The sequence below is a fragment of the Actinosynnema sp. NPDC037264 genome (assembly GCF_055603705.1).
Genome location: NZ_JBVJVK010000063.1, coordinates 1 through 44793, shown reverse-complemented (window position 1 = coordinate 44793; position 44793 = coordinate 1). Strand labels below are relative to the sequence as shown.

Here is a 44793-nt window from a genome sequence, read left to right as displayed (position 1 = left end):
ACTCTGCCCACGCCCCCCCCCCCCCCCCCACCCCCCCCCCCCCCCCGCTCCCCCCCCCCCCCCCCCCCCCCCCCCCCCCCCCCCCCCCGCCGGTCGATCAGGCCGTGGAGGCCGTCAGCAGGTGCGCCCGGTGATGCGCGGGACGCAGTCGGAGTAGTCCAGGAACAGCTGCACCGCGGTGTCGTTGCGCGAGGTCTGCGCCGCGATCAGCGTGTCGCGCGGGTAGAAGCCGCTGGTGCCGCTCGCGGACCTGGGGTACATCTCGAACGTGTAGCTCCAGATGCCGTGGGCGGCCCACATCCAGTCGTCGACGCTGCCGTCGGTGATGTAGAGGTCGCTGGCCTGCTGCGGCGTGTAGCCGTTCAGCGCGGCCATCCGCCTGCCCATGGTCTGGAACACGTTGGCCTGGGTGGCGTCCAGGCCCGCGGCGGTGTCGTTGTAGGTGTAGCCGTACGGCCACAGGATCAGCTCCGAGAACGTGTGCCAGTCGATGTGCGACTTGATCTGCTGCACACCGCCGACCACGCGCGTGCCGACGAAGTCGCGGACCCGGGCGGTCTCCGGCGCGGAGAACGCCGACGGGCCGCGGTAGGTGTCGCTCGAACCGCTGCCGCTGGAGCCGCCGCAGCAGCCCCACTGGTGGCCCCAGTTGCGGTTCGGGTCGGTGCCGGTCGCGGTGGAGTTCGGCTGCCGGTTCTTGCGCCACGCCCGGAACGAGCCGGTCGCGATGTCGTACTCGGCGCCGTCCGGGTTGACGCTGGGGATGACCCAGATCTCGCGGCTGTCGACCGCGCCCTTGACGGCCGCGTTGGACGCGTAGTTGTCCGTGTACCGCTTGATGATGTGCAGGCACATCTCCACGGTCAGGTGCTCCCGCGCGTGCTGGTTGCAGGTGAACAGCACCTCGGGCTCGGACTCGTCGACCGACGGGTTGTCGCTGATCTTGATCATCCACAGGTCGCGGTTCTGGTACGACTTGCCGATGCTGCGCAGCGTGACGAGGTTCGGGTGGTCGCGGACGGTCTGGTTCAGCTCGGCGACCATCTCCGCGTAGTTGTGGTAGCCGGTGTAGCCGGACGGGAAGTCCTGCGCGCCGAGCTGGGGGTCGGCGAAGTCCGCCTTGCCCAGGCCCGCGAGCTGGGCGTCGGCGTCACCGGTGTCGCGCATCGGCAGCCCGGTGGCCCGCAGCAACCACTGCTGGCGGGGTTCGGCGATCACGGTGAGCGTGTCGCCGTTCTGGCCGAGCACGTCGACGCCGGTCCGGGCGACCTTCGTGCGCGCCTCGGGGGTGGTGGCGGTGACCTCGAACACGGTCCGCTCGGTCGGTTGCGCGGTCGCCGTCTGAGCGGACCCGGGGTGCGCGGGGAGCACCAGGGTCACGCTCGCGACCAGTGCGGCGGCCACAAGGCCGCGCCGCTTGGTGAACATCAAGCCTCCATCATCAGCAGGGTTTGCGACGGAGATGTGCGATACGCAGCGTGGCCCCCTGATCACGGATCGAGGTAGCCGCCGTTTGTCGGGTTCACCACTCGTGGCCAGGCTGACAGTTGACGGAATTGGCGACGCCTTACCCTTGTGGGCATGCTCAACCGCATCGACCTGCGAGGTCGTGTCCCGTCACCCGCCGAACTGCGCGCCGCGCTGCCGCGCGCCGAGGTCGACGTGGACGCGGTGCTGCATCACGTCCGGCCGCTCGTGGACGACGTGCGCGAACGGGGCGTGGAGGCCGTGCTGGAGCACGGCGAGAAGTTCGACAAGGTGCGCCCGGCGTCGATCCGCGTGCCCGCCGCCGAGCTGGAGCGCGCGCTGTCCGAGCTGGACCCGGCCGTGCGCGCGGCGCTGGAGGAGTCCATCGCGCGCACCCGCAAGGTGCACGCCGACCAGCGCCGGGTCGACACGACCACCCAGGTCGTGCCCGGCGGCACGGTCACCGAGCGCTGGGTGCCGGTGTCCCGGGTCGGCCTGTACGCGCCCGGCGGCCTGGCCGTCTACCCGTCCACCGTGGTCATGAACGTGGTGCCGGCGCAGATCGCGGGCGTCGAGTCGCTGGTGGTGTGCTCGCCGCCGCAGGCGGAGTTCGGCGGCCTGCCGCACCCGACGATCATGGCCGCCGCCGCGCTGCTCGGCGTCACGGAGGTGTGGGCCGTGGGCGGCGCGCTCGCCGTCGCGCTGCTGGCGTACGGCGGCACGGACACCGACGGCCGGCTCCTGGAGCCGGCGGACCTGGTGACCGGGCCCGGCAACATCTACCTGACCGCCGCCAAGCGGCTGCTGCGCGGCCTGATCGGCATCGACGCCGAGGCCGGGCCGACCGAGATCCTGATCCTGGCCGACGACACGGCCGACCCGGTGCACGTGGCCGCCGACCTGATCAGCCAGGCCGAGCACGACACGCTGGCCGCGAGCGTGCTGGTGACGACCTCGACGGAGCTGGCGGACGCGGTGGACGCCGAGCTGGCGCGGCAGGTCGACGCGACCAAGCACCGCGAGCGCGTGCGGACGGCGCTGGCCGGCAGGCAGTCCGGCACCGTGCTGGTGTCGAGCCTGGACGAGGGGCTGCGGGTGGCGGACACCTACGCCGCCGAGCACCTGGAGATCCAGACGGCCGACGCGCGGGAGGTCGCCGCCCGCGTGCGCGCGGCCGGCGCGATCTTCGTGGGCGCGCACTCGCCGGTGTCGCTGGGCGACTACTGCGCGGGCTCCAACCACGTGCTGCCCACCGCCGGGTGCGCGCGGCACTCGTCGGGGCTGTCGGTGCAGACGTTCCTGCGCGGCATCCACGTCGTCGACTACAGCGAGGACGCGTTGCGCGAGGTGTCGTCGCACGTCGTGGCGCTGGCGAACGCCGAGGACCTGCCCGCGCACGGCCAAGCCGTGACGGCGAGGTTCCGCGGATGAGGCCCATCGGATCCCGGGTCGAGCTGGTCGACCTGCCCCTGCGGGAGGACCTGCGCGGGCGTACGCCGTACGGCGCGCCTCAGCTGGACGTGCCCGTCCGGCTGAACACGAACGAGAACCCGTACCCGCCCACGCCCGCCCTGGTGCAGGACGTGGTGCGCGAGGTGGCGGCCATCGCGGGCGAGCTGCACCGCTACCCGGACCGGGACGCGGTGGCGTTGCGCGAGGACCTGGCCGCCTACCTCGCCTCGTCCACGGGCGTGCCGCTGACCTCGGCGAACCTGTGGGCGGCGAACGGGTCGAACGAGGTGCTCCAGCAGATCCTGCAGGCGTTCGGCGGGCCGGGCCGCTCGGCGCTGGGCTTCGAGCCGTCGTACTCGATGCACCCGATCATCGCCGCGGGCACCCGCACGGAGTGGGCGCCGACGCCCCGCCGCGCCGACTTCTCGCTGGACGTGGAGCGCGCGGCCGAGATCGTCGCCGAGCGCGCTCCGGACGTGGTGTTCGTGACCAGCCCGAACAACCCGACGGGGCAGAGCCTGCCGGTGGACGACCTGCGCGTGCTGATCGAGGCGTCGCCCGGCATGGTCGTGGTGGACGAGGCGTACGCGGAGTTCTCGTCGCGGCAGAGCGCGGTCGTGCTGCTGGACGACTACCCGGCGAAGCTGATCGTCAGCCGGACCATGAGCAAGGCGTTCGCGTTCGCCGGCGGCCGGCTGGGCTACCTCGCCGCCGCGCCCGCCGTGGTGGACGCGTTGCAGCTCGTGCGGCTGCCGTACCACCTGTCGGCGCTGACGCAGGCGGCGGCGCGGGCGTCGTTGCGGCACGCGTCGGAGACGCTCGGCTCGGTGGCGAAGCTGGCGGCCGAGCGCGACCGGGTGGTGGACTCGCTGGCCGGTCTCGGGTTCTCGGTGGTGCCGAGCGACGCGAACTTCGTGCTGTTCGGGTGGTTCGACGACGCGCACGCCACGTGGCGGTCGTACTTGGAACGCGGTGTGCTGATCAGGGACGTCGGCATCGCCGGACATCTGCGGGTGACGGTCGGCACTCCGGAGGAGAACGACGCGTTCCTCGCGGCGAGCAAGGAGGTTGACCGGTGAGCCGGGTCGGCAAGGTGGAGCGGACCACCAGGGAATCGTCGGTGTACGTCGAGGTGGACCTCGACGGCACCGGGCAGGTCGAGATCGGCACCGGGGTGCCGTTCTACGACCACATGCTCACCGCGCTGGGCGTGCACGGGTCGTTGGACCTGGTCGTCCGGGCGACCGGTGACGTGGAGATCGACGCGCACCACACCGTGGAGGACGTGGCGATCGTGCTCGGGCAGGCGTTGCGGGAGGCGTTGGGCGACAAGGCGGGCATCCGCCGGTTCGGCGACGCGTGGATCCCGATGGACGAGACGCTGGCGCACGCGGCGGTGGACGTGTCCGGGCGGCCGTACTGCGTGCACGTGGGCGAGCCGGAGCAGTTCAACACCTTCACGATCGGCGGCAACTACCCGTTCGTGCTGAACCGGCACGTGTTCGACTCGCTGGCGTTCCACGCGGGGATCGCGCTGCACGTGCGGGTGGAGTACGGGCGCGACCCGCACCACATCGCCGAGGCGCAGTTCAAGGCGATCGCGCGGGCGCTGCGCGCGGCCGTCGAGCCGGATCCGCGGGTGGGCGGCGTGCCGTCGACCAAGGGCGTCCTGTAGATGCCGAAGGAATACGTGGTCATCGGCCTGATCGCGCTGGCCGGTTTCCTGGGCGGCGGTGTCTACAGCACCTGGAAGACGGCCCGCGGCCTGGCGATCGTCCTGCTGGTCCTGACCGTCGTCGCCGTGGGCGCCGCCGTCGCCTGGCTCCTGTAGCCCCGAACGCGGAACCCGGCCGACCTGAGCGTTCGACACCCGCGCGTGTCGAATGCTCAGGTCCCGCGTGTCGAACCTTCAGGTCCGGCGTGTCCTGCGTTCGGAACAGCCGGGTCGAACGTTCGGGGCGGCGGACGCCGGCGGTTTGGCTGTCTGCGTATGGTTGGTCACATGTCGTCACCGGCCGAGGCCGCCACCACCGCCGGTCGCCCTCGGGAGCGGGCCGACGCGGCCCGCAACAGGGCCAGGGTGCTCGCCGCCGCGGAAGGCGTGTTCGCCGCCGCGGGCGGGGCGGTCGGCGTGACGATGGAGGACATCGCGCGGGCCGCGGGCGTGGGCCGGGCGACGCTCTACCGGCGCTACCCGGACACGACCTCGATCGCGCAGGCGCTGCTGGACGAGCACGAGTCCGACATCCAGGACCGCATCCTCACCGGTCCGCCGCCGCTGGGACCGGGCGCGTCCCCCGACGAACGGCTGGCCGCGTTCTACCGGGCCATGGTCGGCCTGCTCGAACGGCACCTGCACCTGGTGCTCGGCGCGGAGACGGGCGGTGCGCGGTTCCGGGCGGGCGCCTACGGCTTCTGGCGGCGGCACGTCGCCTCGCTGGTGGACGGCGCGCCGGCGGCCGTGGTGGACGCCTTGATGGCGCCGTTGGCCCCCGAGGTCTACCAGTACCAAAGACAGGTGCGCGGCCTCGGCCCGGACGAGGTGGTCGCGGGCCTCGACTGGCTCACGAGACGTGTTCTCGCAGGTAGTTAGGCGGCACGGCGGCCGCCAGCCACACGCCGTTGGCGCTGACCCGGAACTCGTGGCCGTCGGCGGCCATGGCCGCGGCGTCGACCACCAGCACCACCGGCTTGCCCCGGCGCGACCCGACCCGGACGGCCGTCTCCACGCTCGCGGACAGGTGCACGTCGTGCCGCGCCATCGGCCGCAGCCCCTCGCGGAAGATGTCGGGCAGGAACCTGCCGACGGTCCCGTGGTACAGCTCGGCGGGCGGCTCGGTCACCGGCAGGTCCAATGACACCTCCACGGTGTGGCCCTGGCTGGCCCGGATGCGCCCGTCCTCGATCGCGAACCGCTGCTTGTCGTTGTCCGCCACCACCTCCAGCACCTGCGCCCGGCTCACGCCCAGGGCGCGCACGAGGTCGTCGAGGTCGACCCACCCGGCCGCGTCGAGCGTCAACCCGACCCGTCCCGGGTCGTGGCGCAGCACCTTCGCCATCCGCTTCGACAAGCGGACCATCTGCTTCTTCTCTTGCACGACCTCCAGTGCAGCACGCGGCACAACCGGATTTCAGGTGCCACCTTCGAGGGCGGGCTTGAGCTTGGGCGCGCCGGGCCCGTCGGCGGCCTGCTCGTCGTCGAGGTTGTGCAGGGAGCAGCTGCGCAGCGACAGGCACCCGCACCCGATGCACGACGTCAGCCGGTCGCGCAGCCGCCGCAACGCGTCGATCCGGGCGTCCAGCTCCACCTGCCAGCTCGCCGACAGCCTGCTCCAGTCGGTCTTGGTCGGCGTGCGGTTCTCCGGCAGGGTCGCCAACGCGTCGTGCACGTCCTCCAGCGACAGTCCGACCCGCTGCGCGGTGCGGATGAACGCCAGCCGCCTCAGCACGTGGCGCGGGTACCGGCGCTGGTTGCCCGCCGTGCGCTCGGAGGTGATCAACCCTCTTTCCTCGTAGAACCTCAGCGCGGTGTGCGGCACCCCGCTGCGTTCGGCCACTTGGCCGATGGTCAACATCTCCGGCAACTTGCTCACGTGCCCATCCTAGGTCTTGACCTCGACCTAAGTCGAAGTTGTTTCGTGGGTTCATGGCAGTCAAGGACAAGCCGGGCTTCGCGGAGATCCCCGCGTTGTTCCGGCGGATGACAGGGGACGAGAAGCACGAGTGGGCGGCGGCGTCCACGCTGGACGTGCTGTGGGTGCTCTACGACCGGGTGCTGGACGTCGCGCCGGACCGGGTGGACGACCCGGACCGCGACCGGTTCCTGCTCTCCAAGGGGCACGGTCCGATGGCGTACTACGCCGTGCTGGCCGCGAAGGGCTACCTCGATCCGTCCACTCTGGACGATTGGACCGCGTGGGACTCGCCGTTGGGTCAGCACCCGGACCGCGTGCTGGTCAACGGTGTCGAGATCAGCAGCGGCTCGCTCGGGCACGGCCTGCCGATCGCCGTCGGCACCGCGCTCGGGCTGCGCGCCCAGGGCCGGGCCGCGCGGACGTTCGTGCTGGTCGGGGACGCGGAGCTGGACGAGGGCAGCAACCACGAGGCGATCGCGCTGGCCGGCCGGCTCGGCCTGGACCGGCTCGTCACCGTCGTGGTGGACAACGCCTCCGGCACGCACGGCTGGCCCGGCGGGGTGGCGAAGCGGTTCGAGGTCGAGGGGTGGCAGACATCCACTGTGGATGGACGGGACCACGAGGCGCTGCACGGGGCGTTCACGCAGGAGCACCCCGGCCGTCCGCTGGTCGTGGTGGCGGAGATCGGCAAGGGGGAGCGGTGACGACGTCGATGCGCCAGGTGTTCGTGGACACCGTCGAGGACGTGATGCGGCACGACCCGCGGGTCGCGGTCGTGCTGGCGGAGATCTCGCGGGACGCGTTCGCGCCGCACGAGCGGGTGATCAACGTCGGCATCCGCGAGCAGGCCATGGTCGGCGTGGGCGCGGGGCTGGCGCTGAGCGGGCTGCGGCCGGTCGTGCACACCTACGCGCCGTTCCTGGTCGAGCGGCCGTTCGAGCAGATCAAGCTGGACTTCGGCCACCAGGACCTGGGTGGCGTGCTGGTCAGCATCGGCGGCTCCTACGACGACCCGGTGTGGGGCCGCACGCACCAGGCGCCCGGTGACGTGGCGCTGTTCGGCACCCTGCCCGGCTGGACGGTGCGCGTGCCCGGCCACCCGGACGAGGTGGGTCCGATCGTGCGGGACGCGCTGGCGCGCGACGACCGGGTCTACATCCGGCTCTCCCTGCGCGAGAACAGCGCGCCGCACCCGGTGGTCGAGGGGTTCACCGAGGTCCGGCGCGGCGGGCAGGGCGTGGTGGTGACGGTCGGGCCGATGCTCGACACCGTGCTGGCGGCCACCCGGGACGCGGACGTGACGGTGCTCTACGCGACCACCGTGCGGCCGTTCGACGCGGCCGGGCTGCAGGCGGCGGTGCGCCGGGCCGACCGCGCGGACGTGCTGCTGGTCGAGCCGTACCTGGAGGGCACGTCGGCGCACCTGGCGGCCGAGGCGCTGGCGGACGTGCCGCACCGGCTGCGGTCGCTCGGCGTGCGGCGCGACTCCGAGCTGCGCGCCTACGGCACGGCCGAGGACCACGATTCGGCGCACGACCTCGACGTGCTCGGCGTCGCCGCGGCCGTGCGTCGGATGTTCGGGCACCCGGCCGCTGCGGCATGATCTCTGCCTGTGAGCGCGCCGAGAACCCTGATCTGGACACCCGCGCCGACCGCGGAGCTGCAGCTGAACCTGCACCGCGCCGCCGCGGGGCCCGCGGCACTGGTCCCGGTGGCGTCCGGGACGGTGCTGCTGCCGCGCAGGCAGATCGGGTTCCCGGCGGCGTTCCGGCTGGCCGAGCAGGTCAGGGAGACCGGCGCGGCGGCGCTGCTGCTGCGCTGGTCTCCCAGCGCCGAGGTGTGGACCGACGGCGAGCAGGCAGGCTCCACGGGCTCGGCCCGCCGCCTGGTCGGCCTGCTGCGCTGGTGGCGGCTCGACGCCCGACCGCGGCCCGCAGACCTGCCCGCCGACGTCGCCGAGGTGCGCGCGCTGGTGGACGAGGGCCGCGCCGACACGTGGGTGACCGCGCTGCCGGACCGCGCCGGCCTGCCGATCAACACGGTCCTGCCGGTGGTCCCGGTGACGCAGGGCGGGTTGGCCTGACGGGTCGTGGCGGACCGCACGCTCCCGGTGCGCGGCGTGGCGACTACGCTGGATGGGTGCCCAAGGTCGTTGTGCTGGACTACGGATTCGGCAACATCCGCTCCGCCGAGCGCGCCCTCCAGCGCGTCGGCGCCGACGTGGAGGTGTCGTCCGACCACCGGGCCGCGCTCGACGCGGACGGCCTGGTGGTGCCCGGCGTCGGCGCGTTCGCCGCGTGCATGGCCGGGCTGGACGCGATCAAGGGCGGCCGGCTCATCGGGCAGCGGCTCGCCGGTGGGCGTCCCGTGCTCGGCATCTGCGTCGGCATGCAGATCCTGTTCGAACGGGGCATCGAGCACGGCGTGCTCACCGAGGGCTGCGGCGAGTGGCCGGGCACGGTGGAGCGGCTGGAGGCCCCGGTCGTGCCCCACATGGGCTGGAACACCGTCCGCACCCCCGAGGACACCGAGCTGTTCGCCGGCCTCGACCAGGACACCCGGTACTACTTCGTGCACTCCTACGGCGTGCGCAAGTGGGAGCTGCCCGAGTCCGGGCCGCTCCGCGCGCCGCTGGTGACGTGGGCCGAGCACGGCGGCGACGAGTTCGTCGCGGCGGTGGAGAACGGTCCGCTGTGGGCGACCCAGTTCCACCCGGAGAAGTCCGGCGACGCGGGCGCGCACCTGCTGGAGAACTGGCTCAAGAGCTTCAACTAGGCTGAACGCGTGACTTTCACGCTGCTCCCGGCTGTTGACGTGGCCGATGGCCTGGCCGTTCGGCTCGTGCAGGGCGAGGCCGGCACCGAGACCAACTACGGCGACCCGCTGGACGCCGCGCTCGCCTGGCAGCGCGACGGCGCCGAGTGGGTGCACCTGGTCGACCTCGACGCCGCGTTCGGCCGCGGCAGCAACCGCGAGCTGCTGGCCCGCGTGGTCGGCGAGCTGGACGTCCAGGTCGAGCTGTCCGGCGGCATCCGTGACGACGCGTCGCTGGCCGCCGCGCTCGCGACCGGCTGCGCGCGGGTGAACCTGGGCACGGCCGCGCTGGAGGACCCGGTGTGGTGCGCGAAGGTCGTCGCCGAGCACGGCGAGAAGATCGCGGTCGGCCTCGACGTGCGGATCACCGAGCAGGGCCACCGGGTGGCCGCCCGCGGCTGGACGAAGGACGGCGGCGACCTGTGGGAGGTGCTGGAGCGGCTGGACCGCGACGGCTGCGCCCGCTACGTGGTCACCGACGTCGGCAAGGACGGCACGCTCCAGGGCCCGAACGTGGACCTGCTGCGCGAGGTGTGCGCGCGCACCGACGCGCCGGTCATCGCCTCGGGCGGTGTGTCCAGTGTGGACGACCTGGTCGCGCTGGCGGCGCTGTCGCGCGACGGCGTCGAGGGCGCGATCGTGGGCAAGGCGCTCTACGCGGGCGCGTTCACGCTCCCGGAGGCGCTGGCCGCCGTGCGCGGTTGATCGCCTCGTCGATCTCGCGGACGATGTAGGCCTCCGCGGCTTCCTCGGTGACGCCCGTGCGTTCGAGGGCCTTGGCCGCGGCGCCTTCCTTCTCGGCGAGCAGGCCGAGCAGCAGGTGCTCGGTGCCGACGAACGCGTGGCCCTGGCGCAGCGACGCCCGCACGGCCAGCTCCAGCGCCTTCTTGCAGTGCGTGGTGAACGGCTGCGGCTCGGGCCGCTGCCGGACCGCGCCGTCCAGCTCGTGGAGCACCGCCATCCGCGTGGTGCCCTCCGAGGCCTCCAGCTTGGCGATGGTCTTGGCGGCCAGGCCGCCGGACTCGTCGAGCAGGCCGAGCAGGATGTGCTCGGTGCCGATGCGCTCGCTGAACCGGGCGTGGTGGCGGGCCAGCACCACGACCCGCCGGGCCCGGTCGGTGTAGCGGTCGAAGCTCGGCTTCAGGTCCGGCGACTCCTTGGGCACGAACCGCTTCTGCGCGGCCTGCTTGGTGACGCCGAGGCTCTCGCCGATCTCGGCCCAGCTCGCGCCCGCGCGCCGCGCCTCGTCCACGAAGTGCCCGATGAGGTGATCGCCCAGCTCGTCGAGCTGGCCGCTCAGCTCCACGGCGGCGGCCAGTCTGCCCAGCACGTCGGTGTGCTCCGACGCGACGGTGACGATCAGGTCCGTGAGCTGGACCGGGGGAGCTACCACCCGTCAACTGTAGGTTGACGCAGCGCGACGGGTCAACTCCGGGTTGACGCTACGCGGGCGTGATCTCGATGCCGATCGTGCCGTCGCGGCCGCGGCGGATCCGGCTGCCGAGCAGGGTGAGCCTGCCCATCACGCCGTACTTCTTCGCGATGAGGGACCGCACGCGGTCGCTGCCGGGGCCGTCGAGCAGCCGCGCGGTGGCCGGGACCTGCTCGCCGGTCGGCTGACCCCGGAAGTCGCACGGTCCGACGCGCACGTCGCCGCTGCGGCGGATGCGCTTGACCTTGCCCGCGTCGGCGGCGGACCACACGTACAGCGCGCCGTCGGCGCCGGCCGCCCAGACGGGTGTCGGCACGGCGGTGCCGTCCTTGCGGAAGGTGGTCAACAAGAGGTACTTGCCGGCAGCGAGGTCCATGACCGGCAACGTTAGCCGCGAAATGCGGAAGAGCCCCGCTCCCACGAGGGGAACGGGGCTCTTCACGAGCAACGCCAGGTCAGATGACCGTCACGTTCGTCGCCTGGGGGCCCTTGGCGCCCTGGCCGACATCGAAGCTCACCCGCTGGTTCTCTTCCAGGCTGCGGTAGCCGCCGCTCTGGATCTCCGAGTAGTGCACGAACACGTCCGCGCCGCCATCCTCGGGGGAGATGAAGCCGAAGCCCTTCTCCGAGTTGAACCACTTCACGGTGCCCTGCGCCATCTTTGTACTCCTCATACAGCTACCAACGGGGCGAACGCACCCGCTGGGGCCGGTCCAAACGCTGACCCTGAGGAATCACACGCTCAAACAATGTTTCGCGAGCGTGGATGACACGAACACAAAACTTGCGACCTCCACAAGTGAACCACACTTTTCCCGCCGCGTCGCCCACCAGCGGCCGTGAATCCCACGTTCAGGTGTCGTGCGTCCCACGTTTGGGACCCGCGTGTCCCGCGTCCGGGTCGCGCGTGTCCTGCGTCCGGAACACCCGAGTCGAGCGCTCCGGCACCGGAAGTCGGCCGCTCAGGGCGTCCACGTAGGCTTTTGGCCATGTCAGTCGCGGTGCGCGTGATCCCCTGCCTGGACGTCGACCGGGGCAGGGTCGTGAAGGGTGTGAACTTCACCAACCTCGTCGACGCGGGCGACCCGGTCGAGCTGGCGCGGGCCTACGACGCGGAGGGCGCGGACGAGCTGACGTTCCTCGACGTGACGGCGTCCTCCAGCGACCGCGAGACCACCTTCGACGTGGTCCGCCGCACGGCGGAGCAGGTGTTCATCCCGCTCACGGTGGGCGGCGGCGTGCGCGCCGCGGACGACGTGGACAAGCTGCTGCGGGCGGGCGCGGACAAGGTGAGCGTGAACACGGCCGCGATCGCCCGGCCCGAGCTGCTCGGCGAGCTCTCCCGCCGGTTCGGCGCCCAGTGCATCGTGCTGTCGGTGGACGCGCGGCGCGTGCCCGAGGGCGAGCCGCCGACCCCGTCCGGGTTCGAGGTCACCACGCACGGCGGCCGCAAGGGCACCGGCATCGACGCGGTCGAGTGGGCCGCGCGGGGCCAGGAGCTGGGCGTCGGCGAGATCCTGCTGAACTCGATGGACGCCGACGGCACCAAGGCCGGGTTCGACCTGGAGCTGATCCGGCTCACCCGCGCGGTGGTCGACGTGCCGTTGATCGCCAGCGGCGGCGCGGGCGCGGTGGAACACTTCCCGCCGGCCGTGGCCGAGGGCGCGGACGCGGTGCTCGCGGCCAGCGTGTTCCACTTCGGCACGCTGCGCATCGGCGACGTGAAGCAGAGCCTGCGCGACGCGGGCGTGGTGGTGCGCTGATGCCGAACCCGCGCAACGCGCCCGTCGAGGTGTTCCTCGCGACCCTGATCGGCGCGGCCGGCGGCCTGGCGTTCGTGCTCATGGGCCTGGTCCAGTGGCAGGTCGAGAACGACTCGAGCTGGGTCAGGTTCCCGGTGATCGTCGCCGTGCTGGAGCTGCTCGCGGTCGGCGGCCTGGTGGCGGGCCTGCGCCCGGCCCGGCTGACGGCGGCGCTCGTCTTCGGCCTGGTCGCGCTGATCCACCTGCTCGCGGTGCTCAACCAGGGGCCGGTGTGGCTCCGCGTGCTCTCCGGCCTGCTGTCCGCGGCCCACGTCTTCGGCGTGGTCATGCTCAACACCAAGCCCGCCCGGATCCACTTCTTCGGAGGACAGCGTTGACCAGCGCGCTCGACCCGTCCATCGCCTCACGGCTCAAGCGCACCGCCGACGGCCTGGTGTGCGCCGTGGCGCAGCGGCGCGGCACCGGGGAGGTGCTGATGGTGGCGTGGATGGACGACGAGGCCCTGCACCGCACGCTCACCACCCGCCGCGCCACGTACTACTCGCGCAGCCGGCAGCAGCTGTGGGTGAAGGGCGAGACGTCCGGGCACGCGCAGCACGTGCACGAGGTGCGGCTGGACTGCGACGGCGACACGGTGCTGCTGGTCGTGGACCAGGTCGGCGCCGCCTGCCACACCGGTGACGCGACGTGCTTCGACGCCACCGTGCTGCTCGGCCCCGAGGGCTGACCGCTCAGCCGATGTCCCCGGTCAGGTAGCGCTGGAGGTTGGGCGCGATGGCCTTGACCATCGTCTCCACGTCCGCCGAGGCGATCGGCTCGAACCTGAGCACGTACCGCACCATGCCCATGCCGAAGATCTGGCTGGCCACCAGCGTCGCGCGCAGCTCGCCGTCCGGCACGTCGAGGTGCGCGACGACCCGCTTGAGCAGGGTGCCCACGAAGAAGGCGCGCAGCACGTCGGCCACCTGGTCGTGCGACGTCACGCTGCGCACCATCGCGGCGAACTGGCCGCCGCCGATGGGGTCCCAGATGCCGAGGAAGTTGCGCACGATCCGCTCGCCGATCTCCTCGTCCGGGCCGTCGAGGATGCGGTCGACCAGCGCGTGGATGTCGACCGGCACCTGGAGCACGGCCTTGGCGAACAGGGCTTCCTTGCCGCCGAACCAGTGGTTGACCATGGCCGCGTCCACACCGGCCCGCGCCGCGATGGACCGGACGGTGGCGCCCTCGTAGCCGCGTTCGACGAAGATCTCGCGCGCGGCGGCCAGCAGCGCGGCCTTGGTGTCCTCGCCGCCCGCCCGTCGACCGCGGCGCTTGGGTTCGGTTTGGTTCGAGCCGGTGTTCACGCCATCATCATGCGGTAAGCCCCACCGTTTTTCAACGTGCGTTGAAATAGGGCCCGGCCGAACATCCGTATAGGCGCAACCGGCACAATGTCGCCCATGGTGAGCGTCATCGGTGCAGGTGCGGGTCTGGGCGAGGTCAGCCCGACGCGCGAGGAGTTCCGCGAGCTCGCCGCCCAGCGGCGGGTCATCCCGGTGGTGCGGCGGCTGCTGGCGGACGCGGAGACGCCCGTCGGGCTGTACCGCAAGCTCGCGGCGGACCGACCGGGCACGTTCCTGTTCGAGTCGGCCGAGAACGGCCGCTCCTGGTCGCGCTGGTCGTTCGTCGGCGCGCGCAGCGCGGGGGCGTTGACCGCGACCGGCGGCGAGGCGTTCTGGCTCGGGCCGCACCCCGTCGGCCTGCCCGAGGGCGGCGACCCGCTGGTGGCGCTGCGCGAGACCATCGAGGTGCTGCGCACCGACCCGCTGCCCGGCCTGCCGCCGCTGACCGGCGGGATGGTCGGCTACATCGGCTACGACGCCGTGCGGCGGCTGGAGCGGCTGCCGTCGCTGGCCGAGGACGACCTGAAGGTGCCGGAGCTGGTGATGCTGCTGGCCACCGACCTGGCCGCGCTGGACCACCACGAGGGCACCGTCACGCTCATCGCCAACGCCATCAACTGGGACGACTCGCCGGAACGCGTCGACGCGGCCTACGACGACGCGGTGGCCAGGCTCGACGCGATGACCCAGGACCTGCAGAGCCCCGCGCCGCCCACCGCCGCGGTGTTCGCCCGGCCCAAGCCGGAGTTCGTGCGCCGCCGCTCCCAGCAGGAGCACTACGCGGTCGTGGAGAAGGCCAAGGAGGCCATCCGGGCCGGTGAGGCGTTCCAGGTCGTGCTGTCGCAGCGGTTCGAGATGCGCACCACCGCCGACCCGCTCGACATCTACCGCGTGCTGCGCACGTCCAACCCGAGCCCGTACATGTACCTGCTGCGGCTGGACGACTTCGACATCGTCGGGTGCAGCCCGGAGTCGTTGGTGACGGTGCGCGACGGCAAGGCCACCACTCACCCGATCGCGGGCACCCGGTGGAGGGGCGTCGACGACGAGGAAGACGCCCTGCTGGAGAAGGACCTGCTGGCCGACCACAAGGAACGCGCCGAGCACCTGATGCTGGTCGACCTGGGCCGCAACGACCTGGGCCGGGTGTGCAAGCCCGGCTCGGTGACCGTGGTCGACTTCTTCAAGGTCGAGCGGTACAGCCACGTCATGCACATCGTGTCCACGGTGACCGGCGAGCTCGCGGAGGGCCGGACGGCGTTCGACGCGGTCGCGGCGTGCTTCCCGGCGGGCACCCTGTCCGGCGCGCCCAAGCCGCGCGCGATGGAGCTGATCGAGGAGCTGGAACCCACCCGCCGCGGCCTGTACGGCGGTGTCGTCGGCTACCTGGACTTCGCCGGCGACGCGGACACCGCCATCGCCATCCGCACCGCCCTGGTGCGCGACGGCGTGGCGTACGTGCAGGCGGGCGGCGGCATCGTGGCCGACTCGGACCCGGTCGCCGAGGACAACGAGTGCCTGAACAAGGCAGGCGCCGTGCTCTCGGCGATCGCGACCGCGCAGACCATGGCCCCGGCGGTGGACCCGGCCCGTGTCTGAGCGGTCCGCGGCCCGGCGTCCACTGTGGATCGTGGTGGCGCTCCTGCTGCTCGCCGCGGTGGCGTTGTGGGGCGCCTCCGCCCTGTCCTGGGACGCTTCGGCGGACCGAAGGGGCGGCGACGTCCTGCCCGCGCTGACCCCGTTGGCGCTGCTGTGCCTGGCCGCGATCGCCGCCGTGGTGGCGTTGAGCGGCTGGGTGCGGCGGGTGCTCGGCGTCGTGGTGCTGCTGGCGGGCGCGGCGGCGGCGTTCCAAGGAGTGGACGCCGAGGGGCCGGTGACCGGTCGCGGTCTCGTGCTGCTCGGCGCGGCGCTCGCGGTCGCGGCGGGCGTGCTGCTCGTCGTGCGCGGTTCGGCCATGCCCCGCCTGGGCGGCGGCTACCAGACGCCCGGCGCGGCCAAGCGGACCACCGACCCCGAGCGGGAGCTGTGGAACGCGCTGGAGCGCGGCGACGATCCCACGGACCGGGACTGACCTCGTGCTGACGGCCGGCTGACGCGCCGGCTCCGCACGTTTGCGCACGTCGGCTCGCAAGGGCCCTGGTCAACTGCGCGAACGGGCCTACCCCGGTGGCCGGACGGGGTTCGCTGCGGGGTTAGCATCCTCGTGGCGGGAAGGGGAGCATGACGTGCGGGAGCTTGCGACTGAACCGGAAGGTCTGACGGAGTCGAGCGAGGTGCGCGGATGACCGTGCTCGAGTCGATCATCGAAGGCGTCCGCGAGGACCTCGCCGAGCGCGAGGCGGCACTGCCCTTCGACGTGCTCAGGGAGAAGGCGACGAAGGTGCCGCCGCCGCAGGACGTGATGTCGATCCTGCGCGGACCGGGCGTCGGCGTGATCGCCGAGGTCAAGCGGCGCAGCCCGTCCAAGGGGCAGCTGGCCGACATCCCGGAGCCCGCGGAACTCGCCGCGCAGTACGAGCTCGGCGGCGCGCGGGCGATCAGCGTGCTGACCGAGGGCCGCCGGTTCGGCGGGTCGCTGGCGGACTTCGACGCGGTGCGCGCGGCGGTGGGCGTCCCCCTGTTGCGCAAGGACTTCATCGTCAGCCCGTACCAGGTGCACGAGGCGCGCCTGCACGGCGCGGACCTGGTGCTGCTGATCGTGGCGGCGCTGGAGCAGAACGCGCTGGTGTCGCTGCTCGACCGGGTGGAGTCGCTCGGCATGACGGCCCTGGTCGAGGTGCACACGGCCGAGGAGGCCGACCGCGCGCTGGAGGCGGGTGCGAGCGTCATCGGCGTGAACGCGCGCAACCTGCACACCCTGGAAGTGGACAAGGACGTGTTCGGGCGGATCGCGCCCGGCCTGCCCTTCGACACCATCAAGATCGCCGAGTCCGGCGTCACCGGACCGGGCGACCTGATGGCGTACGCGGGCGCGGGCGCCGACGCGGTGCTGGTCGGCGAGAGCCTGGTGACGAGCGGCGACCCCAAGGTCGCGGTGAACAAGCTGGTGACGGCGGGGTCGCACCCCGCCTGTCCCCGGCCGAGCCGGTAAGACCCGTAGGAGGAGAGCGCATGGCGCGCGGCCAGTTGGCTCCGACACCCCACGACCCGGATGAGCGGGGCCACTTCGGGCCGTGGGGCGGCCGGTTCATGCCGGAAGCGCTCATCGCCGCGGTGGACGAGCTCGCCGCCTTCTACGAGAAGGCGCGGGTCGACCCCGAGTTCCTCGACGAGTTCGCGCGCCTGCTGCGCGACTTCGCCGGACGGCCGTCGCTGCTCACGGAGGCGCCGAAGTTCGCCGCCCACGCGGGCGGCGCGCGGATCTTCCTCAAGCGCGAGGACCTCAACCACACCGGCTCGCACAAGATCAACAACGTGCTGGGCCAGGCGCTGCTGACCAAGCGGATGGGCAAGAAGCGGGTCATCGCCGAGACCGGCGCCGGCCAGCACGGCGTGGCCACGGCCACCGCCTGCGCCCTGATGGGCCTGGACTGCGTCGTCTACATGGGCGAGGTCGACACCGAGCGGCAGGCGCTCAACGTGGCCCGGATGCGGCTGCTCGGCGCGAAGGTCGTCCCGGTGAAGACCGGCTCGCGCACGTTGAAGGACGCCATCAACGAGGCGCTGCGCGACTGGGTCGCCAACGTCGACGACACGCACTACCTGCTCGGCACGGCCGCCGGGCCGCACCCGTTCCCGGTGCTCGTGCGCGACTTCCACCGGATCATCGGCATCGAGGCGCGCGAGCAGATCCTGGACAAGGCGGGCCGGCTGCCCGACGTGGTGGCCGCGTGCGTCGGCGGCGGGTCCAACGCCATCGGCATCTTCCACGGCTTCATCGACGACCCGTCCGTGCGGCTGGTCGGCCTGGAGCCCGGCGGCGACGGCATCGAGACCGCCCGGCACGGCGCGACGTTGACCGCGGGCACGCCCGGGTCGCTGCACGGGGCCATGTCGTACGTGCTGCAGGACGAAGACGGGCAGATCGCCGAGGCGCACTCCATCTCGGCCGGTCTGGACTACCCCGGCGTCGGCCCCGAGCACGCGTTCCTGAAGGACAGCGGGCGGGCCGAGTACCGGCCGGTGACCGACGCCCAGGCGATGGAGGCGTTCGCGCTGCTGTCGCGGGAGGAGGGCATCATCCCGGCGGTCGAGTCGGCGCACGCCCTGGCCGGCGCGCTGGTGCTCGGCCGCGAGCTGGGGCCGGACGGGCTGATCCTGGTCAACCTGTCCGGGCGCGGCGACAAGGACATGGACACCGCGATCAAGTGGTTCGGGCTGGGGGTGGAGTCGTGAGCAGGCTTGATCCGGTTTTCTCGGCTTGTCGGGCGGAGTCGCGGGCGGCCCTGATCGGGTACCTGCCCGCCGGGTACCCCACGCTCGAGGGCTCGAAGGACGTGCTGCGGACGATGGTGTCGTCCGGGTGCGACCTGGTGGAGGTCGGTCTGCCGTTCTCCGATCCTGTGATGGACGGCGTCACCATCCAGCGCGCGGCCGAGCAGGCGTTGCGCGGCGGGTTCCGGGTGCGTGACCTGTTCGGCGTGGTCGAGTCGGTGGCGGCGGCCGGTGGGCGTGCGGTCGTGATGACGTACTGGAACCCGGTGCTGGCCTACGGGGTGGACCGGTTCGCCCGCGACCTGGCGTCGGCCGGCGGGCTCGGCGTCATCACGCCCGACCTCGTGCCGGACGAGGGCGCTTCGTGGATCGAGGCGACGGACGCCCACGACCTGGACCGGATCTTCCTGGTCGCGCCGTCGTCCACGGAGGAGCGGATCTCGCTGACGGCGCGGTCGTCGCGCGGGTTCTTGTACGCGACGTCCGTGATGGGCGTGACGGGTGCGCGCGACGTGGTGTCGTCGGCGGCTCCGGCGCTGGTCAAGCGGGTGCGTGAGCACACGGACATGCCGATCGGGGTCGGGTTGGGCGTGCGCAACGGCGCTCAGGCGGCGGAGCTGGCGGCGTTCGCGGACGGGGTCATCGTGGGCTCGGCGTTCGTGTCGGCCGTGCAGGACGACACCGTGGCGGCGTTGACCGAGGACTTGGCCGGTGGGGTGCGCCAGGCGGCGGCGGCCGTCTAGCACGCACGTTCGAGTGAGCTAGTCCATTCGGCGTCTTTTGGGCGTCGGAATTGTCGGTGCGCGTCGGCATCCTGGGCTCGTGATCAAGCTCATCCACAACCCGACGTGCGACACTGGCGTGCGTCGGGCTGCCACCGGAGGTGATGTCGCATGGCTCTGCCGGCGGACCACGGATCGACACTCGCCGACTACGAGTACTCCCACCCACTGCTGGCACACGACGGACCCTGGACGCTGGACGAAGTCATGGCGCTCCCGGAGGACTCGTCGCAGCGGGTCGAACTCGTCGACGGGTCGCTGATCATGAGCCCGATCGGCAACCTCCGCCACCAGCGCTTGCTCTTCCGCATCGCCACGGCTTTCGACGCTGCCTGCCCGCCGGGCTTGGAGGCACTCCCAGGACTCAACCTCGAGATTTCCGGCACTCGGATGCTCATTCCGGACTTCACCGTCAACGTGGCAGGTGAAGAGGGCTTGCTTCTCCCGGCGGCGCACCTGGTAGTGGCAGGGGAGGTGCTGTCACCCAGTAACCGGGTCAACGACCTGGTGCTGAAGCGGAAGCTCTACGCCGATGCCGGTATTCCGTTCTACCTGGTCGTGGATCCGGAAGGCGGCGACGTCACCGCGACGATGTTCGAGTTGCGGGCAGGGGAGTACGTGGAGGCGGCGCGCAGCGAGGGCGGCGTGCTGAAGCTCGAACGACCCTTCCCGGTAACAATCGAGCTGTCGCCGTAGGACGGATGGCCGCACCCACTACGGTGGTGGCCGTGGTGACGACTTACCTCGCGACGATCCCCAGCCCCGACCAGGGCGTGTGGCAACTGGGACCGATCCCGATCCGCGCCTACGCGCTGTGCATCATCCTCGGCATCATCCTGGCCATCTGGTGGGGTGAGCGCCGCTGGGTGGCACGCGGCGGCCTGAAGGGCGAGGTCACCGACATCGCGGTCTTCGCGGTGCCGTTCGGCCTGATCGGCGGTCGGCTCTACCACGTGGCGACGGACAACGACAAGTACTTCGGGGAGGGCCGCAACCCGCTCGAAGCCCTGGCCATCTGGAACGGCGGCCTCGGCATCTGGGGCGCCATCGCGCTCGGCGGCGTCGGCGCGTGGATCGCGTGCCGCCGCAAGGGCATCCCGCTGCCCGCGATGGCGGACGCGCTCGCGCCCGGCATCCTCGCCGCGCAGGCCGTCGGCCGCCTCGGCAACTACTTCAACCAGGAGCTCTACGGCGGTCCCACCACGCTGCCGTGGGGTCTGGAGATCTACCGGCGGGAAGACCCGGCGACCGGCTTCGAGGACGACCTCGGCGGCGTGGCGGTGGACAACACGCCGATCGAGATCGTGCACCCGACGTTCCTCTACGAGATGCTGTGGAGCCTCGGCGTCGTGCTGATCATCGTGTGGGCGGACCGGAAGTTCCGGCTCGGCCACGGCCGGGTGTTCGCGCTGTACGTCGCGGGCTACACGGCCGGCCGGTTCTGGATCGAGCAGATGCGTACCGACCCCGCCACCCAGGTGTTCGGGCTGCGGATCAACGTCATCACGTCGGTCGTGGTGTTCCTCGGCGCGGTCGTCTACTTCGTGCTCGCCGGGAAGAAGGGCGACCGCGAGGTCATCGTGCGCGAGGAGCCCGCCGCCGCCGAACCGCCCGAGTCCGGCTACGCGAGCACGGACGAGGACAAGCCGGCGGCGGACGCCGAGGAGACGACGGTCCCCGACACGAAGGCCGCGTCCGACAAGCCCGCGGACACCGGCGACAAGCCGGAGCAGTAGGCCGCCGTGCGCATCCTCGTCGTCGAAGATGACGACCGGGTGGCGCGAGGACTGCTCACGGCGCTGCGGCACGCGGGCTACGAGGTGCACCGGGTGGGCACGGCCGCCGCGGCGCTCACCGCGCCACCGGCGGACGTCGTGCTGCTCGACCTCGGCCTGCCCGACGGCGACGGCCTCGACGTGCTGCGCGAACTCCGCCACCGCACCGGCACCGCGATCATCACCGTCACCGCGCGCGGCGAGGAGCGGGAACGGGTGCTCGGCCTGCGGCTGGGCGCGGACGACTACGTGGTGAAGCCGTTCGGCACCGCCGAGCTGCTGGCCCGCATCGAAGCCGTCCTCCGCCGCACCCGCGCGGCCCGTGCCGCCGCCCGCGAGCACGAGATCACGCTGGGCCCGCTCACCCTGGACCCGGCCGGCCGCGAGGCCAGGATCAACGGCGAACCGGTGCCGCTGACCCGCAAGGAGTTCGACCTGCTCGCCCTGCTCGTCGGCCGCGCGGGCACCGTCGTCAGCCGCGACCTGATCGTGGACCAGGTGTGGCAGGCGCACTGGGAGGCACCGTCACGCACCCTGGACACCCACATCGCCGCCCTGCGCGGCAAGCTCGGCGACGCGTTGCGCATCGAGACGATCCGCGGTGTGGGCTACCGGGTGGCAGCCCACACCTGACCGGTGGTCACCACACGTGGGCGACGTCCACCACGACCCGGCCGGGGAGCGTGAACACCCGGAACGGCAGCAGGGCGCGCACCCCCAGACCGACCGTCGTCTGCCCCTCGAACGACCCGGCCCACGCGACCTGGCGGAACGTCTGGTAGCCCGTGACGTCCACCAGCTCGGACCCGTTCGGGTAGGTGTAGGTCGGGTTGCCGTCCTGGTCGTAGGACGGCGAGTTCACCGTGATCTGCAGCTTGCCCGCGCCGCGCAACGGCACCGGCTTGCCCGACCCCTCGTGGGTCACCTCGGGCACGTACTGCACGGTGTAGCCGTCGTTCTCGCCGCCGGTGAAGTCGAACACCAGCCGGTCGTAGCACTCCTGCTGACCGGCCCGGATGTTCGCCAGCAGCCCGGTCGTGGTCTGGGACGCGACCTTCGGCCCCGAACCCCAGTCGACGGGCGTGCAGGCCGTGGGCGCCGCGGACGCGGTCACCGGCGCGACCACCGCGAGCGCCGTCATCGCCGCGATTAACAACGCAACCTTGCGTAGCATGCTGATTCCCCCTTCGTCGGGCCGGAACAGCCCGCAGCCAACATGACGCACGTCACCCACGGGAGGTTGCCTCCGCGTGCTGCGCCGACTGCTGGTCCTCATCGTGCCGCTGCTGGTCGCCCTGGTCGCGGCCCTCGGCGTGCCGCTCGCGTTCGCCGTCGTGCAGCGCGAGAGCCAGGAGACCTACCTCGACCGGCTGGGTGACGCGAGCCGGTTCGCGTCGCTGGCCGAGAGCGCCCTAGCGTCGGACCGCCTGACCGCGCTGCGGGAGGAACTGGTCCGGTACGACCAGCTCTACGGCATCTCGGCCGCCCTCGTCGGCACCGACGGCACGGTGCTGGAATCGTCACGCCGCCCGTTCGCCCTGGACGACCCGCACGTCGAGGTGGGCCTGAACGCGGCCTTCGGCGGGTACCGCGGCGAGACCGACCAGTCGGTGTGGCCGTGGGAACGCGTGAACCTCGTCGTGGTCGAGCCGGTCGGGCGGGACAGCGAGGTGGTGGCCGCCGTGGTGACGATCTCCCCGACCGACGGCCTCAGGTCGGCGATCCTCCGCCAGTGGGGCGTGCTGGCGCTGCTCGGTCTGGTGCCGATGCTGGGCGTGGTGGCGGTCGCGTGGCCGATGTCGCGCTGGGTCCTGCGCCCGGTCCGCACCCTGGACGAGGCGACCGCCGCCGTCGCGGGCGGCCGGCTGGATGCCCGTGCGGACGACCTCGGCGGGCCCCCTGAGCTGCGCAGACTCGCCGCGAGCTTCAACGCGATGGTCGACGTGGTCGGCCGCGCCCTGCGCCGGCAGCGGGCGTTCGTGGCGGACGCCTCCCACCAACTCCGCAACCCGCTGGCCAGCCTCCGACTGGCCGTGGACAACCTGGAACCCCACGTCACCGACGCCGCGGGCCGTGAGGCGCAACGCATCGCCGTGGACGAGGCCGAGGAGATGGGCCGCGTCCTGGACACCCTGCTGGCCGCCACGCGTCTCGACAGCACCTCCGCCGCCGAACCGGTCGACGTGGACACCCTGCTGGCCACGCACGTCCCCGGCTGGCGCGCGCTGGCGGGCGACATGCGCCTGGAGGTGGCAGTACCACCGGGCCTGCGTGCCCTGGAACCGCCCGGTGGCCTCGGCAGCGTGCTGGACGAACTCGTCGGCAACGCGATCCGCCTCTCCGGCGGCACCCGCGTGAAGGTCTGGGGCCGGACCGCGGACGGCGGCGTGGAACTGCACGTGACCGACGACGGCACGGGCCTGACGGACGACGAGCGAGCCGACGCACTGAGCCGGTTCTGGCGCGCGCCACGCCACCAGAACATCGCGGGCACCGGCCTGGGACTCGCCATCTGCGCCGAGCTGATCGAATCGGCCGGCGGCGAACTAACCCTCCACCCCGTCGAACCACACGGCCTGGATGCCCTGATCCGCCTCCGCGCCCGCGCCGCCACCTGACCCACCCACCACCTGACCCGCCCCGCCGGCTGACCCGCCCCGCCGGCTGACCCGCCCCGCCGGCTGACCCGCCCCGCCGGCTGACCCGCCCCGCCGGCTGACCCGCCCCGCCGGCTGCCGCGACCGCCTGCTGCCACAAGTCCCGCTTGCCGCAAATCGCGCCTGCCGCAGACTCCACCTGCTGCAACCCCGCCTGCCCCAAATCCCTGCCCCAAATCCCGCCTGGCACGAGCCGGCCCCTGATGCGAACTCCGTCCGCGCCGGTTGCTGCCCGCGGCGTCGGGTGCCTGGCGCGAACCCGCCAGCCGCCTCCAGCCGCCTGGCGGGCCGAGCCCGTCGCCTGGTGCTGCCTGTTGCCGCCGGACCGCCTGCCCGCCCGCGTACCTGCCCGGCCGCGTGGTGCTTATTCGCCACTGCCCGGTGCCTGCTCGGTGCGTGACAGCGTCTGCCCGTGCCCGTGCCCGTGCCCGTGCCCGTGCGCCGCCCGCCCGCCTGGCGCGCCCGCCCGGTGCCTGTTCGCCCGCGCGGTGGCGGGTGCGTGACCTGTCCGCCGCGTGTGCCCCTCAGCGCGCCCCTGTGCGCAGGTGGTGGCCTGCCTGCTGCCCGACCGTCTCCCTGGCGTTCGCCTCACCGTCGGCCTGGTCCGCTGACGCTCGCCGTGGGTGCCGCCTCCTTCTATCCCGGCAACGTCAATGGTGTGCCGAAAGTTTCTCCATTGACGCCCGGTTCGCTCCATTGGGTGATCAGAGGGAGCTGGGGGCATCCTCGGCCATCGGCAACAGCATGCAGTATGGGCTGGTCAGCGCTTCGTCGCTCGGAACCAGCGTTCGGCGCCCTTGTGCAGTGGGACCTGACCAGTGGAGATTCCTGTTCTCACGTTGATCCGGCTGGCTTCCGGGTGGCCGGCGGCGATCCGGGCCGATTGCGTGAACACGGTCCGCGTCACGACCTCGACCACGTCCTCGTCCAACGACGTCCGCGCCAGCAGCAGGTTCGGCACGGCGAACGTGCGGCACGGCCCGAGGTTGCCGTAGGTCGTGGCCGGGATGGTGGCCGGCACGTACGGGCCCGGGTAGGCCTCGGCCAGGCGCTCCGCCTCGGCGGGCAGGTCGAGCAGGCGCAGCGGGAACGCGTCGAGCGTGTCGGCGATCGCCGGGGTCGGGATGCCGGTCAGCGCGAGGAACGCGTCCAATGAGCCCTTCGTCAGCTCCTCGGCCGCGTCGGCGTGCGCCATCCGGCGCGCGTCCACCTCGATCCCCAGCAACGACAGCAGCCGGGTCGCGGTGAACTCCGTCCCCGACTCCGAGGGCCCGAACGACACCGTCCGCCCGGCCAGGTCCGACAACGTCCGCAGCGGCGAGTCGGCGGGCACGGCGATCTGCATGAAGCTGTCGTAGAGCCGTCCCACCGCGCTGATCCCGCCCGGGTCCTCGGCGCTGAGCAACGCACCCGCCACCAGCGGATCCAAAGAGGACAGTCCAAGGTGGACCTCGCCCTCGCGGAGCAGGCGGACGTTCTCCACCGACGCACCGGTGTGGCGCTCCACCACCCGGGTCGCGGGCAGCTCGTCGGCCAGCGCCGCCGCCAGCGCGCCGCCGATCTCGCGGAACACCGCGCCGTCCGGCCCGGTCGCGAGCACCAGCTCGTCGAGGGCGGGAGGGCTGCTCGACGTGCACGCCGACAGCCACGCCGGCACGCCCGCCACCAGGGCGGCTCGCAGCACCGAACGCCGGGACACCCGCACGACCAGCAGCGTAACCCCGCACGACCGGGTGAACGGAGTGTTACGTCAGAGGGATCTGAAGTTTCCGGCGGGCTCCTTGTCGTGGTCGCGCCCTGTGCTCAGGATCACCAACCAACCCCCTTCCCGCCGGCAGGCGATGGTCCCCTTGGAGGAGACGTGGTCAGCGCGCAGGCACGTGAGCGCAAACCGATCTACAAGCACCTCTACTTCTGGGTGCTGGTGTCGATCGTGCTCGGCGTGATCGTCGGGTACGCCTTCCCGGCGCAGGCGTCGGGCATGAAGTGGATGGCCGACTTCTTCATCGCGCTGGTCAAGGTGGTCATCGCGCCGACGATCTTCTGCACGGTCGTCGTCGGCATCGCGGGCCTCGGCAACCTCGCCAAGGCGGGCGGCCTGGCGCTGCGGACCATCCTGTACTTCACCGCGATGACGACGGTGGCGCTGGCGATCGGCCTGATCGTGGTCAACCTGGTGCAGCCGGGCCACCACGGCGCGTCCATCCCGATCAACGACGGCGCGGCGGAGAAGACGCTCGCCGACGCCAAGACCGCCGAGACCGGTGTGACGGGCTTCATCCTGGGCCTGGTGCCGAAGTCGTTCCTCGGCGCGTTCACCGACGGCCAGCTGATCCAGGTGCTGGTGGTCGCGATCCTGGTCGCGGTGGCCGTGGCGGGCATGGGCAAGCGCGGCGAGAAGGTCGTGTCCGCGTTGGACACCACGGCCAAGGTGATGTTCGGCGTCATCAAGATCGTCATGTACGCGGCGCCGATCGGCGCGTTCGGCGGCATCGCCTACACGATCGGCAAGTTCGGCGGCTCGATCCTGGGCAAGCTGGCGTGGCTGATGGGCTCGTTCTACGCGACGTGCCTGCTGTTCATCCTGGTGGTGCTGGGCGGCGTGGCGCTGTACGCCGGGTTCTCGATCTTCAAGTTCCTCCGGTACATCAAGGACGAGCTGCTGATCGTGCTCGGCACGTCCTCGTCGGAGACGGTGCTGCCGCGCATGCTGGTGAAGCTGGAGGCGGCGGGCGCGGACAAGTCGGTGGTGGGCCTCACGATCCCGACCGGCTACTCGTTCAACCTGGACGGCACGTGCATCTACCTGACCATGGGCGCGATCTTCATCGCCCAGGCGACGGGCACGGACGTGGGCCTGGGCACGCAGGTCGGGCTGCTGCTGTTCATGCTGCTGGCCAGCAAGGGTGCGGCGGGCGTCACGGGCGCCGGCCTGGTCACGCTGGCGGCGTCGCTGAGCGCGTTCGAGGGCAACAGCGCGATCCCGGCGGTCGGCATCGCGCTGATCGTGGGCATCGACCGGTTCATGTCCGAGGCGCGGGCGATCACGAACGTCATCGGCAACGGCGTCGGCACCCTCGTGGTGGCGCGGTGGCAGGGCCAGTTGGACCGCGACCGGTTGCGCGAGGTGATGGACAACCCCGGGCAGGTGGACGTGGACGCCCTGATGGAACAGCAGCACGGTGACGACGACGTCACGGAGCGTGAATCGGTGGGCGCCGGCACCCGCTGAGACGCGCGGGTGAGCCCCCGGTCGTCGCCCCCGAGGCGGCGGCACGGGGGCTCACCTGCGAGTTCATCCGGGATCGCGGCGGCGGGGGAAGTGTCGGCCGGCTCTCACCAGCGCGCGCGAGGGCGGTCGCTCCGTTATGCTTAACAACGCGTAACAAGGCTGGCCGAGGTATCGCTCGGACCGGCCGAATCGTTACCAGTCGCCGACGAAGATCACCCGAAGGATGGTGTGGATCCGTTTCGCGACTGTTAAAGTCTCGTCAACACGCGGGCCATCGTCGTCCCGTGCCCAGCACCCGGATTCCAGGACCTGGACACGAGGACTCGTTCTTTCACCAAGGACGACGAAGGAGGTCTGCGCAGTGATCTTCTCCGCCATCCCGTCCCCGCAGGGGCTCTACGACCCCGCCGCGGAACGTGACGCTTGCGGTGTGGCGATGGTCGCCGACATCAAGGGCCGGCGCTCGCACGACATCGTCGTCGACGCGCTCACCGCGCTGGCCAACCTGGAGCACCGCGGCGCCGCGGGCGCCGAGCCGACCAGCGGCGACGGCGCCGGGATCCTCCTGCAACTGCCGGACGCCTTCCTGCGGCAGGTGCTGGACTTCGAGCTGCCGGAGCCGGGCGCGTACGCGGCGGGCATCGCGTTCCTGCCCGCCGACGAGGAGCCGCGCGCCAAGGCCGTCGAGCTGACCGAGCGCATCGCCGCCGAAGAGGGCCTGGTGGTCCTGGGCTGGCGCGACGTGCCGACCGCGCCCGAGCACGCCGGCGTTGGCCCGACCGCCCGGTCGGTGATGCCGCACTTCGCGATGCTGCTCGTCAAGGGCGAGACCGACCGGCGCGACGTCGCCCTGGACCGCCTCACATTCGCCCTGCGCAAGCGGGTGGAGCACGAGAGCGCGGCGGCGGACGTCGGCACGTACTTCCCGTCGCTGTCGTCCCGGACGATCGTCTACAAGGGCATGCTGACCACGGGCCAGCTGCCCGCGTTCTTCCCCGACCTGCGCGACGAGCGGCTGGCCAGCGCGATCGCCCTGGTCCACTCCCGCTTCTCCACCAACACGTTCCCGTCGTGGCCGCTGGCGCACCCGTTCCGGTACGTCGCCCACAACGGTGAGATCAACACGGTCCGCGGCAACCGCAACCGGATGCGGGCCCGCGAGGCGCTGCTGGCCTCCGACCTGATCCCGGGCGACCTGACCAGGCTGTTCCCGATCTGCCACCCGGAGGGCTCGGACTCGGCGAGCTTCGACGAGGTGCTGGAGCTGCTGCACCTGGGCGGCCGGAGCCTGCCGCACGCGGTGCTGATGATGATCCCGGAGGCGTGGGAGAACCACACCTCGATGGACCCCAAGCGCCGCGCGTTCTACGAGTTCCACGCGAGCCTGATGGAGCCGTGGGACGGCCCGGCGTGCGTGACGTTCACCGACGGCTCGCTGGTCGGCGCGGTGCTCGACCGCAACGGCCTGCGCCCGGCCCGCTGGTGGCAGACCGCCGACGGCCGCGTGGTGCTGGCCTCGGAGACCGGTGTGCTGGACGTGCCCGCGGACCAGGTCGTGGCCAAGGGCCGGTTGCAGCCCGGGAAGATGTTCCTGGTCGACACGGTCGAGGGTCGCCTGGTCGAGGACGACGAGGTCAAGTCGAAGCTGGCCGACGAGCTGCCCTACGACGAGTGGCTGCACGCGGGCGTGCTGGAGCTGGCCGACCTGGCCGACCGCGAGCACGTGGTGCAGAGCCACGAGTCCGTGGTGCGGCGGCAGCTGACGTTCGGCTACACCGAGGAAGAGCTGCGGATCCTGCTCGCCCCGATGTCCACCAACGGCGCGGAGCCGCTCGGCTCGATGGGCACCGACACGCCGGTCGCGGCGCTGTCGCAGCGCTCCCGGCTGCTCTACGACTACTTCGTGCAGAACTTCGCCCAGGTCACGAACCCGCCGCTGGACGCGATCCGCGAGGAGATCGTCACCAGCGTGTCGCGGGTGATGGGCCCGGAGCAGAACCTGCTGGAGCCCGGCCCGGTCAGCTGCCGGCACATCAAGCTGACCTACCCGGTGATCGACAACGACGAGCTGGCCAAGCTCATCCACATCAACGACGACGGCGACCTGCCGGGCTTCGCGTGCACCGTCCTGTCCGGACTGTACGAAGTGGACGGTGGTGGCGCGGCGCTGGCGGCGGCGATCGAGCGGGTGCGCCGCGAGGCGTCCGAGGCGATCGCGAACGGCGCCCGCACGCTCGTGCTGTCCGACCGCGACTCCGACCACCGGATGGCGCCGATCCCGTCGCTGCTGCTGGTCTCCGCGGTGCACCACCACCTGGTGCGCACCAAGGAGCGGCTGCGCGTGGCGCTGGTCGTGGAGACCGGTGACGCCCGCGAGGTGCACCACATCGCCGCGCTGCTGAGCTACGGCGCCGCCGCGGTGAACCCGTACCTGGCGTTCGAGACGATCGAAGACATGATCAGCACCGGCGCGGTGACCGGCATCGAGCCGCGCAAGGCCGTGCGGAACTACGTGACCGCGCTGGTCAAGGGCACGTTGAAGATCATGTCGAAGATGGGCATCTCGACCGTAGGCGCGTACACGGCGGCGCAGGTGTTCGAGGCCGTCGGCCTGTCCGAGGAACTGCTGGGCGAGTACTTCACCGGCACGGTGTCGAAGCTCGGCGGCGCGGGCCTGGACGTGCTGGCGGAGGAGGTGGCGCTGCGCCACCGCCGCGCGCACCCGGACAACCCGACCGACCGCGTGCACCGCAGGCTCGAGGTCGGCGGCGAGTACGCCTACCGCCGCGAGGGCGAGCTGCACCTGTTCACGCCCGAGACGGTCTTCCTGCTCCAGCACGCCACCAAGACCGGCAAGCAGGACGTGTACAAGCGCTACACCGACGAGGTGGAGCGGCTGTCCCGGCAGGGCGGCACGCTGCGCGGCCTGTTCTCGTTCGACGCCGCCGGCCGCACGCCGGTCCCGATCGACGAGGTCGAGCCGGTCTCCTCGATCGTCAAGCGGTTCAACACCGGCGCCATGTCCTACGGGTCGATCTCGGCCGAGGCGCACGAGACGCTGGCCATCGCGATGAACCGGCTCGGCGGCCGGTCCAACAGCGGCGAGGGCGGCGAGGACCCCGAGCGCCTGTACGACCCGGAGCGGCGCAGCGCGGTCAAGCAGGTCGCGTCCGGCCGGTTCGGCGTCACCTCCGAGTACCTGGTCAACGCCAGCGACATCCAGATCAAGATGGCGCAGGGCGCGAAGCCGGGCGAGGGCGGCCAGCTGCCCGGTTACAAGGTGTACCCGTGGATCGCGCGGACCCGGCACTCCACGCCGGGCGTTGGCCTGATCTCCCCGCCGCCGCACCACGACATCTACTCGATCGAGGACCTGGCGCAGCTGATCCACGACCTGAAGAACGCCAACGAGCAGGCCCGCGTGCACGTGAAGCTGGTCAGCGAGGTCGGCGTCGGCACGGTCGCGGCGGGCGTGGCGAAGGCGCACGCGGACGTGGTGCTGATCTCCGGCCACGACGGCGGCACCGGCGCGTCGCCGCTGAACTCGCTCAAGCACGCCGGCACGCCGTGGGAGATCGGGCTCGCCGAGACCCAGCAGACGTTGCTGCTCAACGGTTTGCGGGACCGGATCACCGTGCAGGTCGACGGCGCGATGCGCACCGGCCGCGACGTGGTGGTGGCTGCGCTGCTCGGCGCGGAGGAGTTCGGCTTCGCGACCGCGCCGCTCATCGTCGAGGGCTGCGTGATGATGCGCGTCTGCCACCTCGACACCTGCCCGGTCGGCATCGCCACGCAGAACCCGGAGCTGCGCAAGCGCTTCACGGGCCAGGCCGACCACGTGGTGAACTTCTTCCACTTCATCGCCCAGGAAGTCCGGGAACTGCTGGCGTCGCTCGGTTTCCGCACGATCGACGAGGCCGTCGGCCACGCCGAGCTGCTCAAGACCGACGAGGCCGTCGAGCACTGGAAGGCGGCCGGGCTGGACCTGACGCCGGTGTTCGAGGTGCCCGAGACGCCCTACCGCACGGCCAAGCGCAAGGTCCGCGAGCAGGACCACGGCCTGGCGCAGGCATTGGACCGCACGCTGCTCCAGCTCGCCGACGCGGCGCTCAACGACGCCCGCCCGGTGCGGCTGGAACTGCCGCTGCGCAACGTCAACCGGACCGTCGGCACGCTGCTCGGCGCGGAGGTCACGCGCCGGTTCGGCGGCGACGGCCTGCCCGACGACACGATCCACGTGACGTTCACCGGCTCGGCCGGCCAGTCGCTGGGCGCGTTCATCCCGCGCGGCGTCACGCTGGAGATGATCGGCGACGCCAACGACTACGTCGGCAAGGGCCTGTCCGGCGGCCGGATCGTCGTGCGGCCGCACCCGGACGCGCCGTTCGCGGCCGAGCAGCAGGTCATCGCGGGCAACGTGATCGGCTACGGCGCCACGTCCGGCGAGATCTTCCTGCGCGGACGGGTCGGCGAGCGGTTCTGCGTGCGCAACTCGGGCGCGCTGGCCGTGGCCGAGGGCGTGGGCGACCACGCGTTCGAGTACATGACCGGCGGCCGGGCCGTGGTGCTCGGGCCGACCGGCCGCAACCTCGCCGCGGGCATGTCCGGCGGCATCGCGTACGTGCTGGAGCTCGACCCGGCGGCGGTCAACACCGCCATGGTCGAGTTGCAGCGGCCCGGTGCGGAAGACCTGCGCTGGCTGCGCGAAGTGGTGGAACGCCACCACCAGCTCACCGGTTCGGCGGTGGCCGCGTCGCTGCTCGGCGACTGGCCCCGGCGTTCCGCGTCGTTCACCAAGGTCATGCCCGGTGACTACCAGCGCGTGCTCGAAGCGATGAGGCTCGCCCGCGCGGAAGGCAGGGACGTCGACCAGGCGATCATGGAGGCCTCCCGTGGCTGACCCGTACGGTTTCCTCAAGCACTCCCGCTCCGAGCCGAAGAAGCGGCCCGCCGCCGAGCGGCTGAGCGACTGGGACGAGGTGTACCTCGACGTCCCCGCCGAGCAGCGCGACGCGGAGGTGCGCACGCAGGCGACGCGGTGCATGGACTGCGGCATCCCGTTCTGCCACTCCGGGTCGGCCGGGTGCCCGCTGGGCAACCTGATCCCCGAGTGGAACGACCTGGTGCGCCGGGGCGACTGGGAGTCGGCGTCGGACCGGCTGCACGCGACGAACAACTTCCCGGAGTTCACCGGCCGGTTGTGCCCCGCGCCGTGCGAGGCGGCGTGCGTGCTGTCGATCAGCCACGACGCGGGCGGCGCGGTCGCGATCAAGCGGGTCGAGCAGGCGATCGCCGACGTGTCCTGGGACCAGGGGCTCGTGGGGCCCACGCAGGCACAGGTGTCGTCGGGCAAGGCGGTCGCGGTGGTCGGGTCCGGCCCGGCCGGGTTGGCGGCGGCGCAGCAGCTCACGCGGGCGGGCCACGAGGTCACCGTGTTCGAGCGGGACGACCGGCTCGGCGGGCTGCTCCGCTACGGCATCCCCGAGTTCAAGATGGAGAAGAAGGTCCTCGACCGGCGGCTCGCGCAGCTGCGCAAGGAGGGCACGAAGTTCGTCACCGGCTGCGAGGTCGGCGTCGACCTGACCGTCGAGGAGCTGCGGTCGAAGTTCGACGCGGTGGTGCTCGCCGTGGGCGCGCTGCGCGGTCGTGACGACACGACGACGCCCGGCCGTTCGTTGCGGGGCATCCACTTGGCGATGGAGCACCTGGTGCCCGCCAACCGCGCGTGCGAGGGCGACGGCCCGCCGGCGATCGACGCGGCCGGCAAGCACGTCGTGATCATCGGCGGCGGCGACACCGGCGCCGACTGCTACGGCACGGCGTCCCGGCAGGGCGCGGCTTCCGTGCTGCAGCTGGACCAGTACCCGATGCCACCGTCCACTCGGGACGACGCCCGCTCGCCGTGGCCGGTGTGGCCGTGGATCCTGCGCACCTACCCCGCGCACGAGGAGGCGGGCGAGCGGAAGTTCGCGGTCGCGGTGGAGAAGTTCGTCGGCGACGAGGACGGGCACGTGCGCCAGATCCAGCTGCGCAAGGTGCGGGTGGAGAAGGACGCCTCCGGCCGCCGCCAGGTCGTGCCGACGTCCGAGGAGGTCGAGCTGCTGCCGGCGGACCTGGTGCTGCTGGCGATCGGCTTCGAGGGCGTCGAGCACATGCCGCTGCTGGACGGGCTGGGCATCCAGCTCACCTCGCGCGGCACGATCTCGTGCGGCTCGGACTGGCAGACCCAGTCGCCCGGCGTGTTCGTCTGCGGTGACGCGCACCGGGGCGCTTCGCTGGTCGTGTGGGCGATCGCCGAGGGCCGCTCGGTGGCCAACGCGGTGGACCGCTACCTGACCGGCTCGTCCGACCTGCCGTCACCGGTGATCCCCAACATGCTGCCGCTGGCCGTGGTGTGACCCCTTAGACCCGCCGTTCGCTGGGTACCCGGCCGCCCCGACAATGACGTCGGGGCGGCCTTTTGCTTTCTTCGGAGGAGGATGCGAATGGGCAGCGGGATTCCGGACAACGACACGTTACGGTCATTCGGGATCACGTTCGGGCAGCTCCTGGCGTGGGACGACGAGGAACGGCGGCGTTGGCTGGTGGAGTCGCAGCCCGACGGCGAGCACCGGACGAACTGGTGGCTGTCGATTATCCAGCCGTTGAACGGCCTGACGACCCGTTTCGGGGACGTGAGCGGGCAGGAGGTCGCCAACCGCCTGGCCATGCTCGCCTCCGTCGTCAGTGAGTACCCGGAACTCGCCGACGTGCCGCCCGAGCTGACCCCCGACGGTGCGGCGAGGCGCAACCTGGGCAACATCCGGCTGTCCCGCGAGGAGGCCCTCCGGATGGCGGAGAACCGGACCGACCGCCCGATCGAGGAGATCCGGGAGCTGCGCGAGGTGCGGACCCTCGTCCGCCGGCTCGGCAACCTGGTCGACCGCATCCGCGACGATCACCTCCGGCACGAGGTGCGGGAGTGGCCGGCGGTCCAGGGACGGTTGCCCTGACGCACGCTGCCCCGACCCGAAGAGGGCCGGGTCGGGCCCGCCGGTCAGACGCCGGTCACCGCGCGCACCGAGCGGATGCGGCTGACCAGGAACTCGCGGTGCTCGCCGCGCGGGGCGCAGTTGGCCTTGAGGTTGCCCGCCGCGTGGTCGACGGGGGTGATCACGTGCTTCACCGTGCTCCGCGGGCCGTTCGCCACCGCGATCTCCACGGACGTGCGGCTGACCAGCGCGTCCGCCAGCAGCACGACCTCCGAATCGCGCAGCACCAGCGACTGGTCGCGCAGCAGCCGCACCGTGCCGATCCGCTGCGACTCCACCGGCGGCAGCACGAACTGCGGCCTCGGCCGCTCCCGCTCCACCAGCGCCGCCGCCAGCTTTCCCACCTCGTGCCCGGTCAACGGCGTGCGCCACCCGCCCGTCGCCGCGCGCACCGGCGGTGGCTCGACGCGCCGTCGCGGCACCCGCTCCACCACCGCCATGCCGTCCACCGTGGCCGTCGTCGGCGCGTAACCGGCCGCCCGCAGCAACGCCAACGTCTCCGCCGCGGGCTTCGCCGACGCCAGCACCGTCGGCCCCAACGGCTGCAACGACAGCGGCGCCAACGACGGGTGCGCGGCGATCTCGCTCAACAGCACCGGGTCCTCGGTGCGCACGCAGCACGCCACCGGCGTCACCGTGATCCGCCCGTGCTGCCGCGCCACCTCGCGCACCAGGTGCGCCAACGTCGGCGGCACGCCGTGCTCGGCCACCGACGCCAACCGGGCCAGCAACGCGTCCGGCTCGTGCCCCGCGTCCAACGCCCGCCGCACGCTCGCGCCGCTGAACCGCCACCCGCCCGCCGCGCCGTCCGCCGCCAGCTCCAGCACCGCGCTCAGCTCGCGCGACGGCAGCCCGGCCACCACGGCGCTCAGGTCCGGCCGCAGGTGCGCGGTGACCGCCTCCGGCGGCACGAACCGACCCGCCACCTCGTCCACCCCGCCCGCCAGCACCGCCCGGCCCAGCGCGGTCGCCGCGCCCAGCGCCACCAACCCCACCGACTCGGCCTCCACCAACGCCGCCTCGGTCGCCGCGCGCCCGTGCACGGCGGGCCGCGTCCACACCAGCTCGGCCACCACCTCGTGCCGGTGCTCGAACGCCTCGTCCTCGTCCAACCGCGCGTACCGCTCCAGCAGGCCGCGCCTGGTCCGGTCGCCCGAGTCCGTCGAGGACGGTTCCGCCGACGCGGGCCGCTGCTTGCCCGGCGTCCACGTCAGCCGCGGCCAGGCGCGCGCCAACGCGGTCAACCGCTCCGCGGGCGACGCGGCCCGCCACGCGTCCGCGCCGACCGTCGGCACCAGCCTGCCGTCGTCCACCGCGAGCAACCGCGCCTCGACGGCCAACCCCACCCACAACCGGGTCCGGCCCTCGTCGGACCGCAGCACGCCCGCGAGCCGCCTCAGCTCCCGCAACCCCATCACCGCGCGGCACGCCACCTGCTCGACGTCGCACAGGTCGACCAGCCGCGTCACCCCGTCCACAGTGGACGTCGCGGGCGTGATCGCGGCCCGGTCCGCGAATCCCCGGTTCTGCGGCGCGCGGCGGGGCGTGCGCGGCGCGGGCGTGATGCGGCGCGCGGGTTCTTCCTCCAGCAGCCGCAACCCCGGCGAGCTCGCCAACCGCCCGGCCGCCGGCCACACCAACGCCCTCGCGCGCAACTGGCCCAACGCCCGCTTCAGCTCCGCCCGCGACGCCTTCCCGTTGCAGCGCAACCGTTCCGCCAGCACCTCCACGCCCGCCTCGTCACCCAGCCGCAGCACGGTGTCCAGCACGTCCCGGCACGCCTGGTCGAGCCCGTCGACCGCCGCGCGCAGCGACGCCGTCGAGGTCAGCTCGTCCGCCAGCGCCCGCAGCGAGTGGGGCCTGCGATCGGCGGCGTCCTTGCGCAGCGCCAAGATGTCCCGGATCTCCACCGCGTCGAGCTCGCGCAGCCATCCGGCCAGCGCCGTTTTCCTACCCACCCGGCGATTATGCACAGAACGTGACGGCTCGGTGATGCGTTGCGATAGAGCGTTCGAATGAGCCACGAATGGACGAACGTAAGCTGGGCGCCGTGGAATTCACCGGGTTCGGCGAACACGCCATCGACTTCTACGACGGACTCGTCGCCGACAACTCCAAGGCCTACTGGGACGACCACAAGCACGTCTACCAGCGCGATGTGCGCACGCCCATGGAGACGTTGCTCGCCGTGCTCGAGCCCGAGTTCGGCAAGGGAAAGGTCTTTCGGCCCTATCGGGACGTGCGGTTCAGCAAGGACAAGACGCCGTACAAAGACCACTGCGGCGGAGTGGTCGAACTCGGCCGCGGCGGCGGCGCGCACTACGTGCAGATCGGGACCGAAGGGCTGTTCGTGGCCGGTGGGTCGTTCGCGATGGCGTCCGACCAGCTCGCGCGCTACCGCGAGTCGGTGGCTGACGACGTGCGGGGGCGTGCGCTGGAGAAGCTGCTCGCGAAGCTCGCCAAGTCCGGCTGGGAGCTGCGCGGGGACAAGCTCAAGCGGGCGCCGCGCGGCCTGGACCCGGAACACCCCCGGATCGAGCTGCTCAAGCACAAGCGCCTCTACGTGGCCAAGGTGTGGCCGCCCGACGACGTGCTGCACGAGCCCGGCTGCCTGGACCGGGTCCGCGAAGCCTGGCACCAGGTCACACCGCTCGTCGACTGGTGCGCCGACCACATCGGCCTGACCGAAATCGGCTTCCGCCGCTGACGGCCGCTCCGGCCTGCGCCGCTGACGGCCGGGCTGCTTCCGCCACCACCGCCGCCGCCGCCGCTGGCCGGGCCTGCTTGCGCCGCCGACGGCCCCGGGGTCGGCTTGTGCCACTCACCGGCGGTCACGGGCTGGGCTGGTTCGCGCCGCTCACCGACCCTGACGGGGCCGCACCGGCTTCCGCCGCTCACGGGCGCCGGCGGACTTGGTCGGCTTTCGCCGCTGACGGCTGGACCGGCTTCCTCCGCCGAAGGGTTGCCCCGCCCTGCGCCGCCGACGGTTGCCTCGCCTTGCACCGCCGACGCTGGCACCCGCGGCTGTGGCTGCGCAGGCGTCGCCCGCCAGGGGACCCCTGTTCTTATTCTCCCAGAGGGGTACGACGTTTTCGGGCGGTCGATCGTGCGAGCAGGGCGCCGAAGCCCACGCCGGCGACGTCCACAAGGGCGTCCAGGACGTCCCCGCCGCGGTTCAGCGCGGTGATGAGCCACTGCAACACTTCCGAGACCGCGGCGTAACCCAAGAGGCCGATGACCAGTGGTCCGGACGGCAGTCGCGCGTACCTCCCAGCGCCCATGAGCAGGGCGAACAGCACGAAGTGCACCACCTTGTCGGTGCCCGGGGGCGCGGTGGGCACACCTGACGCCGGGGTGAACAGCACGATGACGCTGAGCAACGCCGCGACCACGAACGGAAGGATTCTGGGGCCCACGGTGCAGATTCTGCCTGTTTCGCGGAGATTACTTCCCGGTACATCCTGATCGGTCCAGTGACAGGGACTACTCTGACTAGACGTGAGTCGACGCGCGAAGATCGTCTGTACGATGGGTCCTGCCACCGCGACCGAGGACAAGGTCAACGAGCTGGTGGCGGCCGGTATGGACGTTGCCCGGATGAACTTCAGCCACGGCAGCCATGCCGACCACAAGCAGGTCTACGACCTCGTCCGCAACGCGGCCGAAGCGTCGGGCCGCGCGGTCGGCATCCTGGCCGACCTCCAGGGTCCGAAGATCCGCCTCGGGCGGTTCGCCCACGGCCCCGTCGAGTGGCGCACCGGTGACATCGTCCGGGTGACCGTCGAGGACGTCGAGGGCACCCACGACCGCGTCTCCACCACCTACAAGCAGCTGGCGCAGGACGCCAAGGCGGGCGACCGGCTGCTGGTGGACGACGGCAAGGTGGGCCTGACCGTCACCGAGGTCGACGGGCCGGACGTGGTCTGCGAGGTCACCGAGGGCGGCCCCGTCAGCAACAACAAGGGCCTCTCGCTGCCCGGCATGGACGTGTCCGTGCCCGCGCTGTCCGAGAAGGACATCGAGGACCTGGAGTTCGCCCTCAACCTGGGCGTGGACTTCATCGCCCTGTCGTTCGTGCGCTCGCCGGCGGACATCGACCTGGTCCACCAGGTGATGGACCGCGTGGGCCACGGCCGCAAGCCGGTCATCGCCAAGATCGAGAAGCCCGAGGCGGTCGACAACCTCGAAGCGATCGTGCTCGCCTTCGACGGCGTCATGGTCGCCCGCGGCGACCTGGGCGTGGAGCTGCCGCTGGAGCACGTGCCGCTGGTGCAGAAGCGGGCCATCCAGATCGCCCGCGAGAACGCCAAGCCGGTGATCGTGGCCACCCAGATGCTCGACTCCATGATCACGAACTCCCGGCCGACCCGCGCCGAGACCTCGGACGTCGCGAACGCCGTGCTCGACGGCGCCGACGCGCTGATGCTGTCCGGCGAGACGTCGGTCGGCCGCTACGCCATCGAGTCGGTCAAGACCATGAGCCGCATCATCGTGGCCGTCGAGACCGAGTCCACCGTGGTCCCGCCGCTGACGCACGTCCCGCGCACCAAGCGCGGCGTGATCTCGTACGCGGCGCGCGACATCGGCGAGCGGCTGAACGCGAAGGCGCTGGTCGCGTTCACCCAGTCCGGCGACACCGTGCGGCGGCTCGCCCGCCTGCACACCCCGCTGCCGCTGCTGGCGTTCACGCCGGAGCCCAGCGTGCGCAGTCAGCTTTCTCTCACCTGGGGCACCGAGACGTTCCTGGTGCCTAAGGTGGACTCGACGGACGAGATGGTCCGCCAGGTGGACCTGTCGATGATCGACATCGGCCGGTACCAGCCGGGCGACCTCGTCGTGGTCGTGGCAGGCTCGCCGCCTGGCACCATCGGCTCGACGAACCTCATCCGGGTGCACCGCCTGGGGGAGGACGACCACGCTTAGGAGATGACGTGACCGAGGCTGCCCGTGCCGCGGCGACCGCCGAGTTCTCGGACGTTCCACTGGACGCCGACGGCGTGCCCCACGGGCAGCCCGTGCTCGACCGACTCGTCGCGCTGCTCGACCTGGAGCGCGTCGAGGAGAACATCTTCCGCGGTGTGTCACCCGCCGAGTCGCCCGTTCGGGTGTTCGGCGGGCAGGTCGCCGGTCAGGCCCTGGTAGCCGCCGGCCGCACCGTGCCCCGTGAGCGCCGGGTGCACTCGCTGCACTCGTACTTCATCCGCGGTGGCGACCCGACCGTGCCGATCGTGTACGAGGTCGACCGGATCCGCGACGGGCGCTCGTTCACCACCCGGCGCGTGGTCGCGGTCCAGCACGGCAAGGCGATCTTCGCCCTGTCGGCGTCGTTCCAGCTGGACGAGCCGGGCCTGGACCACCAGGAGCCGATGCCCGCCGTGCCGCCGCCGTCCTCGCTGCCCACCTACGCCGAGTCGGCGGCCGGGTACCTGGAGAAGGTCGGCATGGCGCGGCTGCCGAGGCCGATCGACATCCGGTACGTGACCGAGCCGCCGTGGCGGGCGCGGGAGGACGGGCCGGGCGAGGCGCGCAGCCAGGTGTGGATGAGGGCCGACGGCAAGCTGCCGGACGACGACCTGCTGCACGTGTGCGTGCTGGCGTACGCGTCGGACATGACGTTGCTCGACTCGGTGCTCGTCAGGCACGGCGTGTACTGGGGAACCGACAAGGTGCTGGGCGCGAGCCTGGACCACGCCATGTGGTTCCACCGCCGGTTCCGGGCGGACGAGTGGTTCCTCTACGACTGCGCCTCGCCTTCGGCTTCCGGCGCTCGGGGCCTCGCGACGGGCCGCTTCTACAGCCACGACGGCCAGCTGGTGGCTACCGTGGTCCAGGAGGGCCTGCTTCGGGTCCTGTAGTCGATCGGCTACGCTGCGCGATCAATGGAGCAAGAGAGGTGGCCGCGATGAGCACGTTGCCCTGGCCTGACCACTTGTTCACGCTTGAGGAGTGGGACGCGCTTCCAGAGGACAAGTCGCGCCACTTCGAGCTGGTCGAAGGAGTCTTGCTGGTGGCGCCAAGGCCGGCACCGAAGCACCAAGTGGCGATGGCGAACCTCCGGAGCTGCCTCAAAGAGCAACTGCCCGCCGGGGTGGTGGCGGTCCAGGACGTCGACGTCGTGATCGACCCGGGGCCTCCGCTCTCATTGCGCGCACCCGACGTCGTAGTGGTGCCTGCCGAGCGCTACTGGGAGCACCCGAGCCGGTTCAACCCCGATGACCTGCACTTGGCAGTGGAGATCGTGTCGCCGGGAACGGGTCGGACAGACCGCGTGTTCAAGCCGATCGAGTACGCCAAGGTGGGAATCCCGCACTACTGGGTGGTGGAGCTGGACGAGCCGGCCACGCTCATCGCGTTCAGCCTGGTCGCCGGCAGGTACAAGCAGATCGCGCAAGGCACCGGGGAGGTCGAGGTCCCCGAGCCCTTCCCGGTGACCATCGACCTCACCACGCTGATCAACCCCTGATCCGCAGGGCGTCCCAGAGCGCCCGCACGTGGTGCTCCTTGGTCGCTTCCGCGCCGATCGCCACGCGGATGGCGAAGCGGCCGTCGACGACGGTGTGGGTGATGAAGGCGTCGCCGCTGGCGTTGACGCGGTCCATCGCGGCACGGGTCGCCGCGTCGCCGGAGCGGTGGGCGAGGGTGACCAGGGACAGGGAGCGCGGCACGACCAGGTCCCAGTCGTCGGACGCGTCCACCCACGATTCGAGCAGGGCCGCCAGCTCCACGTGGCCGCGCAGGTGCTCCCGGATGCCCTCCAGGCCGTACCAGCGCAGCACCGACCACAGCTTCAGCGCCCGGAACCGCCGGCCCAGGGGGATCTGCCAGTCGCGGTAGTCCACGACCGCGCCCGACTCGGTGGCCGTGTTGCGCAGGTACTCCGGCAGGATCGTGAGGGCGTCGACCAGCACGTCCGGGTGGGCGGTCCAGAACAGGGACAGGTCGAACGCGGTCAGCATCCACTTGTGCGCGTTCGCGGTGAACGAGTCGGCCAGGTCCACGCCGTCGAACAGGTGCCGGAACTCCGGGCACAGCGCCGCCGGGCCCGCCCACGCCGCGTCCACGTGCAGCCAGATCCCGTGCTCGGCGCACACGGCGGCGATCTCGCGCACCGGGTCGACCGCGCCGGTGCCCGTGGTGCCGACGGTCGCGCACACCATCACCGGCCGCCGGCCCGCCGCCACGTCGGACCTGATCCGGTCGGCCAGGTCGTCCACCCGCATGGCCAGCCGCGAGTCCACCCGGACCGATCGCACGGCCTGCTCGCCGAGCCCGGCCATCCGCGCGGCCCGTTCGAGCGACGAGTGCGTCTGGGACGACACGTACACGGTCTCGGACCCGTCCACACCGGACTGCCGCCACTTCCCACCCGACGACCGGTGCAGCGCGGCGAGGACCGCGACCAGCGCGGCGGACGACGCGGTGTCCTGGATGACCCCACCGCCGACGAACGACGACGGCAGGCCGAGCGCCCCGACCAGCTCGTCCATCAGGTGCTGCTCGACCTCGGTCGCGGCGGGGGAGGTGGACCACAACATGCCCTGCACGCCCAGCCCCGACGACAGCAGGTCGCCGAGCACCGACGGCAGCGAGGCGTTCGACGGGAAGTAGGCGAAGAACTCGGGGTGCTGCCAGTGCGTCGTCCCCGGCAGCACGACCCGGTCCAGGTCCGCGAGCAGCCCGTCGAACCCCTCGCCGCGGTCGGGCAGCCCGGCCAGCTGCCCCCGCACCCAGCCTGGCTCGACGGGTGAGGAGACCGGGAAGTCCTCGACGCGCGAGCGGTAGTCGGCGATCCAGTCGATCACCTCGTGGCCGATCCGGCGGAACTCGTCAGGGTCCATGCCCGAAATCTATACGCGTCGCCTGCGGTGGGTGGGCCGTTGATCGTCGGGCGGGGTCAGGGCCCGGGTCTCGACCCGTTCCAGCACCACCGAGCTGGTCAGGTTCCGCACCTCCGTCCGCGAGGCGATCTTGTCCATCAGGAACGCCTGCAGGTGCGTGCTGTCGGCCACCGCGATGTGCACCAGGAAGTCCGCCTGGCCGCTGACGTGGAACAACGACCGCGTCTCGGGCTGCGCCATCACGAACCGCCGGAACGCCGCCACCACCGGCCTGGTGTGCGGCCGCACGTTGACCGACACGACGGCCTCCAGCGGCAGGCCCGTGGTCCGCGGGTCGACCACGGCGTGGAACCCGGTGATCACCCCGAGGTCGCGCAGCCGGCGCACCCGCTGCAGGCAGGTCGACGGCGCGATGCCGACCAGCTCGGCCAGGCTCCGGTTCGGCAGCGTCGCGTCGTTCTGCAACGCCTCCAGGATCAGCCAGTCGACCGAATCCAGTTCGGCTGTCTCGCTCACAACCGAACACTGTAATCGTCAGGTGGAATACACCCGAACGGATCGCCCAGGATGCGGCCGTGCACATCGCCTGGACCTCGTTCCTGCTCGCCCTGGTCGTCATCACCGTCGTGCCCGGACCGGACTTCGTGCTGGTCACCGGCAACGCCGTGCGCGGCGTGCGGTACGGCGCGCTGACGGCGGCGGGCGTGGTGACCGGGTTGCTCGTGCACGCCCTGCTGGCCACGGTGGGGCTGTCCGCGCTGGTCGCGGCGGCGCCGGCGGCATTGCTGGCGGTCAAGGCGGTGGGCGCGCTGTACCTGGTGCACCTGGGCATCGCCACGCTGCTGGCGGCCCGGCGCGGCGGGCCGATCAGGCAGGCGCCGAGGTCGGACCGGTCGCTGTTCCTGCGCGGCCTGCTGTGCGACCTGCTCAACCCGAAGGTGATGCTGACGTTCCTCAGCCTCGTGCCGCAGGCCATGGACCCGGCGTCGCCGCCGCTGCCGCAGGCCGCGCTGCTGTCGGCGGTCGCGGTGGGCGTGTTCGCGTGCTTCTGGGCCGTGGTGGTGCCGTTGGCGGGCCGGCTGGCGGCGCTGCTGTCGCGGCCGAAGGTGCGGCCGGTGTTCGAGCGGCTGTGCGGCACGGCGCTGATCGGCATGGCGGCTTCGGTGCTCGCCGCGTAATTGTCGTTATCGTGTCGCGGCCGAGGGGTCTCCGGTGAGGTAAGACCGACTCGGCCGAGAGGAACGGCATGCGCACACCAGAGGACGCCGCGGCGGTGACGGCCGCGCAGCGGGGCGAGCCGGGCGCGTTGGACGCGCTGGTGGCCGCCTACCTGCCGCTGGTCTACAACGTGGTGGGACGCGCCCTGGCGGGCCACCCGGACACCGACGACGTGGTGCAGGAGACCATGCTCCGCGCGCTGAACGGGCTGCCGAAGCTGCGCGAGCCCGAGGCGTTCCGGTCGTGGCTGCTGGCCATCGCGCTGAACCAGGTCCGTGACCACCACAAGGCCCGGCCGCCGCTCGCCGACGCCGAACCGGCCGACCTCGCCGACCCCGGCGCGGACTTCGCCGACCTGGCCATCACCCGGCTCCAGCTCACCGGCCAACGCCGCGAGGTCGTCGCGGCCACCCGGTGGATCGGCGACGACGAGCGCGAGCTGCTGTCGCTGTGGTGGATGGAGCAGGTCGGCCGGATCACCCGCGCCGAGCTGGCCGAGGCGCTCGACCTCACGCCGCAGCACGCGGCGGTGCGGGTGCAGCGGATGAAGGCTCAGCTCGACGGGGCGCGGGTGGTCGTCCGGGTGCTCGCCCTGCCGCGCTGCGGGGACCTGGCCGAGGTGATCGCGGACTGGGACGGGCAGCCGAACGCGTTGTGGCGCAAGCGGATCGTGCGGCACGCGCGGGAGTGCGCCCGCTGCGCCCGCGGGTTCGACGACCTGGCCGCGGTGGACGGCCTGCTGGCCAGGATCCCGCTCGTGCCGCTGCCCGCCGGGTTCGACCTGGCCGCCGCCGAGCCCGTGATCGCGGTGGCAAAGAAGGGCTTCTGGGCGCACGCGGCCACCAAACCGCTGATCGCGGCGGCGGCCGTCGCGGCGGTGGCGGGCGCGGTCGTGCTGCTGCCCCTGGAACGGACGCCACCGTCCGCGGCCGCCCCGGTCGCCGTGACGACCAGCCGGGTGCCCTCGACCATCCCGTCCACGACGACCACTACGACGACGACAACAACGACCACCACCACCAGCACGACCACGGCAGCACCGGCGCCGGTCGTGCAGCAGGTCGCCAGGTCGGTGAAGAAGGGTGTCGGCACCTGGCACTTCGACGGCGTGACCGCGGCGTTGTCCGACGTGGGCGCGGGCTGGTTCTACAACTGGGCCCCGACCAGGGAGGACGTGCAGCCGCCGCCCGGCGTCGAGTACGTGCCCATGATCTGGGGCGCGAAGACGGTGACCCCGGCGAACCTCCAGGCGGTCCGGGGCCAGGGCACCACCCTGCTCGGCTTCAACGAGCCGGACCTCGCCGAGCAGTCGAACCTGACCGTGGAGCAGGCGTTGGACCTCTGGCCGCAGCTCCAGGCGACCGGGATGCGCCTGGGCAGCCCGGCCGTCGCGCACAGCGGCGACCGGGCGGGCGGCTGGCTCGACCGGTTCCTGGCCGGGGCGCGGCAGCGCGGCCTGCGGGTCGACTTCATCACCCTGCACTGGTACGGCTCGGACTTCGGCCCGGCCGCCGTCGGCCACCTGAAGAACTACCTGGACGCCGTGCACGCGCGCTACGGCCTGCCGATCTGGCTGACCGAGTACTCGCTGATGGACTTCGCCGGCGGTGGCGTGCGCTACCCGGACGCGCAGCAGTTGGCCGACTTCGCCGGCGCGTCGTCCCGGATGCTCGAAGACCTGCCCTACCTGGAGCGCTACGCGTGGTTCGCGCTCCCCGCCGACAAACCGGGCACGGGGCTGTACGTGCCGGGAGGGACGCCGAACCGGGCCGGCGAGGCCTACCGCGCCACCGGTTAGGCGAGCGCCCGGAGCCGGTCGTGCGGCGACGGGCGCTCCGCGGTACCGGGGGGGGGGGGGGGGGGGGGGGGGGGGGGGGGGGGGGGGGGGGGGGGGGGGGGGGGGGGGGGGGGGGGGGGGGGGGGGGGGGGGGGGGGGGG

At 72.1% G+C, this 44793-nt stretch carries 45 protein-coding genes; 32 read left to right on the top strand and 13 right to left on the bottom strand.

Going from position 1 to position 44793, the window contains the following annotated elements; translation table 11 throughout:
- Window positions 1-114 precede the first annotated feature (114 nt).
- A complete protein-coding gene (locus ACZ7GX_RS38440; RefSeq protein WP_498784413.1) occupies window positions 115-1428 on the bottom strand; it encodes a M14 family metallopeptidase in 1314 nt (437 codons plus the stop codon).
- A 153-nt stretch (window positions 1429-1581) separates the two neighbouring features.
- Here ACZ7GX_RS38440 and hisD point away from each other — a divergent pair, with 153 nt between their 5' ends.
- The 5 genes from hisD (at window position 1582) to ACZ7GX_RS38415 (ending at window position 5512) form a co-directional block, all read left to right on the top strand.
- Window positions 1582-2898, top strand: a complete 1317-nt coding sequence (gene hisD / locus ACZ7GX_RS38435) for a histidinol dehydrogenase (RefSeq protein WP_498784411.1) — start codon at window positions 1582-1584, stop codon at window positions 2896-2898.
- Window positions 2895-3998 (top strand): histidinol-phosphate transaminase, encoded by a 1104-nt coding sequence (locus ACZ7GX_RS38430; protein WP_498784409.1) that lies wholly within the window; start codon window positions 2895-2897, stop codon window positions 3996-3998. The genes hisD and ACZ7GX_RS38430 overlap by 4 nt, the downstream gene beginning before the upstream one ends.
- Window positions 3995-4594: an imidazoleglycerol-phosphate dehydratase HisB gene (gene hisB, locus ACZ7GX_RS38425; RefSeq protein ID WP_230567160.1), complete on the top strand. Its 600-nt coding sequence runs from the start codon at window positions 3995-3997 to the stop codon at window positions 4592-4594. The genes ACZ7GX_RS38430 and hisB overlap by 4 nt, the downstream gene beginning before the upstream one ends.
- Window positions 4595-4750, top strand: a complete 156-nt coding sequence (locus ACZ7GX_RS38420) for a CG2302 family histidine operon protein (protein WP_498784407.1) — start codon at window positions 4595-4597, stop codon at window positions 4748-4750.
- Window positions 4751-4921: 171 nt separating this feature from the next.
- Window positions 4922-5512 (top strand): TetR/AcrR family transcriptional regulator, encoded by a 591-nt coding sequence (locus ACZ7GX_RS38415; protein ID WP_498784405.1) that lies wholly within the window; start codon window positions 4922-4924, stop codon window positions 5510-5512.
- On the opposite strand, the gene ACZ7GX_RS38410 is transcribed toward ACZ7GX_RS38415, so the two are convergent.
- Both ACZ7GX_RS38410 and soxR read right to left on the bottom strand, forming a co-directional pair.
- Window positions 5484-5999 carry an RNA 2'-phosphotransferase gene (locus ACZ7GX_RS38410; RefSeq protein ID WP_498784421.1) on the bottom strand — a complete coding sequence of 172 codons (516 nt, stop codon included), beginning with the start codon at window positions 5997-5999 and terminating at the stop codon, window positions 5484-5486. The two genes, ACZ7GX_RS38415 and ACZ7GX_RS38410, sit on opposite strands and share 29 nt — an antisense overlap.
- A gap of 51 nt (window positions 6000-6050) precedes the next feature.
- A complete protein-coding gene (gene soxR, locus ACZ7GX_RS38405; protein ID WP_498784419.1) occupies window positions 6051-6494 on the bottom strand; it encodes a redox-sensitive transcriptional activator SoxR in 444 nt (147 codons plus the stop codon).
- A gap of 71 nt (window positions 6495-6565) precedes the next feature.
- Here soxR and ACZ7GX_RS38400 point away from each other — a divergent pair, with 71 nt between their 5' ends.
- The 5 genes from ACZ7GX_RS38400 to priA are packed head-to-tail and all read left to right on the top strand — an operon-like array spanning window position 6566 to window position 10073.
- Window positions 6566-7258 carry a thiamine pyrophosphate-binding protein gene (locus ACZ7GX_RS38400; RefSeq protein ID WP_498784403.1) on the top strand — a complete coding sequence of 231 codons (693 nt, stop codon included), beginning with the start codon at window positions 6566-6568 and terminating at the stop codon, window positions 7256-7258.
- An 8-nt stretch (window positions 7259-7266) separates the two neighbouring features.
- Window positions 7267-8157, top strand: a complete 891-nt coding sequence (locus ACZ7GX_RS38395) for a transketolase family protein (RefSeq protein WP_498784417.1) — start codon at window positions 7267-7269, stop codon at window positions 8155-8157.
- Window positions 8158-8166: 9 nt separating this feature from the next.
- Window positions 8167-8637: a hypothetical protein gene (locus ACZ7GX_RS38390; RefSeq protein ID WP_498784401.1), complete on the top strand. Its 471-nt coding sequence runs from the start codon at window positions 8167-8169 to the stop codon at window positions 8635-8637.
- Window positions 8638-8693: 56 nt separating this feature from the next.
- Entirely contained in the window at window positions 8694-9329 is a 636-nt protein-coding gene (hisH, locus tag ACZ7GX_RS38385) for an imidazole glycerol phosphate synthase subunit HisH (RefSeq protein ID WP_498784399.1), read from the top strand.
- Between the two features lie 9 nt (window positions 9330-9338).
- Window positions 9339-10073, top strand: coding sequence for a bifunctional 1-(5-phosphoribosyl)-5-((5-phosphoribosylamino)methylideneamino)imidazole-4-carboxamide isomerase/phosphoribosylanthranilate isomerase PriA (priA, locus tag ACZ7GX_RS38380; protein ID WP_498784398.1), 735 nt, complete (start codon window positions 9339-9341; stop codon window positions 10071-10073).
- Here the strand turns inward: priA and ACZ7GX_RS38375 are convergent.
- The 3 genes from ACZ7GX_RS38375 to ACZ7GX_RS38365 form a co-directional block, all read right to left on the bottom strand.
- The gene (locus ACZ7GX_RS38375; protein WP_498784397.1) at window positions 10036-10761 is read right to left on the bottom strand and encodes a Clp protease N-terminal domain-containing protein; all 726 of its coding nucleotides are present in this window, start codon (window positions 10759-10761) and stop codon (window positions 10036-10038) included. The genes priA and ACZ7GX_RS38375 overlap by 38 nt on opposite strands.
- A 49-nt stretch (window positions 10762-10810) precedes the next feature.
- Window positions 10811-11176, bottom strand: a complete 366-nt coding sequence (locus ACZ7GX_RS38370) for a PPOX class F420-dependent oxidoreductase (RefSeq protein ID WP_498784396.1) — start codon at window positions 11174-11176, stop codon at window positions 10811-10813.
- A 79-nt stretch (window positions 11177-11255) separates the two neighbouring features.
- Window positions 11256-11459 (bottom strand): cold-shock protein, encoded by a 204-nt coding sequence (locus ACZ7GX_RS38365; protein WP_033437808.1) that lies wholly within the window; start codon window positions 11457-11459, stop codon window positions 11256-11258.
- 330 nt (window positions 11460-11789) lie between these two features.
- On the opposite strand from ACZ7GX_RS38365, the gene hisF reads away from it, so the two are divergent.
- From hisF to hisI, 3 genes are read left to right on the top strand one after another with little or no spacing between them, the layout of a single operon-like run.
- Window positions 11790-12563: an imidazole glycerol phosphate synthase subunit HisF gene (hisF, locus tag ACZ7GX_RS38360; RefSeq protein ID WP_498784395.1), complete on the top strand. Its 774-nt coding sequence runs from the start codon at window positions 11790-11792 to the stop codon at window positions 12561-12563.
- Window positions 12563-12940 carry a hypothetical protein gene (locus ACZ7GX_RS38355; protein ID WP_498784394.1) on the top strand — a complete coding sequence of 126 codons (378 nt, stop codon included), beginning with the start codon at window positions 12563-12565 and terminating at the stop codon, window positions 12938-12940. Before hisF ends, ACZ7GX_RS38355 begins: the two co-directional genes overlap by 1 nt.
- On the top strand, window positions 12937-13290 hold the full coding sequence (gene hisI, locus ACZ7GX_RS38350; protein WP_498784393.1) for a phosphoribosyl-AMP cyclohydrolase: 354 nt from the start codon (window positions 12937-12939) through the stop codon (window positions 13288-13290). Before ACZ7GX_RS38355 ends, hisI begins: the two co-directional genes overlap by 4 nt.
- A gap of 4 nt (window positions 13291-13294) precedes the next feature.
- On the opposite strand, the gene ACZ7GX_RS38345 is transcribed toward hisI, so the two are convergent.
- Window positions 13295-13909 carry a TetR/AcrR family transcriptional regulator gene (locus ACZ7GX_RS38345; protein ID WP_498784392.1) on the bottom strand — a complete coding sequence of 205 codons (615 nt, stop codon included), beginning with the start codon at window positions 13907-13909 and terminating at the stop codon, window positions 13295-13297.
- A gap of 96 nt (window positions 13910-14005) precedes the next feature.
- On the opposite strand from ACZ7GX_RS38345, the gene ACZ7GX_RS38340 reads away from it, so the two are divergent.
- The 8 genes from ACZ7GX_RS38340 to ACZ7GX_RS38305 all read left to right on the top strand — a co-directional run bounded on the left by ACZ7GX_RS38340 (window position 14006) and on the right by ACZ7GX_RS38305 (window position 21512).
- Complete coding sequence (locus tag ACZ7GX_RS38340) at window positions 14006-15547, top strand: anthranilate synthase component I (protein WP_498784391.1); 1542 nt, start codon at window positions 14006-14008, stop codon at window positions 15545-15547.
- Window positions 15540-16019: a Trp biosynthesis-associated membrane protein gene (locus ACZ7GX_RS38335; RefSeq protein WP_498784390.1), complete on the top strand. Its 480-nt coding sequence runs from the start codon at window positions 15540-15542 to the stop codon at window positions 16017-16019. Before ACZ7GX_RS38340 ends, ACZ7GX_RS38335 begins: the two co-directional genes overlap by 8 nt.
- 210 nt (window positions 16020-16229) lie before the next feature.
- Window positions 16230-17039, top strand: coding sequence for an indole-3-glycerol phosphate synthase TrpC (trpC, locus tag ACZ7GX_RS38330; protein ID WP_498784389.1), 810 nt, complete (start codon window positions 16230-16232; stop codon window positions 17037-17039).
- 20 nt (window positions 17040-17059) lie between these two features.
- The gene (gene trpB, locus ACZ7GX_RS38325; protein WP_498784388.1) at window positions 17060-18283 is read left to right on the top strand and encodes a tryptophan synthase subunit beta; all 1224 of its coding nucleotides are present in this window, start codon (window positions 17060-17062) and stop codon (window positions 18281-18283) included.
- Window positions 18280-19065 carry a tryptophan synthase subunit alpha gene (gene trpA / locus ACZ7GX_RS38320; protein WP_498784387.1) on the top strand — a complete coding sequence of 262 codons (786 nt, stop codon included), beginning with the start codon at window positions 18280-18282 and terminating at the stop codon, window positions 19063-19065. The genes trpB and trpA overlap by 4 nt, the downstream gene beginning before the upstream one ends.
- Before the next feature lie 150 nt (window positions 19066-19215).
- Window positions 19216-19800 (top strand): Uma2 family endonuclease, encoded by a 585-nt coding sequence (locus ACZ7GX_RS38315; RefSeq protein WP_498784386.1) that lies wholly within the window; start codon window positions 19216-19218, stop codon window positions 19798-19800.
- A gap of 5 nt (window positions 19801-19805) precedes the next feature.
- Window positions 19806-20840, top strand: coding sequence for a prolipoprotein diacylglyceryl transferase (gene lgt, locus ACZ7GX_RS38310; RefSeq protein WP_498784384.1), 1035 nt, complete (start codon window positions 19806-19808; stop codon window positions 20838-20840).
- 6 nt (window positions 20841-20846) lie between these two features.
- Window positions 20847-21512, top strand: a complete 666-nt coding sequence (locus tag ACZ7GX_RS38305) for a response regulator transcription factor (RefSeq protein ID WP_498784382.1) — start codon at window positions 20847-20849, stop codon at window positions 21510-21512.
- A 7-nt stretch (window positions 21513-21519) separates the two neighbouring features.
- Here the strand turns inward: ACZ7GX_RS38305 and ACZ7GX_RS38300 are convergent, their stop codons facing one another.
- Window positions 21520-22053 carry an AMIN-like domain-containing (lipo)protein gene (locus ACZ7GX_RS38300; protein WP_498784380.1) on the bottom strand — a complete coding sequence of 178 codons (534 nt, stop codon included), beginning with the start codon at window positions 22051-22053 and terminating at the stop codon, window positions 21520-21522.
- A gap of 76 nt (window positions 22054-22129) precedes the next feature.
- Between ACZ7GX_RS38300 and ACZ7GX_RS38295 the strand changes: the two genes are divergently transcribed.
- On the top strand, window positions 22130-23497 hold the full coding sequence (locus tag ACZ7GX_RS38295) for a sensor histidine kinase (RefSeq protein ID WP_498784378.1): 1368 nt from the start codon (window positions 22130-22132) through the stop codon (window positions 23495-23497).
- A gap of 799 nt (window positions 23498-24296) precedes the next feature.
- Here the strand turns inward: ACZ7GX_RS38295 and ACZ7GX_RS38290 are convergent.
- Window positions 24297-25241, bottom strand: coding sequence for a TAXI family TRAP transporter solute-binding subunit (locus tag ACZ7GX_RS38290; protein WP_498784376.1), 945 nt, complete (start codon window positions 25239-25241; stop codon window positions 24297-24299).
- A gap of 156 nt (window positions 25242-25397) precedes the next feature.
- Between ACZ7GX_RS38290 and dctA the strand changes: the two genes are divergently transcribed.
- The 4 genes from dctA (at window position 25398) to ACZ7GX_RS38270 (ending at window position 33760) form a co-directional block, all read left to right on the top strand.
- The gene (gene dctA, locus ACZ7GX_RS38285; protein ID WP_498784374.1) at window positions 25398-26768 is read left to right on the top strand and encodes a C4-dicarboxylate transporter DctA; all 1371 of its coding nucleotides are present in this window, start codon (window positions 25398-25400) and stop codon (window positions 26766-26768) included.
- A gap of 361 nt (window positions 26769-27129) precedes the next feature.
- Window positions 27130-31668 carry a glutamate synthase large subunit gene (gltB, locus tag ACZ7GX_RS38280; protein WP_498784372.1) on the top strand — a complete coding sequence of 1513 codons (4539 nt, stop codon included), beginning with the start codon at window positions 27130-27132 and terminating at the stop codon, window positions 31666-31668.
- Window positions 31661-33166: a glutamate synthase subunit beta gene (locus ACZ7GX_RS38275; RefSeq protein WP_498784370.1), complete on the top strand. Its 1506-nt coding sequence runs from the start codon at window positions 31661-31663 to the stop codon at window positions 33164-33166. The genes gltB and ACZ7GX_RS38275 overlap by 8 nt, the downstream gene beginning before the upstream one ends.
- Before the next feature lie 87 nt (window positions 33167-33253).
- On the top strand, window positions 33254-33760 hold the full coding sequence (locus ACZ7GX_RS38270; protein WP_498784368.1) for a hypothetical protein: 507 nt from the start codon (window positions 33254-33256) through the stop codon (window positions 33758-33760).
- A gap of 44 nt (window positions 33761-33804) precedes the next feature.
- Here ACZ7GX_RS38270 and ACZ7GX_RS38265 read toward each other — a convergent pair whose 3' ends face one another.
- On the bottom strand, window positions 33805-35757 hold the full coding sequence (locus ACZ7GX_RS38265; RefSeq protein WP_498784366.1) for a helicase-associated domain-containing protein: 1953 nt from the start codon (window positions 35755-35757) through the stop codon (window positions 33805-33807).
- A gap of 68 nt (window positions 35758-35825) precedes the next feature.
- Here ACZ7GX_RS38265 and ACZ7GX_RS38260 point away from each other — a divergent pair, with 68 nt between their 5' ends.
- Window positions 35826-36506 carry a DUF2461 domain-containing protein gene (locus ACZ7GX_RS38260; RefSeq protein WP_498784364.1) on the top strand — a complete coding sequence of 227 codons (681 nt, stop codon included), beginning with the start codon at window positions 35826-35828 and terminating at the stop codon, window positions 36504-36506.
- Between the two features lie 358 nt (window positions 36507-36864).
- Here ACZ7GX_RS38260 and ACZ7GX_RS38255 read toward each other — a convergent pair whose 3' ends face one another.
- On the bottom strand, window positions 36865-37215 hold the full coding sequence (locus tag ACZ7GX_RS38255; RefSeq protein WP_498784362.1) for a VanZ family protein: 351 nt from the start codon (window positions 37213-37215) through the stop codon (window positions 36865-36867).
- A gap of 82 nt (window positions 37216-37297) precedes the next feature.
- On the opposite strand from ACZ7GX_RS38255, the gene pyk reads away from it, so the two are divergent.
- From pyk to ACZ7GX_RS38240, 3 genes are read left to right on the top strand one after another with little or no spacing between them, the layout of a single operon-like run.
- Window positions 37298-38722 (top strand): pyruvate kinase, encoded by a 1425-nt coding sequence (gene pyk / locus ACZ7GX_RS38250; RefSeq protein ID WP_230567130.1) that lies wholly within the window; start codon window positions 37298-37300, stop codon window positions 38720-38722.
- A gap of 8 nt (window positions 38723-38730) precedes the next feature.
- Window positions 38731-39654, top strand: coding sequence for an acyl-CoA thioesterase II (gene tesB, locus ACZ7GX_RS38245; protein WP_498784360.1), 924 nt, complete (start codon window positions 38731-38733; stop codon window positions 39652-39654).
- A 47-nt stretch (window positions 39655-39701) separates the two neighbouring features.
- Window positions 39702-40262: a Uma2 family endonuclease gene (locus ACZ7GX_RS38240; protein WP_498784415.1), complete on the top strand. Its 561-nt coding sequence runs from the start codon at window positions 39702-39704 to the stop codon at window positions 40260-40262.
- Here ACZ7GX_RS38240 and ACZ7GX_RS38235 read toward each other — a convergent pair.
- Window positions 40252-41637: a pyridoxal phosphate-dependent decarboxylase family protein gene (locus ACZ7GX_RS38235; RefSeq protein WP_498784358.1), complete on the bottom strand. Its 1386-nt coding sequence runs from the start codon at window positions 41635-41637 to the stop codon at window positions 40252-40254. The two genes, ACZ7GX_RS38240 and ACZ7GX_RS38235, sit on opposite strands and share 11 nt — an antisense overlap.
- A gap of 9 nt (window positions 41638-41646) precedes the next feature.
- Window positions 41647-42153 carry an Lrp/AsnC family transcriptional regulator gene (locus ACZ7GX_RS38230; RefSeq protein ID WP_461122022.1) on the bottom strand — a complete coding sequence of 169 codons (507 nt, stop codon included), beginning with the start codon at window positions 42151-42153 and terminating at the stop codon, window positions 41647-41649.
- A 59-nt stretch (window positions 42154-42212) separates the two neighbouring features.
- Between ACZ7GX_RS38230 and ACZ7GX_RS38225 the strand changes: the two genes are divergently transcribed.
- Both ACZ7GX_RS38225 and ACZ7GX_RS38220 read left to right on the top strand, forming a co-directional pair.
- Entirely contained in the window at window positions 42213-42815 is a 603-nt protein-coding gene (locus ACZ7GX_RS38225; protein WP_498784356.1) for a LysE family translocator, read from the top strand.
- Window positions 42816-42883: 68 nt separating this feature from the next.
- The gene (locus ACZ7GX_RS38220) at window positions 42884-44653 is read left to right on the top strand and encodes a sigma-70 family RNA polymerase sigma factor (RefSeq protein WP_498784354.1); all 1770 of its coding nucleotides are present in this window, start codon (window positions 42884-42886) and stop codon (window positions 44651-44653) included.
- The last annotated feature ends 140 nt before the right edge of the window (window positions 44654-44793 follow it).

Excerpts from the sequence above, each read along its gene's own strand:
- ACZ7GX_RS38440 (WP_498784413.1), bottom strand. The coding sequence starts at position 1,428 with ATGTTCACCAAGCGGCGCGGCCTTGTGGCCGCCGCACTGGTCGCGAGC.
- hisD (WP_498784411.1), top strand. The coding sequence starts at position 1,582 with ATGCTCAACCGCATCGACCTGCGAGGTCGTGTCCCGTCACCCGCCGAA.
- ACZ7GX_RS38430 (WP_498784409.1), top strand. The coding sequence starts at position 2,895 with ATGAGGCCCATCGGATCCCGGGTCGAGCTGGTCGACCTGCCCCTGCGG.
- ACZ7GX_RS38420 (WP_498784407.1), top strand. The coding sequence starts at position 4,595 with ATGCCGAAGGAATACGTGGTCATCGGCCTGATCGCGCTGGCCGGTTTC.
- ACZ7GX_RS38415 (WP_498784405.1), top strand. The coding sequence starts at position 4,922 with ATGTCGTCACCGGCCGAGGCCGCCACCACCGCCGGTCGCCCTCGGGAG.
- ACZ7GX_RS38410 (WP_498784421.1), bottom strand. The coding sequence starts at position 5,999 with ATGGTCCGCTTGTCGAAGCGGATGGCGAAGGTGCTGCGCCACGACCCG.
- soxR (WP_498784419.1), bottom strand. The coding sequence starts at position 6,494 with ATGTTGACCATCGGCCAAGTGGCCGAACGCAGCGGGGTGCCGCACACC.
- ACZ7GX_RS38400 (WP_498784403.1), top strand. The coding sequence starts at position 6,566 with ATGGCAGTCAAGGACAAGCCGGGCTTCGCGGAGATCCCCGCGTTGTTC.
- ACZ7GX_RS38395 (WP_498784417.1), top strand. The coding sequence starts at position 7,267 with ATGCGCCAGGTGTTCGTGGACACCGTCGAGGACGTGATGCGGCACGAC.
- ACZ7GX_RS38370 (WP_498784396.1), bottom strand. The coding sequence starts at position 11,176 with ATGGACCTCGCTGCCGGCAAGTACCTCTTGTTGACCACCTTCCGCAAG.
- ACZ7GX_RS38365 (WP_033437808.1), bottom strand. The coding sequence starts at position 11,459 with ATGGCGCAGGGCACCGTGAAGTGGTTCAACTCGGAGAAGGGCTTCGGC.
- hisF (WP_498784395.1), top strand. The coding sequence starts at position 11,790 with ATGTCAGTCGCGGTGCGCGTGATCCCCTGCCTGGACGTCGACCGGGGC.
- ACZ7GX_RS38355 (WP_498784394.1), top strand. The coding sequence starts at position 12,563 with ATGCCGAACCCGCGCAACGCGCCCGTCGAGGTGTTCCTCGCGACCCTG.
- ACZ7GX_RS38340 (WP_498784391.1), top strand. The coding sequence starts at position 14,006 with ATGGTGAGCGTCATCGGTGCAGGTGCGGGTCTGGGCGAGGTCAGCCCG.
- trpC (WP_498784389.1), top strand. The coding sequence starts at position 16,230 with ATGACCGTGCTCGAGTCGATCATCGAAGGCGTCCGCGAGGACCTCGCC.
- trpB (WP_498784388.1), top strand. The coding sequence starts at position 17,060 with ATGGCGCGCGGCCAGTTGGCTCCGACACCCCACGACCCGGATGAGCGG.
- ACZ7GX_RS38315 (WP_498784386.1), top strand. The coding sequence starts at position 19,216 with ATGGCTCTGCCGGCGGACCACGGATCGACACTCGCCGACTACGAGTAC.
- lgt (WP_498784384.1), top strand. The coding sequence starts at position 19,806 with ATGGCCGCACCCACTACGGTGGTGGCCGTGGTGACGACTTACCTCGCG.
- ACZ7GX_RS38300 (WP_498784380.1), bottom strand. The coding sequence starts at position 22,053 with ATGCTACGCAAGGTTGCGTTGTTAATCGCGGCGATGACGGCGCTCGCG.
- ACZ7GX_RS38270 (WP_498784368.1), top strand. The coding sequence starts at position 33,254 with ATGGGCAGCGGGATTCCGGACAACGACACGTTACGGTCATTCGGGATC.
- ACZ7GX_RS38260 (WP_498784364.1), top strand. The coding sequence starts at position 35,826 with ATGGACGAACGTAAGCTGGGCGCCGTGGAATTCACCGGGTTCGGCGAA.
- ACZ7GX_RS38240 (WP_498784415.1), top strand. The coding sequence starts at position 39,702 with ATGAGCACGTTGCCCTGGCCTGACCACTTGTTCACGCTTGAGGAGTGG.
- ACZ7GX_RS38235 (WP_498784358.1), bottom strand. The coding sequence starts at position 41,637 with ATGGACCCTGACGAGTTCCGCCGGATCGGCCACGAGGTGATCGACTGG.
- ACZ7GX_RS38220 (WP_498784354.1), top strand. The coding sequence starts at position 42,884 with ATGCGCACACCAGAGGACGCCGCGGCGGTGACGGCCGCGCAGCGGGGC.